We start from the raw sequence: 54,479 nt of genomic DNA, 5'->3' as shown, positions 1-54,479 counted from the left end.
CGCCCAATTCCTCACCACCACCGCCAGCTGAAACACCGTGTTGCAACGACCCCTGGAAACCACCGGCGGGGTATAAATCCGATAAGTCGTGGCGCGGAGCGCCCGACTTATCGGATTTCGGGCGGGGAACGGACGGCTTGTCGGGCTTGGGTTCGTGGGATCGGCGCGAAGGTGGCCGCTCGTGCGCGTCAGGAGATGGGCTCCGGGTCGCGCGCGATCAGGGCGGCGGCGGCTGCGGGGAGCGGGCGGTCTATCGGCTTGGGTGCCGTGTGTCTTCGGGGGATCGGCGCGTCAGGAGATGGGCTCCGGGTCGCGCTGGTGGGGGATCAGCGCGGAGACGGCGGCGTCGGTGCCGCGGGCGCGCAGGTCGCGCAGGAGGTGCTCGAAGCGCACGTGATCGGCGATGATGGCGTCGACGACATCCATGGGGACGATTGTCGCAGGCGCGGGCCGGGATTCGCCGCATAACGCCCGAAACGGCGCAGTACGGTGCAGGCGGCGCGGGGCCGGGCGGGGGCCTATAGCATCACGGCTGTGCCGGACAACGTGATCGCGCCCTCGATCCTCGCCGCCGACTTCGCCCGCCTGGCCGACGCGGCCCAGGCCGTGGAGGGGGCGGCGGACTGGTTGCACGTGGACGTCATGGACTACCACTTCGTGCCCAACCTCACGATCGGGCTGCCGGTGGTCCAGAGCCTGCGGAAGGCGACGACGCTGCCGTTCGACTGCCACCTGATGATCGCCGATCCGGCGCGCTGGGCGGCCGGGTACGCGGAGGCGGGGGCGTACAACGTGACGTTCCACGCCGAGGCGGCCACCGATCCCGTGGCGATCGCCAAGGACCTGCGGGCGGCCGGGAGCCGGGCCGGGCTGGCCATCGACCGGGACACCCCCGTGGAGGGGTACCTGGAGCTGCTGCCGCACTTCGACCTGCTGCTGATCATGACGATCAAGGCGGGCTTCGGGGGGCAGGCGTTCATCCCCGAGCTGCTGGAGAAGGTCCGCACCGCCAGGCGGCACGTCGACGCCGGGCACCTGGAGCTGCGGATCGAGGTGGACGGCGGGGTGGCCGAGGACACCATCGAGGCCTGCGCCGAGGCGGGGGCCGACACGTTCGTGGCCGGGACCGCCGTGTACGGCGCCGCGGACCCGGCGGCGGCGGTCCGGAAGCTGCGCGGCATCGTCGGCAGCAGCTGAGCAAGCCGCGAGCCGGCAACAGCTGAACATGCCGCGAGCCGGCAACAGCTGAACATGCCGCGAGCCGGCAGCGGCTGAGCAAGCCGCGAGCCGGCAACAGCTGAACAAACCGCGAGCCGCGGGGCATCGCCGGGAACGGCTGAGCGCGGTACCGTCCAACGGCAAGGTGGCGGATCCGAGCGGACGGGGCGGCTGTGGGCGAAAGCGATGTCATTCTCGTGGTCGACGACGATGTGGACATCGCCCGGTTCATCGAGGTCAACCTCAACCTCGAGGGCTTCGGCACGCTGCTGGCGCACGACGGGGCGACCGCGCTCGCACTGATCCAGGAGCACCAGCCCGCGCTGGCCGTGGTCGACTGGATGATGCCGCAGCTGGACGGGCTGGAGCTGACCCGGCGGCTGCGGGCCGACCCGATGACCGCGTCGATGCCGGTGATCCTGCTGACCGCGCGCGGGCAGACCGCCGACAAGGTGATCGGGTTGCAGGCCGGGGCCGACGACTACCTGGTCAAGCCGTTCGACACCCTGGAGCTGGTGGCCCGGGTGCGCTCGACGCTGCGGCGCAACCAGGAGAACCGCGAGGTCTCGCCGCTCACCGGGCTGCCCGGCAACACGCGCATCCTGCGGGAGATCAGCGACCGGGCCCGGGCCGGCAGCGACTTCGCCGTCTCGCACGTGGACATCGACCGGTTCAAGCCGGTCAACGACGTGTACGGGTTCGCGCGCGGCGACGAGTTCATCATCGCGCTCGCCCGGGCGCTGCACCGGGCCGTGGTCGAGGTCGGGCTGCCCCCGGCGTTCCTGGGGCACATCGGCGGCGACGACTTCCTCGTCGTGTGCTCGCCGGAGCAGCTCAAGGAGCTCACCACCAAGGCCATCCTGGAGTTCCAGGCCGCCTCCGACGCGCTCTACGACCCGGTGGACGCCGAGCGCGGGTACATCGAGATCGCCTCGCGCACCGGCGAGGTCCAGCAGCCCAACCTGGTCACGCTGTCCATCGGGGTGGCCATCGGCACGCCCGAGAGCGGCCGGTTCACCGACCCGCGGGAGATCATCGCGATCGCCACCGAGATGAAGAAGGTGGCCAAGAAGCACAACGGCAACTATGTGGCGGTCGACCGGCGCAGCGCCGTGGAGTTGTGACGCACATCCCGGCCCGAGCCGGGTAAGGACCGCTGGTTCTGTGCGAGACTCGGGGTACGTACCCACCACGCGCTGGCGGGGCTCGGTGAAATTCCGAACCGGCGGTAATCGGCCCATCACGGGCCGGGAGCCCGCGACCCGGTCGAAGCCATCGGCCGGTGGACCTGGTGTGAGTCCAGGGCCGACGGTCAAAGTCCGGATGGGAGTTCAGCGCGCGGGATCCGGTGCTGTCCGCTTGGCGGGCAGTTCCGGTGGGCTGCCGCGCTGTCCCCGGCGCTGTCGGGGGTCTCTGTGGCGTCCCCCCGCGTGTGATCACAGACCACGCGGGAGAGGGCCATGGCAGACGACGAGACGTTCATGCGACGCGCCATCGAGCTGGCGCGCCTGAGCCTCGGCGAGACCAGCCCCAACCCCAACGTCGGGTGCGTCGTCGTCACCCCGGACGGGCGAATCGCCGGCGAGGGCCGCACCGCGCCGGCCGGCGGGCCGCACGCCGAGGTCCGGGCGCTGGAGCAGGCGGGCGACCTCGCCCGCGGGGCCACCGCCTACGTCACGCTGGAGCCCTGCGACCACACCGGCCGCACCGGGCCGTGCTCGCGCGCCCTGGTGGCGGCGGGGGTGGCGCGCGTCGTGGCCGGCGTCCGCGACCCCAACCCGGTCGCCGCGGGCGGGGCCGAGACGTTGCGGTCCGCCGGGGTCGTCGTGGACATGGGTTCGGTACTGCACGAGTCGGCCCACGAGGCGATGGAGGGCTGGCTCACCGCCGTCTCCCGCGGCACCCCTTACGTCATCTGGAAGTTCGCGGCCACGCTCGACGGGCGCTCGGCCGCCGCCGACGGCACCAGCAAGTGGATCACGTCGCCGGCCGCCCGGGCCGACGTGCACCGGCTGCGGGCCGGCGTCGACGCCATCATCGCCGGCGCCGGCACCGTGCGGGCCGACGATCCGCAGCTCACCGTGCGGTCGCCGGAGGGTGAGCCGGCCGCCCGGCAGCCGCTGCGCGTCGTCGTCGGAGGCTCCCGCGGTACCGATGCGGGCTCCAAGGTTTTTGATCGTTCGGCGCCGACCTGGGTCGCGGCGCCGGGGGAGGACGGGCGGGTGGACCTGCCCGCCATGCTCCGCGAGCTCTACGCCCGCGGGGTGCGCGTGGCGCTGCTCGAGGGCGGCCCCACGCTCGCGGGCGCGTTCCTGGCCGAGGGACTGGTCGACCGGGTGGTCGCCTACCTCGCGCCGAAGCTGCTCGGCGCGGGCCCGGCCGCGCTGGGCTTCGCGGGGATTTCCAGCATCGCCGAGGCCTTGACGCTCGACGTTGTCGACCTTGCCCGGATCGGGCCCGACGTGCGCCTGACGGCAACAGTGAAAGGTGCGTGACCAGTGTTCACCGGCATCATCGAAGAGCTCGGCACGATCGTCGCGGTCGACCCGCTGGGCGACTCCGCCCGGCTCGCCATCCGCGGCGCGACCGTGACCTCCGACGCCGCCCACGGCGACTCGATCGCGGTCAACGGGGTCTGCCTGACCGTGGTCGACAACGCCGACGGGGTGTTCACCGCCGACGTGATGGGGGAGACGCTCAAGCGCTCGACGCTGGGCGCGCTGGCCCCCGGATCGGCGGTCAACCTGGAGCGGGCCGCGACCGTGGCCACCCGGCTCGGCGGGCACATCGTGCAGGGGCACGTGGACGGGGTCGGCACGATCCTGGCCCGGGAGGCCGGCGACCAGTGGGAGACGGTCACGTTCGCGCTGCCGGAGGGGCTCGGGCGGTACGTGGTCGAGAAGGGCTCCATCACCGTCGACGGGATCTCGCTGACCGTCGTCACTGTCACCGACGACACGTTCTCGGTCGGGCTGATCCCGACCACGCTCAAGCTCACGACGCTCGGCGCCAAGGGCGTCGGCGATCGGGTCAACCTGGAGGTCGACATCATGGCGAAGTACGTGGAGAAGCTGCTCGGGAAGGCCGCCCGATGAGCGGCCCGGAGCGAAGCGGAGGTGGCGGCCCGAGCGCGCCGGTTGCCGGTCTGGACCCGATCGAGCGGGCGATCGAGGAGATCGCCGCCGGCCGGGCGGTCATCGTGGTCGACGACGAGGACCGCGAGAACGAGGGCGACCTGATCTTCGCGGCCGAGTGCGCCACGCCGGAGCTGGTCGCGTTCATGGTGCGCTACACGTCCGGGTACATCTGCGTGCCGATCACCGAGGCCGAGGCCGACCGGCTGGACCTCCCGCCGATGTACCGGACGAACCAGGACCGGCACGGCACGGCGTACACCGTGACGGTCGACGCGCGTTTCGGCGGTACCACCGGGATCTCCGCCGCCGACCGGGCCCGCACCATCAGGCTGCTCTCCTCGCCCGAGACGCAGCCGCACGACCTGTCGCGGCCGGGCCACATCGTGCCGCTGCGGGCCAAGGACGGCGGCGTGCTGCGCCGGGTCGGCCACACCGAGGCCGCCGTGGACCTGGCCACCCTCGCCGGCCTGCGTCCCGCCGGCGTGCTGTGCGAGATGGTCAACGACGACGGCACGATGATGCGCCTGCCCGACCTGCGCGCCTTCGCCGCCGAGCACGGCCTGGCGCTCGTCAGCATCGCCGACCTCATCGCGTACCGCCGCCGGACCGAGCAGCAGATCGAGCGGGTGGCCGAGACCCGGCTGCCCACCGAGCACGGGGTCTTCCGGGCCGTCGGGTACACGCAGGAGTACGGCAACGGCGAGCACATCGCGCTGGTCTACGGCGACCTCGGCGACGGCGAGGACGTCCTCGTCCGGGTGCACTCCGAGTGCCTCACCGGCGACGTCTTCAGCTCGGTGCGCTGCGACTGCGGCCCCCAGCTGGAGGCCTCGATGAAGATGGTCGCCGCCGAGGGCCGCGGCGTGGTCCTCTACATGCGCGGCCACGAGGGCCGGGGCATCGGCCTGATCCACAAGCTGCAGGCGTACCAGCTGCAGGACCTCGGCCGGGACACCGTCGACGCCAACCTGGACCTCGGCCTTCCCGCCGACGCCCGCGACTACGGCACCGGCGCGCAGATCCTCGTCGACCTCGGTATCAAAACGATGCGACTTCTCACCAACAACCCGGCAAAGCGGGCGGGTCTGGAAGGGTACGGTCTGTCCGTGCTCGGTCGTGTGCCCCTGCCGACCCGGCCGCACCCGGAGAACGTGCGCTACCTGCGCACCAAGCGGGACCGCATGGGGCACCTGCTGGACGAGCTCGACGAGGTCGCGGAGGGACTTGCGTAATGGCTGGTAGTGGGGCGCCCGTCCTGCAACGGGTGGACGGCACGGGACTGACGCTGGGCATCGTCGCCACGAGGTGGCACGGCGAGCTGGTCGACCACATGCTGAGCCGCGCCATCGAGGCGGGCGAGGCGTCCAACGTCGACCACATCACGGTGGCGCGGGTGGACGGCGCGGTGGAGCTGCCGGTCCTGGCCCAGGCCCTGGCCCACCGCTTCGACGCGGTGGTCGCGCTGGGCGTGGTGATCCGCGGCGACACGGCCCACTTCGAGTACGTCTGCCAGTCCGTGACCGACGGCCTGACCCGGGTCGCCCTGGACGAGAGCACGCCCGTCGCCCACGGCGTGCTCACGGTGGACAACTACGACCAGGCCCGGTCGCGGGCGGGGTTCGAGGACTCGAGCGAGGACAAGGGCTACGCGGCGGCGCTGGCGGCGCTGGACGCCGCGGTGGCCCTGCGCCTGGTCGCCAAGTCCTGAGGCCGCCGGACGGGTCCGGTCCTCGGCAGTGCCGAAGTCTTCCGGCACTGCCGAGCGCCGGCGGTCAGACCTCGAGGGCGGCGGCCAGGTTGTCGCGGAAGGAACGCTCGGCCGCGGTCACCTGCTCGCCGCCGATGCCCAGGATGCCGCCGGTGGTCGCGGCGCCGACCACCTGGTCGGCCAGCGTGACCAGCCAGTACCCGTAGGTCTCGGCGTCGGCCGGCTCGGCCTTGGCGGCCAGCAGCTCGTGGGCGGCGCGGGCGCGGGAGATGACGTCGGCCAGGCCGGCCTCGCGGTCGGGGAACTCGATGATCGGGGGCTCGTCGCCGTGGGTCACGTCGCCCTGGCGGGCGACGACCTCCTCGGCGACCAGCTTGACCAGCTGGCTGGACGAGCCGCGGCCATCGGCGATCGTGGTCATGCCGGCCGTCCACTCCTCACGGGTGCGGCGGCTGCCGTCGGCCTCGGCCTGGGAGGCCGCGATCAGGACGGACTGCGGGAGGCCGACCAGCAGGCCCCACTCTTCGTCGGTGTACTTCGGCTCCGTATCCACGCGCACAGGGTAACCAGGAGATCGAACCGGTAAACCGAAGGGCGCACCCGCGCGTCGTCTCGATGTGATAGCTGCCGATGCTGCGGCGTGGGACGGTGGGGTCGTGCCCGTGCCGGAGCGCAGCGGGTCGAGCCGGAGCGCGGACGACGCGGTCGCGGCGCTGTTCGCCGCCCACTACCGGGGGCTGGTGCGCCTCGCCGCGCTGCTGCTGCACGACGACGGGCTGGCCGAGGACGTGGTCCAGGACGCGTACGTCGCACTGCACCGCCGCTGGTGGCGCCTCCGCGACGCGGACAAGGCGGTCGCCTACCTGCGGGCGAGCGTGGTCAACGGGGCCCGCTCGGCGCTGCGCCATCGTGGGGTGGCCGAGCGGCACCTGGCCCGGGAGGGCGGCGGCGACGGGCAGGAGGTGGCGAGCGCGGAGATCCAGACGCTGAGCCTCCTGCAGCATCGGGAGATCCTGGCCGCGGTACGCCGCCTGCCCACCCGTCAGCGCGAGGCCATCGTCCTGCGGTACTACGCCGACCTCTCCGAGGCCGAGATCGCCCGCGCCATGGGCGTCAGCCGCGGCGCGGTCAAGAGCCACGCGGCCCGCGGCATGGCGGCCCTGCGTCAGAGCCTGGAGCGGCAGTCATGAGGCCACCCGAGGAAGACCGCCTGCGCGAGGCCCTGCGGGCGAGGGCCGAGGAGGTCCGGATCTCCCCGGACGCCCTCCCGAGGATCCGGCAGCGATCGGCCGAGCGGCGCCGCCCCTGGCTCGCGGTGGCCGGCGCCGCGGTGGCGACCGCGCTGGCGATCGGCGCGGCGGCGGTGGTCGGCAACCCGCGTCGAGACCCGGGCGATCCGGGCCGGCCGGTGTCCACCGAGGAGTCGGCCGTGGACGTCCTCAGGCTCCCCGCCTACTTCGCCCACGACGGCCGCCTCTACCGGGAGTTCGTCCCGGTGAGCCTCGCGCAGGACAGCGACGAGAACAGGATCCGGGCCGCCGTCGAGCTGTCGGTGCGGGGCAAGGCGCAGGACCCGGACTACGCGAGCCTGTGGCCCGCGAGCACCACCGTCGTGGGCGTCGCCATCGCCGGCAAGCAGGTCACCGTCGAGCTGGCCGGCGTCGGGGGCCGGCCGGGCGACCTCGCCGTCCAGCAGCTGGTGTACACGGTGGCGGGCTCCTCGACGTACACCTCGATCAAGAAGGCCGACGGGGTGCGCCTCGTGGTCGACGGCGACCCGGTGCCGGCCACCCAGGCGCCGATGACCCAGGTCCAGGCCCCCGTCTGGGTGATCGACCCGGCCCAGAACGAGGTCGTCGGTAAGTCCTTCGCGGTCTACCTGGCCGGGGTCGTCGCGGACGGCACGGTGCACCTGCGCGTGCGCGACGCGGCCGGCGAGGTCGTCGACGAGCGGGACGTCAGGCTGAGTGCCCGGTCGCCGTCGCTCGGGGAGGCGCGCCTCACGATGCGGTTGGCCACCGGGCGGTACACCGTGGAGGCGACCAGCGGCCGGTGGACGGACGATCACGACTTCACGGTGGGGTGAGGCGCGACACGCCTGTCAGTAACCGGATTCCGTTTCCGGGTGCGTAGCTGCAAGAATTCGAGCCCGTGAAGACCTTCGACGAGCTGTTCGCCGAGCTGAGCGCCAAGGCCGCGGCCGGCACCCCCGGATCCGGCACCGTCGCTGCGCTGGAGAAGGGCGTGCATTTCATCGGCAAGAAGGTCGTCGAGGAGGCCGCCGAGAGCTGGATGGCGGCCGAGCACGAGGGGCCGCAGCGCACCGCGGAGGAGCTGTCCCAGCTGCTGTACCAGGTGCAGTGCCTGATGCTGGCGACAGGGCTGTCGCTGGAAGACGTCTACCGACATCTGTAGTTCGGTCCCGTCCTTCCCCGATCCCCGCCACCCGTCTGGAGACCAGCTCACATGCTTCGCATCGCCGTGCCCAACAAGGGCACCCTGTCCATCCCCGCCAGCCAGATGCTGCAGGAGGCCGGCTACCGCCAGCGCTCCGACCCCAAGGACCTGCTCTGCCGCGACGAGCCCAACGGCGTCGAGTTCTTCTACCTGCGCCCGCGCGACATCGCCACCTACGTCGGCTCGGGCGACCTCGACCTGGGCATCACCGGCCGTGACCTGCTCATCGACGCGGGCAGCCCGGCCGTGGAGGTGCTCGACCTGAACTTCGGCCGGGCCACGGTCCGCTTCGCCGCCGTGCCCGGCTCGGTCAAGGGCTCCAGCCCGTCCGACCTGGAGGGGCTGCGGGTCGCCACCGCCTACCCGGGCGTGATGGAGCGCTACTTCGCCGAGCACGGCGTGCGGGCCGAGGTCATCCGGCTCGACGGCGCGGTGGAGAACGCGATCCGCCTCGGCGTGGCCGACGTCATCGCCGATGTGGTCGAGACCGGCAAGACCCTGCGCCAGGCCGGCCTGGACACGCTCGGCGACCCGATCCTGAAGAGCTCGGCGGTGCTGATCCGGCGCGCCGGCGAGGAGCTTCCCGCGGGTGTACCGCAGCTGCTGCGCCGCCTCCAGGGCGTCCTCGTCGCCCGGCAGTACGTCATGCTCGCCTACGACGTGCGGGCCGACTCCCTCGACGCGGCCGTCGCGCTCACCCCCGGCATCGAGTCGCCGACCATCTCCCCGCTGCACCGCGAGGGCTGGGTCGCCGTCCAGGCGATGGTGCCGCAGGCCGACGTGCACCGGATCATGGACGAGCTCTACGACGTGGGCGCCCGCGCCATCCTGGTGACCGGAATCCACGCCTGCCGGCTGTAGTGGCAGACTGGGGCCGTGAGCACGCCAAATCCCGTTGTCGCACGGCCCCAGCGGGCCCGGGTCATCGCCTACGTCCTCGCGGCGGTCGTCGTCGTGGTCTTCACGCTGATCGCGTTCGGCCTGCACGGCAAGACCGGCGACGGGCCCGGGTACTTCCAGCGCGGCGACCAGGCGGCGATGATCGGCCTCGGGCTGTGCGCGGCCGCCGGCATCCTGCTGATGGTCCGGCCCAAGGTCGTGGCCGACGAGCAGGGCGTGCGGGTGCGCAACATCATCGGCTCGTACGACCTGCCGTGGGACGCTGTGCGCTCGGTCACCTTCGGCCGCGGCGCCCCCTGGCTCACCCTCGACCTGCAGGACGACGAGCGGGTAGCGGTCATGGCGGTGCAGATGGCCGACAAGGACTACGCCGTGAAGGCCGCCCGGGGACTGCGCGCCCTGCACACAGCGGCCTTGACACCGACCGTGGTAGAGTAGTCGACGTCGACCGACGCCCCATCTCGGATGGGGCGTCCGAAGCGGGGCCCTTGAGGTCCCCACCCGCGCAGCTCGCAGGCAGCCGGGTCCGGTCCGACCGACCCGCCTCAGTGCGGACCGGTCGAAGCGGCCCTCGCCTGCGCTTTGCGCGGCGGGGTTTTTTGCGTTGCCACGGCAACGGTCGACCGCAGGAGCTAAAACACCTATGGAGGAGGCCACATCAGCGTCGAGCCACGCGTCAACGAGCAGATCCGGGCACGTGAGGTCCGGCTGGTCGGCCCGGAGGGTGAGCAGGTGGGCATCGTCCCGCTCGAGCGCGCTCTTCAGCTGGCCGCCGACGTGGACCTGGACCTGGTCGAAGTTGCGCCCATGGCACGCCCGCCCGTCTGCAAGCTCATGGACTTCGGCAAGTTCAAGTACGAGAGCGCGCTCAAGGCCCGGGAAGCCCGGCGTAACCAGCAGCAGACCGTCATCAAGGAGATGAAGCTCCGCCCGAAGATCGATCCGCACGACTACGAGACCAAAAAGGGTCACGTGGTGCGGTTCCTGAAGGCGGGCGACAAGGTCAAGGTAACGATCATGTTCCGTGGCCGCGAGCAGAGCCGCCCGGAGCTTGGTTTCCGGCTGCTGCGCAAGCTCTCGGAGGAAATCTCGGAGCTGGGCTTCGTCGAGGCCGCGCCCAAGCAGGACGGCCGCAACATGATCATGGTCTTGGCCCCTCACCGCAACGTGAAGGCCGCGGCGACCCAGAGCCGCGAGACGAAGGCGGACGGCGGCGCGAGCTCGGAGGGCGAACCAGTCGCCGAGCTGCCCGAGGTCGTCACCGCCGACCAGGCATAACACGCACCGTCATATCAACCACCGCGTCGTGCGGGCGGGCCCGCACCACGCGGTTCCCGGCTGTGCGCCGGAGCGCTGTGGCACCCTGTCTGCTCCTCAGGACGGCAGGGTGCTGGCGCACCTCGAGGAATGAAGGGCAACACAAGCATGCCGAAGTTCAAACCGCACTCCGGGATGAAGAAGCGCGTGAAGATCACCGGTCGCGGCAAGATCCTCAGCGAGCCGGCGGGTAAGCGGCACCTGCTCGAGGTCAAGTCCAGCAAGCGGACCCGGCGCCTGAGCGGCAACGTCGAGCTCGGCCAGTCGGAGACCCGCAAGGTCAACAAGCTCCTCGGCCGATAACAGCGGCGTTCTCCCCCCGACCTTTCTTGACTTTCGACCGGCCGTACGGGCAGACCCCCGGCCGGTCTCGCATGAGGAGTAAGAACCGTGGCACGCGTGAAGCGGGCAGTGAATGCCCAGAAGAAGCGCCGCACCGTCCTGGAGACCGCCAGCGGCTACCGCGGGCAGCGCTCGCGCCTGTACCGCAAGGCCAAGGAGCAGGTGCTGCACTCGATGCAGTACGCCTACCGCGACCGTCGCGACCGCAAGGGTGACTTCCGCCAGCTGTGGATCACCCGCATCAACGCCGCGGCCCGCGCGAACGGCCTGACCTACAACCGGCTCATCCAGGGCCTGCGCCTCGCCGGCGTCGACGTCGACCGCAAGATCCTCGCCGAGCTCGCCGTCAGCGACGCCACGGCGTTCAGCGGCCTCGTCCAGGTGGCGAAGACGGCCGTTGCCGCAGCCTGACCCACGCGCAGAGCCGCGACCCGGGGTGTTCACCGTTCGGACGCCCCGGGTCGTTGCTGCTCGGCGCCTGCACCGCCGCCGGGACCGCGACGAGACCGGCCGCTTCCTGGCCGAGGGGCCGCAGGCGGTTCGCGAGGCCGTCCAGGCCGGCGTCGTCGCCGAGCTCTTCGCCACCGCCGAGGCGGTGCGCCGCTACCCGGAGCTGACCGGGGACGCCAGCCTCGTCGACGACGCGGCCATGCAGGCCCTCGCCGACACCGTGCAGCCGCAGGGGCTCGTGGCCGTGTGCCGGCAGCGCGACGTCCCGCTCGCCACGGTCCTCGCCGCCCGGCCGCGCCTCATCGCCGTCTGCGTCGACATCCGCGACCCCGGCAACGCCGGCACCGTGCTGCGCACCGCGGACGCGGCCGGCGCCACCGCCGTGGTCTTTGCCGGCGACGTCGTGGACCCCTACAACGGCAAGGCCGTGCGCTCCTCGGCCGGCAGCCTCTTCCACGTCGACGTGGTCCGGGCCCGCGACGCCGCCGCCACCGTCGCCGCCCTGCGCGCGGCCGGTGTGCAGACCCTCGCCGCCGACGGCTACGGCGACGCCGACCTCTTCGACCTCGACGCCGAGCTGGCCCGGCCCACCGCCTGGCTCTTCGGCTCCGAGGCCCACGGCCTGCCCAAGGACCTCGAGGCCGACCGGCGGGTGCGGGTGCCCCTCTACGGCGGCGCCGAGAGCCTCAACCTGGCTGCGGCGGCCGCCGTATGCTTGTACAGTTCGGCCAAAGCCCTGAGGAGCGTGTGATGAGCCTGTTTATGTGGCCCGCCGGTGACGGTGGGCGGACAGGGCGCAGCACCTCCTGACTCCTTCCCACGGCCGGCGGGCGGACCTCACTACACTGTCCGAGGCCAATCTCCCGTGGGAAGAGTCCGATGACTTACCGCAATGATCCGTACGACCCGAAGCAGCCGGCCCTGCTCGACCAGAGCGCGCTCGACGACGCCGTCGCCGGGGCCGACAAGGCGTTCGCCGGCGCCGGTGACCTGGACGCCCTCGCCGCGCTGAAGCACCAGCACCTCGGCGACAAGGCCCCGGTGTCCCTGGCCCGCCGCGAGATCGGCTCGCTGCCCCCGGCGGCCAAGGCCGACGCCGGCAAGCGCGTCAACCTCGCCCGCGTCGCCATCCAGGCCGCGTTCGACGCCCGGCTCGCGGTGCTCACCGCCGAGCGGGAGGAGCGCGTCCTCGTCGAGGAGACGGTCGACGTCACGCTGCCGACCGACCGCCGCCCGGCCGGCGCCCAGCACCCGCTGACCAAGATCATGGAGCGGGTCGGCGACCTGTTCGTGAGCATGGGCTACGAGGTCGCCGAGGGGCCCGAGGTCGAGTGGGAGTGGTACAACTTCGACGCCCTCAACATGCACCCGGACCACCCGGCGCGCTCGATGATGGACACGTTCTTCGTCGCCGCCGGCAGCACGTCGGACCGGTCCCAGGCGGAGACCGACTCGCGCGTCGTGCTGCGCACCCACACCTCGCCGGTCCAGGCGCGCACGATGACGACCCGCAAGCCGCCGATCTACATCGTCTGCCCGGGCCGCACGTACCGCACCGACGAGCTCGACGCCACCCACACCCCGGTCTTCCATCAGGTCGAGGGCCTCGTGGTGGACAAGGGCATCACGATGGGCCACCTCAAGGGCACCCTCGACAACTTCGTCAAGGGCATGTTCGGCCCGCAGGCGCGGACCCGGCTGCGGCCGTCGTACTTCCCGTTCGTCGAGCCCGGCGCCGAGATCGACCTGTGGTTCCCGCAGCACCGCGACGGCCCGCGCTGGGTCGAGTGGGGCGGCTGCGGCATGGTCAACCCGCGGGTGCTGCGCGCCTGCGGCATCGACCCGGAGGAGTACTCCGGCTTCGCGTTCGGCATGGGCATCGAGCGGGCGCTGATGTTCCGCAACGAGGCGTCGGACATGCGCGACATGGTGGAGGGCGACGTGCGGTACGCGCGGGCGTTCGGATGGGAGGCCTGAGGTGCGCGTTTCGCTTTCCTGGCTGCGCGAGCACGTCGACCTGCCGGCCGACCTCGACGGCGACGGGCTGGAGAAGGCCCTCGTCAAGGTCGGCCTGGAGGTCGAGGAGCTGCACGACGCCGGCGCCAGCGTCTCCGGGCCGCTCGTGGTCGGCCGGGTGGAGTCGATCGAGGAGCTGCAGGGGCTGAAGAAGCCGATCCGGTACTGCCTGGTCGACGTCGGCAACGAGCAGCCCCAGGGCATCATCTGCGGCGCCCGCAACTTCGCCGAGGGCGACCTGGTGGTCGTGGCGCTGCCCGGCGCCGTCCTGCCCGGCGGCTTCGAGATCTCGGCCCGCAAGACCTACGGCCACGTCTCCAACGGCATGATCTGCTCCGGCAAGGAGCTCGGCGTCAGCGACGACCACGACGGGATCATCGTGCTGAGCCCCGACTCGGCGAAGCCCGGCGACGAGGCCCGGCCGATCGTCGGGCTCGACGACGTCGTGGTCGAGATCAACGTGACCCCGGACCGCGGCTACTGCTTCTCGGTCCGCGGCATCGCCCGCGAGCTGTCGCACTCCCTCGGCGGCGCCTACCGCGACCCGGTCGCGGCGGTGGTCCCCCTCGACGGCGACGGCAGCGGGGCGTACCCGATCGAGGTGCTCGACAGCATCGCCTGCGACCGGTTCACCGCCGTCGCGGTCCGCGGCGTCGACCCGGCCGCGGCCACCCCGCAGTGGATGAAGCAGCGCCTGGCCACGGCCGGCATCCGCGCCATCTCGCTGCCGGTCGACATCACCAACTACGTGATGATCGAGATGGGCCAGCCGATGCACGCCTGGGACCTCGGCCAGCTCGCCGGCCCGCTGGTCGTGCGCCGCGCCGAGGCGGGGGAGAAGCTCACCACGCTCGACGGCGTCAACCGGGCGCTCGACCCCGAGGACATCGTCATCGCCGACGGCACCGGCGTCGTCTCGCTGGCCGCGGTCATGGGCGGCACCACCACCGAGGTCTCCCCGGCCACGGTGGACGTGCTGTTCGAGGCCGCGCACTGGGACCCGCGCTCGGTGGCCCGCACGATCCGCCGGCACAAGCTGCCCAGCGAGGCCGGCAAGCGCTACGAGCGCGGCGTCGACCCGCAGATCACCGCGGCCGCCTGCGCGCGGGCGGCGGCGCTGCTGGCCGAGCACGGCGGCGGCACCGTCTCCACCGGCGTCACCGACGTCTACGCGGTTGTCCCGCCGGCCTCGATCACGATGTCGGTGCAGCGGCCGTCGCAGCTGGCCGGCGTCGAGTACACGCCGGAGCGGGTGCTGGAGATCCTCGCGATGATCGGCACGCAGGTCGTGTCCGACGGCGACCGGCTCACCGTCACCCCGCCGAGCTGGCGGCACGACCTCAACGACCCGGCCGATCTCGCCGAGGAGGTGTTGCGCCTCGACGGGTACGACCGGATCCCCAGCGTGCTGCCGATCGCCCCGCCCGGGCGGGGGCTGACCGCGACCCAGCGGCGGCGGCGCACCGTGGGCCGGGCGCTGGCCGACGCGGGCTACATCGAGGCGCTGTGCTGGCCGTTCGTCGGCATGCCGGCCCTCGACGCGCTGCGGGTCCCGGACGGCGACCCGCGCCGGGAGGCGCTGCTGCTGCGCAACCCGCTGTCCGACGAGGAGCCGGCGCTGCGCACCACGCTGCTGCCGCCGCTGTTCGCCGCGCTGCGCCGCAACCTCGGCCGCGGGCTCAAGGACCTGGCGCTGTTCGAGATCGGGCCGGTGTTCCTGCCCGCCGGGCCGCTGCCGGTCTTCCCGGCCGCGGGCGTCGACGGGCCCCCGAGCGACGCGGACCGGGCCGAGATCGACGCGAAGCTGCCGCACCAGCCGTGGCACGTCGCCACCGTCATCGCCGGCGAGGCCGAGCCCGCCGGGTGGTGGGGCGGCGGCCGCGCGGCCGACTGGGCCGACGCGGTCGAGGCGGCCCGGACCGTGGCCGCGGCGGCCGGCGTGACGCTCACCGTGCGGGCGGCGAACTACGCGCCGTGGCACCCGGGGCGCTGCGCCGCACTGCTGGTCGGCGACGTCGTCGTCGGGCACGCGGGGGAGCTGCACCCGGCGGTCTGCGCGGACCTGGACCTGCCGCGCCGTACCGTGGCGATGGAGCTCGACCTGGACGCCGTGCCGCTGCCGGGCGTGTCGATCGCGCCCCGGCTGTCGAACTTCCCGACCGCCCTCATCGACGTCGCGCTCGTGGTCGACGCGGCCACCCCGGCCGGCGAGGTCGAGGCGGCGCTGGCCGAGGGCGCGGGGCCGCTGCTGGAGTCGGTCCGGCTCTTCGACGTGTACGCCGGGCAGCAGCTGGGCGAGGGCCGCAAGTCCCTGGCCTACAAGCTCACGTTCCGTGCCCAGGACCGCACGCTGACCGGCGAGGAGGCGCTCGCCGCGCGCGACGCCGCCGTGGCGGTGGCGGCCGACCGGCTCGGCGCGGTCCTGCGCGGAGCGTGACGAACCGGTTGCGAAGCTCGTCGACGGCGGTCACATTTGTGGATGTGGCCGCCGTCACGTGTATCCGTTATCGGACACTGTGCGTGATGCTCGGTGGCACCCGGATCCGGCGGAGATGGTACCGTCACGGCGCCGAGCCCAACCTTCCGCGCAGCTAGCGGCGTTGTACAAGGGCCGGGTCCGTGGCACAGGCCGGAACCGATCACGATCTCCTGAAGGGGCAGCGCGTGTCAGACGTCAATGCATCGGCGGGGTTCACCACCGACGTCGTGGTGATCGGTGGTTGCGGCCGGGTGGGACTCCCGCTCGGCATCGCGCTCGCCTCCCGTGGCTTGCAGGTGACCCTGTACGACATCAACGAGGCCGCCGTCGCGGTGGTCAACAGCGGAACCCTGCCGTTCGACGAGGAGGGCGCCGCGGAGCCGCTCGCGACCGCGGTGGCCGAGGGCCGGCTCAAGGCCAGCACCGACCCGGCCACGGTGGCCGAGGCCGAGCACCTGGTCGTCATCGTGGGCACCCCGGTCGACGAGCACCTCAACCCCAACATCGCGGCGGTGCCGAAGGCGATCGAGCGGTGCGCGGAGTACCTGCGCGACGGCCAGCTCATCGTCCTGCGCAGCACGGTGCACCCCGGGGTCACGGCGCTGACCGAGAAGCTCATCAAGAAGCTCGGGGTCAAGGCCGACGTGGCCTTCTGTCCGGAGCGCATCGCCGAGGGCAAGGCGATGACCGAGCTGTTCGAGCTGCCGCAGATCGTCGCCGCCCGCACTCCGGAGGCGACCGAGCGCGCCGAGAAGCTCTTCCGCAACCTGGCCGGCCAGATCGTCATCCTCGAGCCGGAGGAGGCGGAGCTCGCCAAGCTCTTCACGAACACCTGGCGGTACATCAAGTTCGCCGCCGCCAACCAGTTCTGGATGATGTCCAACGACTTCGGCCTGGACTTCGAGCGCATCCGGCACGCGATCCGGTTCCAGTACCCGCGCGCCACCGACATGCCGGGCGCCGGCTTCGCGGCCGGGCCGTGCCTGCTCAAGGACACGATGCAGCTCGCGGCGTTCAACAACAACAACTTCGTCCTCGGCCACAGCGCGATGCTCATCAACGAGGGCCTTCCGCTGTACGTCGTGTCGAAGCTCCAGGAGCGCTTCGACCTGTCGGAGATGACCGTCGGCATCCTGGGCATGGCGTTCAAGGGCGGCAGCGACGACATCCGCGAGTCGCTGGCCTACAAGCTGCGCAAGGTCGTGATGCTGCGGGCCAAGGAGACGCTCTGCACCGACCCCTACGTCAAGGACGACCGTTTCGTCCCGCTCGACGAGGTGCTCACGCGGGCGGACCTGCTCATCGTTGCCGCACCCCACCCGGAGTACCGTGACCTGCAGACCGACATCCCGGTCGCGGACATGTGGGGCGTGACGAACAAGGGCGTGCGTATATGAGCTTGGTACCACAGGTCTCTGTGGTGATCCCGGTCTACAACGAGGGAGCGGCGATCGTCCGCTGCCTCGACCGCATCCTCCGCGAGGTGATGATGCCGGCCGAGATCCTCGTGGTGCACGACATGCCCGAGGACACGACCGTGCCGTTCGCGCAGGAGGTGGCCGGCCGCGACCCGCGGGTGCGCACCGTGCTCAACACGTACGGCCGCGGCCCGGCCAACGCGATCCGCTTCGGCATCGACGTGGCCCGCGCCCCGGTCGCGGTGGTCACCATGGCCGACGGTTCCGACGACCCGCGCCAGATCGAGGATTTGGCGCGGCTCGTGGACCGCGGCGTGGTCGTCGCGGCCGCGTCCCGGTACATGCCGGGCGGGCAGCAGGTCGGCGGCCCCCGGTTCAAGCGGTTCCTGTCCCGCAACGCGGGCCGGACCCTGCACTGGTTCGCCCGGGTGGGCACGCGCGACGCCACGAACAGCTTCAAGGCGTACTCGACCGAGTTCGTGCGCAAGGTCGGCATCGAGTCCAAGACGGGCTTCGAGATCGGCATCGAACTCACCGCGAAGGCGGCCCGGCTGCGGCTGCCCGTGGCCGAGATCCCCACCATCTGGCTGGACCGCCAGCTCGGCGAGTCCCGCTTCGATGTGGGGCGGTTCATGCCGAGTTACCTCAAGTGGTACCGGTTCGCGTTCGGCCCCAGACTGACAATGGAACAGCTGGCCAAGCGCCCGGCTTCCTCCGCGGCCCGCGACGACGCGCAGGCCGCGCGCGAAAGCTCATCCGCACATCAAGGCTAAGGAGTGTTAGTGGCAAAGGTCCTGGTCACCGGCTCGGCCGGCTTCATCGGTGGATATGTCGTCGAGGAGCTGCTGTCCCGCGGCTACCAGGTCGTCGGCCTGGATAACTACTCGAAGTACGGCCCGGTCACCCGCAGCTACGACTCCCACCCGGACTACCGGTTCGTCGAGGGCGACGCCCGCGACGTCGACCTGGTCACCGAGCTGCTGGACGGCTGCGAGCACTTCATCGCCGGCGCGGCGCTGATCGGCGGCATCTCCTACTTCCACGCGTACGCCTACGACCTGCTCGCCACCAACGAGCGGATCATGGCCTCGTCCTGCGACGCCGCGATCAAGGCGTTCCAGGCCGGGACGCTGAAGAAGATGACGTACATGTCCTCGTCCATGGTCTTCGAGTCGACCACGCACTGGCCCTCGAAGGAGGGCGACGAGCGCGCGGTGCCGCCGCCGCTGTCCTCCTACGGCTTCCAGAAGCTGGCCGTGGAGTACTTCGCCAAGGCCGCCTGGGACCAGTACCGGCTGCCCTACACGATCGTGCGCCCGTTCAACTGCGTCGGCGTGGGCGAGGGCCGCGCGCTGGGCGAGGTCGAGGTCCTCTCCGGCAACGTGAAGCTGGCCATGTCCCACGTGGTGCCCGACATCGTGCAGAAGATCGTCAAGGGCCAGGACCCGCTGCACATCCTCGGCACCGGCGACCAGGTCCGGCACTACACCTACGGCGGCGACCTGGCCAAGGGCATCATTGCGGCGATGGAGTCCGACGCGGCGCTCAACGAGGACTTCAACGTCTCGACCGAGCAGTCGACCACGGTCCTCGAGCTGGCCGAGGTGATCTGGCGCAAGATCAAGGGCCCCGACGTGCCGCTGCGCGTGATCTCCGACGACCCGTACGAGTACGACGTCCAGAAGCGCGTGCCGGACTGCACCAAGGCGCGCGAGGTCCTCGGCTTCGAGGCGACGACGTCGCTGGACGAGATGCTGGACGAGGTCATCCCGTGGGTGACCGAGGCGGTCAAGGAAGGCCGGCTGTAGTCCTTTTGGCGTTAATGGGCCCCGCCGCTCGGCGGGGCCCATTTTCGTTGTATGGGTGTGCTTGCCCATCAACAATGCGAAATTTCCGGACTTGCCCGATTTCGCCGTGACGTGGCCACGCGCGAGCCGACCCGCCCCGCCACGACTTCTGGCGCACCGGACGTGGGTGACTCCGCCGACCTGGTTGGCGTGACCGATGTCCCTGGGTCGGTGGAGATAGGCGGCGCTTGCGAGGTTGGTGGCGTGGCCGAGGTGGTCGGCGTGGTGGAGGTGGGCGGCGCCGCTGGGTTGGCTGGCGCGGCCGACCTTGCTGGCGTGGGGGAGACAGGCGGCGCGTCCGAGGGTAGCGGCGTGGCCGAGTTGGGTGGTCTGGCCGATGTAGCTGGCGCGGCGGACTTGGGCGGCGTGGCCGCGGTGGGCGGCGGGGCGGGTGTAGCCGGTGCGGTGGAGATGGGTGGCGCGTCCGAGGGTGGCGTGGCCGAGTTGGGTGGTCTGGCCGAGTTGGGTGGTCTGGCCGATGTAGCTGGCGCGGCGAACGTGGGCGGCGCGGCCGGCGTGGGTGGCGCGGCGAAGGTGGCCCGGTTGGCGGGCTTGGGTGGGGTGATGGAGGCGGCTCGCGGGGGCGCTCTGGCTGGCGTGGGTGCCGCGCGATCAAGGCCGAGCGGCACCGAGGTTTTGCCCCGAAAAATCCCGAAAGCTGACGCTTTCAGGATTTTTCGGACATTTCCCCGGTCAGGGTATAAATCCGATAAGTCGCGGCGCGGAGCGCCCGACTTATCGCAATTCGCAGTATCAGCAGCGTTCGTCGGACTGGGCACGGTCGCAGGGCTGCTGAGAACCCACGAGATCGACTCCATCTGGGCCGAGGACGGGCAGAACTTCCTCACCGACGCGCTCAACCGGCCGTGGTACGAGGCGGTCTTCACGCCGTTCAACGGGTACTTTCACGTGGCCGCCCGGCTCGGCTGGGCGCTCATCGCGCTCTTCCCGCTGCAATGGGCGGCCGTGCTCAACGCCGGGCTCGATGCGCTGGTCACCAGTCTGCTCGCGGTTGCCGTGTACCGGGCGGCGCGGGAGCGCATCTCCGGCGGGGCCGCCGCGCTCGTCGGGGTCAGTGCGGCGCTGCCGATCGGGTTCGTGCCCAACGCGCTGGCGCAGCTGCAGTTCCCGCTCGTGTACGCCGGGCTCTGGATGCTGCTGTGGCGGCGCACGAGCGTGCTCTTGGTCGGGCTTCCCGGGCTCGCGGCGCTCAACTCCATGCTCGGCGTCCTGCTGCTGCCGGTGGCGGTCGGCGGGCTCGTGAAGTACCGGTGCCGGGAATGGCGCTTCAAGCTCCTCGGGCTGCTGCCGGGCGCATTGTTGCAGGTGGGTGCGATGCTCGCCGGGAAGACCGAGCGCGGGCTGGGCGAGCGGCCCGAGTGGGACCCGGCCGTGCTCGCCGCGCTGTACCTGCGGTGGGGGGTGCCGCACGCGTTCGTCGGGCTGGAGTGGCCGGCGTGGGCGCCGCTGGATCTCGGGCTGCTCGTCCCGGTGCTGCTGCTCGGGGTTGCGCTGCACCGGAGGGCGTATGCGAGGATTCGGCTCGCGGGGATCCTGGCCGGGTTCGGGGCGCTTGCCGGGATTGTCCAGTTCGGCGCGCACGGGGGCGTGGAGGACCGGTACCTCGTGCTCGTCGCCCTGCCGACCGTCGCCGCGGCGGCTTGCCTGGCCGACGGGGCGCAACGACAAAGGGTGGTTTCAGGTTGCCTTGCGCGCCGTTTGCCACTTGTCGTGTTTGCGACAGTTTTCGCGGTCGTGGCGGCGGTCAATCTGCGGCCCGAAGGGCCCCGCGACGGCTCGCCGCGGTGGGGGCCGATCGTGGCCGACGCTCGGGCGGAATGCCTTGTGCAGCCCGGTTCGGGGCGGGTGACCGTCCACATCGCGCAGTGGCCGGTGCTCGGCTGGGAGACGGTGCTGCCCTGTTCCCGGCTGCGATGATCGAAGGTCGCTGTGGCTTCACGCGGGTGTACCGCTGAGTTCTCCCGCCGTTGCGACGAACGGGCGTTCGTTAGAGACTCGGCGTCGTGGTGAGCACCGCGTCGGCGCCCATCGGCCGGGCCGATCTCCTGAACCACGCCCGGGAGCGGCTCGCGGCGGGAGCGAGCGTTGTGCTCTGCGGGCCGGCGGGCATCGGCAAGTCCACCATCCTCGATGCGCTCGCCGCGGCCGAGACCGAGGCGCTGGTGCTGCGGGCGGCGGCCGCCGAGGCCGAGGCCGACCTGCCGTATCTGGCGCTCGTGGACCTCTTCGACGGCGCGCCTGACGCCTCCGACCTGCTCCCGGCCCACCTGCGGGCGGCTCTGGACGGCGCCCTGCTGCGCAGCGCCCTGCCGGCCACGCCGCACGACCAGCTCGCGGTGCGCCTGGCCGTGCTCGAGCTGTTCCGGGTCCTCGCGGCCGAGCGGCCGGTGCTGCTCATCCTCGACGACGTGCAGTGGATCGACGAGCCCAGCGCCGGGGTGCTGCGCTTCGTGTCGCGACGGCTGGGGGAGGTACCGGTGCGGGTCCTCGCCGCCGAGCGGCTGCCCGACGGCGGCGCGCCCACCCGGCTGGACCTGTGCCCGCCGCCCGGCGACGCGCTGCCGGTGCCGCCGCTGCCCCAGAGCGACGTGGCCGACCTGCTGCGGGCCCGCTTCGGCGCCGAGGCCGGGCGGGCGCACGTGCAGCGCATCTTCGAGGCCTCGGCCGGCAACCCGCTCTTCGCCGTCGAGCTCGGGCGGGCCATCGGCAACAGCTCGTTCCCGGTCACCGATCCGCTGCCCGTTCCCGACCGCCTCCGCGAGCTGCTGTCCGCGCGCCTGCACGCCCTGCCCGCCGTCGACCGGCCGGCGCTGCTGGTCGTCGCCGCGGCGGCCCGCCCCAGCCTGACCCTCCTGGCCGCGTGCGGGCTCGCCGAGGGGCTGATCGAGGCGGCGCTGGCCTCGGGGGTACTGCACGTCGAGCCCGACGGCGCCATCCGCTTCTCGCACCCGTTGCTGCGCGAGATGGTCTACGCCGACGCCACCCCGGCCGCCCGCCGGGAGACGCACGAGCGGCTGGCCGACACCGTCACCGACCCGGTGGACCGGGCCCGGCACCTCGCCGCCGCCCGGCCCGAGCCCGACGAGGGGCTGGCCGAGTGTCTCGCCGACGCCGCGTCGGCCGCCCGGCTGCGCGGGGCCCCGGCCATGGCCGCCGACCTGGCCGCGCTCGCGGCCGACCGCACTCCCCGGGACACGCCGGGAGTGGCGGCGGTACGGCGGCTCAGCGCCGCCCAGTACGCGTACTCCGCCGGTTCGCCCGCCGACGCCCGCCGCCACGCCGCCGCGGCCCTGCGCGACGCGGCCGACCGGCGGACCAGGGTCGGCGCGCGGCTGCTGCTGGTGGAGATGTCCGGCGAGGACCACTCCAACTCCGGCCCGCTGCTCGACGCCGCGTTCGTCGAGGCCGTCGACACCCCGGACCTGTTGGCCCACGTGCGGCTGTACAAGGCGATCAAGGCCTACTGGGACGGCGACAGCGAGGCCGCGCTGGCCGAGCTCAAGCGGGCCGAGGAGGCCGCCGAGCAGTGCGGCGACATGGAGCGGCTGGTCGAGGTGCTCAGCTGGCGGGGCAACATCCTGCTCGGCACCGAGGGCGACGAGTACCTCGAGCGGGCCGGCAAGCTGGCCCGCGGGCTGTCACTCACCCCGGCCACCGTCGCGGCCCGGCAGGTGGCCGCGATGAGCCGCCTCTTCAAGGGCGAGACCGCGGAGGCGGTCCGGCGCATCGAGGCGCTGCGGATCGCGGTCGAGCGGGCCGGGACCGTGCGCGACCTCGCCGCCGTGCTGGTCTCCGTAGCCGGCATCTACTGGCGGGCGGGGCGCTGCGCCGACGCGCTCGCCGCCGGCCGCGACTGCGTGCGCCTCTACGTCGACGTCGAGACCACCCCCGGCCCCGGCTACCTGGTGGCCGCCCTGGTCGAGTACGCGGGCGGCACCGCCACGGCCGCCGCCGGCTACGCCGACCGGGGGCTGGCCGCGTGCCTCGCCGCCGGGGACGAGGACTGGATCAAGCTGGCCCACGCCACCAGCGGCCTGGTGCACGTGCTGCGCGGCGACCCGGTGGCCGCCGCCGAGGCCATGCGCGAGGCCTACGCCCTGGACCAGCGGCTCGGCCGGCTCGACCCGGGCATCCTGCCCTGGCACGCCGACTTCGTCGAGGCCCTCGTCGGGGCCGGCGCCCGCGCGGAGGCGGCCGAGGTGCTCGAGGAGGTCGAGCAGCGGGCCCGCCACCTGGACCGCCGGGTGGTGTTCCTGGGCCTGACCCGGGCCCGGGCCGTGCTCACCGCCGCCACCGGCGAGGCCCGCGAGGGGGCCGAGCTGCTGCATCGGGCCATCGAGGAGTGGCAGGACCACCCGTACCCCCTGGAGCTGGCCCGCGCCTACTACACCCTCGGCGGCCTCGAGCGGCGGGCCCACCGCCGCGGCGCCGCCCGGGCCGCGCTGTCCGAGGCCGTGCGCCGCTACGGGCTGGCCGACGCCCACCCGTGGCGCGAGGTCGCCGCGGCCGACCTGGCCCGCCTGGACGGCGGCCGGGGCGCGGGGCTGTCGGAGACCGAGCGGCGCATCGTCGAGCTGGTCCGGGCCGGGGCCACCAACCGGGAGATCGCCCGGGCGCTGTTCCTGTCCATCAAGGCGGTCGAGGCGAACCTCACGCGGCTCTACCGCCGCCTGAACGTCCGCAACCGTTCACAGTTGGCCAGGTTCCTGGACCCCGAGTAGACATAGACTTCCTCCGATTCCTTCCATCGGAGGTGTGCATTGCTGCACCGTGCCCTGCTGGCCGCCGCGATCGTGGCCGCCGGCACCGCCGCCGTCGTCGTCGCTCAGGCCGGACCGTCCCAGGCGGCCGCGACGCACCGGGTCCTGTTCGACAACTCCAAGGCCGAGACCGCCGGCAACGCCGACTGGATCATCAGCACGTCCCAGCCCGACCCGCTCGGGCAGAACGCCAACCCGACCGGCGAGACCTCCTGGACCGGGGCGCTGTCCTCGTGGGGGGTGGCGCTGCAGCGCACCGGGCAGTACAGCCTCAAGACGCTCCCGGCCGGGAACACCATCACCTACGGGGGCACCGGCGCGCTCGACCTCAAGAACTTCGACGAGTTCGTCATGCCCGAGCCCAACTCGCCGCTCAGCGCCGCCGAGAAGACCGCCATCATGCGGTTCGTGCAGGCCGGCGGCGGGTTCTTCCTGATCGTCGACCACACCGGCAGCGACCGTAACAACGACGGCTGGGACTCGGTGCGCATCGCCAACGACCTGCTGACCAACAACGGCGTCGACAACACCGACCCGTTCGGCTTCAGCGTCGACGTCAACAACATCGGCACCGAGAACCCGGCGGCGATCAGCAGCTCGACCGACCCGGTGATCAACGGACCCTTCGGGACGGTGCGCGGCAGCATCATCCGCAACGGCAGCACCCAGACCCTCCACCCGGCGGACAACCCGGCGGTCAAGGGGCTGGTCTACCGCAGCGGGTTCACCCCGGGCGGTACGACCGGCGCGTTCTTCACCACCTCGGCGTTCGGCGCCGGGCGGGTCGCGGTCTGGGGCGACAGCTCGCCGATCGACGACGGCACCGGGCAGTCGGGCAACACGCTCTTCGACGGGTGGAACGACACCGCCGGCACCAACGCGGCCCTCGCCCTGAACGCCACCGCCTGGCTGGCCGGCTCGGGCACGACCACGCCACCCACGACCACGCCACCCACCAGCACCCCGCCGACCACGCCCGGTGGTGGCGGCTGCCCGGGCGGGCAGCTGTTCGGCAACCCGGGCTTCGAGACCGGCTCGGCGAGCCCGTGGACCGCCTCGTCCGGCGTGGTGAACAGCGACTCGACCTATCCGGCGCACGGCGGGTCGTGGAAGGCCTGGCTCGACGGGTACGGCTCCGCCCACACCGACACCCTGAGCCAGACGGTGACGATCCCGTCCGGCTGCACCCGGGCCACGCTCACGTTCTGGCTGCGCGTGGACACGGAGGAGACGGGTAGTACGGCTTACGACAAGCTGACCGTGACCGCCGGCTCCTCGACGTTGGCCACCTACTCCAACGTGGACGCCTCGACGGGCTACCAGCAGAAGACCCTCACGGTGACCGGCACCGGATCGGTGAAGATCGGCTTCACCGGCGTGGAGGGCAGCAAGCTGGCCACCTCGTTCCTGATCGACGATCTGAGCCTGGTTCCCGCGTGAGGGTGGTCGCAACGTCCTTGAAACAGGCGGTTGCATAGCGATACAGTCGAGCGCATGGGAATACGTGTCGCCGTCGCGGGGGCCTCCGGGTACGCCGGCGGTGAGCTGTTGCGGCTCATCGCCGGCCATCCGCAGTTCGAGCTCGCCGTGGCCACCGGGTTCGCGCAGGCCGGCTCGACCATCGGAAGCGTCCACCCGCACGTGCGATCGCTGCGCGACGTCGTGCTCGCCAAGACCGACCCGGCCGTGCTCGCCGACGCCGACCTGGTCTTCCTGGCCCTGCCGCACGGCGAGTCCGCCGCCATCGCCGCGCAGCTGCCCGACTCGGTGAAGGTCGTCGACCTCGGCGCCGACTTCCGGCTGCGCAGCGCCGCCGACTGGGCGAAGTACTACCCGGGCGCGCACGCCGGCACCTGGACCTACGGCCTGCCGGAGCTGCCCGGCCAGCGGGAGCTGATCGCCGCCTCGACCCGGGTGGCCAACACCGGCTGCTACGCGGTCACCGCGATCCTCGCGCTCGCCCCGCTCATCGCGGCCGGCGTGGCGGACCCCGACGACGTGGTCATCGTGGCCTCCTCCGGCACCTCGGGCGCGGGCCGCTCGCCCAAGCAGCACCTGCTGGCCTCCGAGGTGATGGGGTCGATGTCGCCGTACAAGGTCGGCGCCCACCAGCACGTCGCCGAGATCAAGCAGGCCAGCGGGGCCCGGACCCTGTCCATGACGCCGCTGCTCGCCCCGATGCCGCGGGGCATCCTCGCCACCGTGACCGCCCGGCCGCTCGGGGGCGCCGACCCGCGGGAGGTGCTGGCCGCCGCCTACGCCGACGAGCCCTTCGTGCACGTGCTGCCGGAGGGGCAGTGGCCGCAGACCGGGGCCACCTTCGGCGCCAACTCGGCCCACCTGCAGGCGACCCTGGACGTCGACAGCGGCCGGATCGTGGTCGTCTCGGCCACCGACAACCTGGTGAAGGGCGCGGCCGGGCAGGCCGTGCAGAACGCCAACATCATGCTGGGCCTGCCGGAGACCACCGGCCTCGCCATCGACGGGATCGCGCCATGAGCGTCACCGCTCCTAAGGGTTTCCGGGCCTCGGGTGTCGCGGCCGGGATCAAGGCCGCGGCGGGGGCGCTCGACGTGGCGCTCGTCGTCAACGACGGGCCCGACACGACCGCCGCCGCGGTCTTCACCGACAACCGGATCAAGGCCGCGCCCGTGCTGTGGAGCCAGCAGGTGCTCCGAGCCGGCATCGTGCGCGCCGTCGTGCTCAACTCCGGCGGGGCCAACGCCTGCACCGGGCCCGCCGGCTTCCAGGACACCCACGCCACCGCCGAGCACACCGCGGCCGTGCTGTCCGGGCGGGCGTCGCGCTTCCCGGTCGGGGCCGGCGACGTCGCGGTCTGCTCCACCGGGCTCATCGGCGAGCGGCTGCCGCTGCCGAAGCTGCTGCACGGCGTCGACGCGGCGGCCCGCGGCCTGTCCCGCGACGGCGGGGCCGACGCGGCCAAGGCCATCATGACCACCGACACGGTCTCGAAGACCGCCGTCCACAGTGGGCAGGGCTTCACCGTCGGCGGGATGGCCAAGGGCGCGGGCATGCTCGCCCCGGGCCTGGCCACCATGCTCGTGGTGCTCACCACCGACGCCGTGGCCGACGCGTCCACGCTGGACACCGCGCTGCGCGAGGCGACCGCGGTCACCTTCGACCGCGTCGACTCCGACGGCTGCATGTCCACCAACGACACCGTGCTGCTCATGGCCAGCGGGGCGTCCCGGATCGAGCCGACCCCGCAGGAGCTGGCCGAGGCGGTCACCGCGGTCTGCGCCGACCTGGCCCGGCAGCTCATCGCCGACGCCGAGGGCGCGACCAAGGAGATCGCCATCGAGGTCACCGGGGCCGCCTCCGCCGCCGACGCGGTCGAGGTGGGCCGGTCGATCGCCCGCAACAACCTGGTGAAGACCGCGTTCTTCGGCAACGACCCGAACTGGGGCCGGATCCTCGCCGCCATCGGCACCACGGCCGCGGCCTTCGAGCCGGACGAGGTCGACGTGGCCATCAACGGCGTGTGGATCTGCAAGGGTGGCGCGGCCGGCGAGGCCCGCTCCAAGGTGGACCTGAGCGCCCGCGCGGTGGCCGTGACCGTCGACCTGCACGCCGGCGAGGAGTCCGCGACGATCTGGACGAACGACCTCTCCATGGGGTACGTCCACGAGAACTCGGCCTACAGCTCGTGAGCGGTCCGGAGCGGAGCGGAGGGGCCGCTCACCAGGAAGCTCAGTCTTGGCGTTCATGCGCCCGGAGCGAAGCGGAGGGGGTATGAACGGGCGGGACCTGGGCATCGCGCTCGGGAAGGCGAACACGCTCATCGAGGCGCTGCCGTGGCTGGAGCGGTTCTCCGGCTCGACCATCGTGGTCAAGTACGGCGGCAACGCGATGGTCGACAACGAGCTCAAGCGGGCCTTCGCGGCCGACATGGTGTTCCTGCGCCACGTCGGCATCAAGCCCGTCGTCGTGCACGGCGGCGGCCCGCAGATCTCGGCCATGCTCAAGCGGCTCGGCATCGCCAGCGAGTTCAAGGGCGGCCTGCGGGTCACCACCCCGGAGACCGCCGACGTGGTCCGCATGGTCCTCGTCGGGCAGGTCGGCCGGGAGCTCGTCGGGCTGATCAACGAGCACGGCCCGCACGCGGTCGGCATGTCGGGGGAGGACGCCGGGCTGTTCACCGCCGTGCGCCGCCCCGCCATCGTCGACGGCGCGCCGGTCGACATCGGCCAGGTCGGCGACGTCGAGCACGTCAACGTCTCCGCGGTCGCCGACCTCATCGCGGCCGGGCGCATCCCGGTCGTGTCGACCGTCGCCCCGGACGCCGACGGGGTGCTGCACAACCTCAACGCCGACACCGCGGCCGGGGCCCTCGCGGTCGCCCTGCAGGCGCGCAAGCTCGTGGTGCTCACCGACGTCGAGGGGCTGTACCGCAACTACCCGGACCCGTCCTCGCTGATCTCGCAGCTGTCCGCGGATGAGCTCACCGAGATGCTGCCGTCGCTGCAGTCGGGGATGGTGCCGAAGATGGAGGCCTGCCTGCGGGCGGTCAAGGGCGGGGTGCCGGCCGCGCACGTCGTCGACGGGCGAGTGCCGCACTCGCTGCTGCTGGAAGTGTTCACGTCGGAGGGTTTCGGAACGATGGTGGTGGCGCAATGACGGGTTCTCTGACCTCGCGGTTCGAGGCCTCCGTGATGAATACGTACGGCCCGCCGTCGCTGGGGCTGGTCAGCGGCCACGGCGCGGTGGTGGTCGACGAGGCCGGACGTTCCTATGTGGACTTCCTCGGCGGCATCGCGGTCAACCTGCTCGGCCACGGCCACCCGGCGGTCGTCGCCGCGGTGAGCGAGCAGATCGCGACCCTCGGCCACGTCTCCAACCTGTTCGCCTCGCCGCCCGTCGTGGCTCTCGCCGAGCGGCTGCTGGCCCTGGCCGGCCGCCCCGGCGCGGTCTTCTTCGGCAACTCCGGCGCCGAGGCCAACGAGGCCGCGTTCAAGCTGTCCCGGCGTACCGGCCGCACGAAGATCGTCGCGGCCGAGGCCGGCTTCCACGGCCGCACCATGGGCGCCCTGGCGCTGACCGGGCAGCCGGCGAAGCAGCAGCCGTTCCTGCCGCTGCCCGGCGAGGTCGTGCACGTGCCCTACGGCGACGTGGCGGCGCTGGAGGCGGCCGTGGACGACGCCACCGCGATGGTGCTGCTGGAGCCGATCCAGGGCGAGTCGGGCGTGGTGGTACCGCCGGCCGGGTATCTCACCGCGGCCCGCGAGCTCACCGCGCGGCACGGCGCCCTGCTCGCTCTCGACGAGGTGCAGACGGGCATCGGGCGCACCGGGTACTGGTTCGCCCACCAGGCCGAGGGCGTGCGCCCCGACGTCGTCACGCTGGCCAAGGGCCTCGGCGGCGGCCTGCCCCTGGGCGCCATGATCGCCTTCGACGAGGCCGCGACGCTGCTCGGCCCGGGCCAGCACGCCTCCACCTTCGGCGGCAACCCGGTCTGCTGCGCCGCCGCCCTGGCCGTGCTCGACACCATCGAGTCGGAGCACCTGCTCGACGCGACGAAGCGGCTCGGCGAGCGGATCCGCCGCGGCGTCGAGGGGCTGGACCACCCGCTCGTCACCGGCGTGCGCGGGGCCGGGCTGCTGCTGGGCATCGTGCTGCGCGGCCCGGCCGCCGGCGCGCTGGCCGCGGTCATGCGGGACAAGGGCTTCCTGGCCCAGGCCGCCCAGCCCGACGTGCTGCGCATCGCCCCGCCGCTGATCCTCAGCGAGGAGCAGGCCGACGCGTTCGTGGCCGCCCTCGGCCCGGCGCTCACGGCGGTGCAGCCCTCATGACCAGGCACTTCTTGCGCGATGACGACCTCAGCGCCGCCGAGCAGCTGGAGGTGCTCGAGCTGGCCGCGGCCATGAAGGCCGACCGCACCGGGTTCTCCCCGCTCGCGGGCAAGTCCGTCGCCGTCATCTTCGAGAAGCCCTCGCTGCGCACCCGCGTGTCCTTCGAGGTCGGCATCGCCCAGCTGGGCGGCACGCCGATCATCATCGACGCGACCACCACGCACTTCGGGCGGGGCGAGACGATCGGGGACGCGGCCCAGGTGCTGTCGCGCTACGTCGACGCGATCGTCATCCGGTCCAACTCCGACGACCGGGTGGCCGAGCTTGCCGCCATGGCGACCGTGCCCGTCGTCAACGCCCTGACCGACGGCTTCCACCCCTGCCAGCTGCTCGCCGACCTGCAGACCGTGCGCGAGCGGTTCGGGGGGACCGAGGGGCGGATCCTGACGTACTTCGGCGACACCGCCAACAACATGGGCCACTCCTACGCGCTCGCGGGGGCGACCGCCGGGATGCGCGTGCGGCTCAGCGGGCCGGCCGGGTTCGAACCCGACCCGGCGATCGTGGCGGCGGCCCGGGAGCGGGGCGTGGTCGAGCTGATCGGCGACCCGGCCGAGGCGGCCAAGGGCGCCGACGTGCTGGTCGCCGACACGTGGGTGTCGATGGGGCAGGAGAGCGACGGGCTGGACCGGCGGACGCCGTTCATGCCGTACCAGATCAACAGCGCCTTGCTCCTCAACGCCAAGCCGGGCGCCATCGTCCTGCACTGCCTGCCCGCCCACCGCGGCGACGAGATCACCGGCGAGGTGATCGACGGACCGCAGTCGGCCGTCTGGGACGAGGCGGAGAACCGCCTGCACGCCCAGAAGGCCCTGCTGGCGTTCCTGCTGGAACGACGATGAGCTCGCCGGCCACCAAGGCGGCCCGGCTGGACCGCATCGCCTCGCTGATCCGCGGCGCGGCGGTGCACTCGCAGACCGAGCTCGCCGAGTTGCTGGCCGGCGACGGCTTCCAGGTCACGCAGGCCACGCTCTCGCGTGACCTGGAAGAGCTGCGGGCGGTGAAGGTGCGCGGCGCGTACCTCATCCCCGAGGACGGCGAGCGGGCCCTGCGCCCGGCCGAGGAGGCCCCGACGCGGCTGATCCGGCTGCTGCGGGAGCTGCTGACCGGGGTGGACTGGTCCGGCAACCTGGTGGTGCTGCGCACCCCGCCCGGGGCGGCGCAGTTCCTGGCCAGCGCGATCGACCGGACCGGGCTGCCGGACATCGTGGGGACGATCGCGGGCGACGACACCATCCTGGTGGTCGCCCGCGAGGCCCCCGACCCGGCCCGCCCGTCGGCGGGGGAGCTGCTCGCCTCGAAGCTGACGGCGTGGAGCCAGCCCGAGGCGCTGTGAACGTTGTAGACATCCATCGTGTGGCCCTGAGCCGCGGTGATCTTGTAGTTTGCGTTGTGGAAGGATCGTTGCGTGGCTTCTGAGACCCCGACCCGCCTGTGGGGCGGCCGGTTCGCCGGCGGACCCGCCGAGGCGCTCGCCCGGCTGTCCGTGAGCGTGCAGTTCGACTGGCGCCTGGCGCCGTACGACATCGCCGGCTCCCGCGCCCACGCCCGCGTCCTGGCCCGCGCCGGCCTGCTCGACGCCGACGAGCTCGGCCGGATGCTCGCCGCGCTCGACGACCTCGAGTCCGCCTGCGCCGCCGGCGACTTCCGCCCGACCGTCGACGACGAGGACGTGCACACCGCCCTGGAGCGCGGCCTGCTGGAGCGCCTCGGCACGCTCGGCGGCAAGCTGCGGGCCGGCCGCTCGCGCAACGACCAGGTCGCCACCGACCTGCGGCTGTACCTGCGCGACCACGCCCGCGGCGTCGCCGGCCGCATCGTCGAGCTGGCCGACGCCCTGATGGAGCAGGCCGCCCGGCACGTCGACACCCCGGCCCCCGGCTTCACCCACCTGCAGCCGGCGCAGCCCATCGCCTTCGGCCACCAGCTGCTGGCCCACGTCCAGGCGCTGCTGCGCGACCTCGACCGGCTGCGCGACTGGGACGCCCGGGCGTCGGTCAGCCCGCTCGGCGCCGGGGCGCTGGCCGGCTCGTCGCTGCCGCTGGACCCGACCCAGGTGGCCAAGGAGCTCGGCTTCGCGGCCGCCGCGGCCAACTCGATCGACGCGGTCGCCGACCGGGACTTCGTCGCCGAGTTCCTCTTCGTGGCCGCGCTGACCGGCGTGCACCTGTCCCGCCTCGGCGAGGAGGTCGTGCTGTGGACCACGCCGGCCTTCGGCTGGGTCCAGCTGGACGACGCCTTCGCCACCGGCTCCTCGATCATGCCGCAGAAGAAGAACCCGGACATCGCCGAGCTGGCCCGCGGCAAGTCCGGCCGGCTGGTCGGGCACCTCACCGGGGTGCTCACGATGCTCAAGGGCCTGGCGCTGGCGTACGACCGGGACCTCCAGGAGGACAAGGAGCCCGTCTTCGACGCCGTCGACACCCTGGAGCTGGTCCTGCCGGCCCTGGCCGGGATGATCTCGACCATGACCGTGCGGGTCGACCGGCTGGCCGCCCAGGCCCCGGTCGGGTACACCCTGGCCACCGAGGTCGCCGAGTGGCTGGTCCGGCAGGGCGTGCCGTTCCGCGAGGCGCACGAGATCACGGGCAAGCTCGTCGTGATCTGCGCCGCCCGCGAGATCGGCCTGGACGAGGTGTCGGACGAGGACCTGGCCGCCGTGAGCCCGCACCTGACCCCGGCGGTCCGCGAGGTCTTCTCGGTGCCCGGGGCGCTCGCCGCCCGGGTCACGCCCGGCTCCACCGGCCCCGGCCCGGTCGCCGACCAGCTCGCCACCGCCGCGGACAAGCTGGACCGGTGGCGCGACTGGTCGGCCGAGCAGGTGATTCCGCGAGACTGAGCGGCTCGGGGGCGCCGCCTGGGACCGCTTCCCTCGCCCCCGGCCAGCGGGTGTTCGTGCCGGCGGCCGCGGGCGGGGTGGGGCACCTGGCGGTGCAGATCGCCAAGCGACGGGGCGCCTACGTCATCGGTACCGCCACCGCCGCCAAGCCGACCTGGTGCGCTCGCTCGGCGCGGACGAGATGCTCGACTACCGAAGCGACGACCTGGCCGCGGTGCGCGACGTCGACGTGGCGGTGGCGACGGTCCCCGGGCAGGCCCCGGCCCTGGCCGCCATGCTGCGGCCGGAGGGGCTCGTGGTGGCGCTCGACGGCGCCGACGGCCCGGCCGCGACCGACGCAGAAGGCGTGTACCTGCTGGTCGAGCCGGACCGGGCCGGGCTGGACGCGCTGGCCGCGATGGTCCTCGAGGGCAGCCTGCGGGTGCTGGTCGACCGCGTGTTCCCGCTGGCGGAGGCGGCCTCGGCCCACGAGCTGGGCGAGGCCGGCCACGTCACCGGCAAGCTGGTCCCGCGCACCTGAACGCTCAGGGAGTGGCGCGGCGCAGGGCCAGATAGGAGGCGCCGCCCACCAGGAGGGCCACCAGCAGGGGCCAGCCGGCGAGCAGCGCCACCGGGCTGGTGTGGGCGAACCAGTGGCCGACGTCGGGCCAGCGGTGCAGGTAGCCGATGAGGGCCGCGGCGCCGCCGAGCAGCACGATGGCCGCCGCGACGCCGGTCAGCACGCCGTTGACGCGCCAGCGGGCGTGCAAGGTGCCGAGCCCCGCGCCGAGGATGGCCATGAGCAGCAGCGGGGAGGCGTACATGGCGAACTGCACCGGCGGGGAGTAGTCGTCCAGGAAGCCCACGCCGAACATGCGCAGGCGCAGGCCCCAGCCGTTGGTGGCGACCTCGATGGATTGCAGGACAACCAGCAGTACCGAATAGGCGATGGTCTGCACGGCGAAGAAGAGGGCCAGGCCGGCGGTGAACTCGCGACGGGTCACGCTCAGGCCGAGCGCGAAGGGCAGGTGCTGGGTCACCGCGACGGCACCGAAGGCCAAGGTGGCGACGTAGATGCTGGCCAGGGCACCGGTCACGGGCTGCTCGTCCACGGTGTCGGAGATGCTCGCGAAGACGACCAGGTTGGTGCACAGCGCGATGGCCAGGATGGCCAGCGGCCACAGGAGGGCGCCGCGGCGACCCAGGGCCTGCAGGCGCGCGATCGTCACGATCCGGTTCATGCCGCGTGCTCCTTCGTGTCGGCGGTGGTGATGCGCACGACCAGCTGCTGCAGCGACACCGGCTGCAGCTCGACGCCGGCCGCGCGGGCCTGGCCGGGCTCGACCCGGCCGCGGACGGTGGCCCGGGTCAGGCCGCCGAGGCGCTCGCGGTGCAGCTCGTCGGCGTTGACGGCCAAGGCGTCGACCGCGCCGGCCGGGCCGGTCAGCGTCACCACCTGGCCGCGCAGGGCGTCGGCGCTCTCGTCGAGCACCAGGCGGCCGCGCTCGATGAGCAGCACGTGCTCGATCAGGTCGCTGACCTCGTCGATGAGGTGCGTGGAGAGCACCACCGTGCGGGGGAACTCGGCATAGTCGGCCAGCAGGCGGTCGTAGAAGAGCTGCCGGGCGACGGCGTCCAGGCCCAGGTAGGGCTCGTCGAAGAAGGTCAGCGGGGCGCGCGAGGCCAGGCCGAGGACCACGCCCAGGGCCGAGAGCATGCCCCGGGAGAGCTTCTTGATCTGCCGCTTGGCGGGCAGGTCGAAGTCGTGCACGAGGGCGCGGGCGAACGCCTCGTCCCAGTGCGGGAACAGCATCCGGCCGGCGGTGAGCGCGTCGCGGACGCGGAAGGCATCGGGGTACCGCTGGCTCTCCTTGATGAACGCGACCTGCCCGAGCACGCGCTCGTTCTCGAAGGGGTCGCCGCCGAAGACCTCGACGCGGCCGGCCGACGGCAGCTGCTGGCCGGTCAGCACCTGCATGAGGGTGGTCTTGCCGGCGCCGTTGCGCCCGAGCAGGCCGTAGATGCCGCCGCGCCGCAGCTCGAACGTCACGCCGTCCAGCGCCGTGAGGCCGCCGAAGCGCTTGGTCACGGCCTCGGCCCGCACGATCGGGGTGGTCATCGGGTCTCCTCGTGGCGCTCGATCATGGCTTTCAGCTCGGAGGTGCGGATGCCGAGCTTGGCCGCCTCGGTCAGCAGCGGCCGCAGGTACTGCTCGGCGAACTGGTCGCGCCGGCGCTGCCGGAGCTTGGCCTGAGCGCCGGGGGAGACGAACATGCCGATGCCTCGCTTCTTGTAGAGGATCCCGTCGTCGACGAGTTGGTTGACGCCCTTCGCCGCGGTGGCGGGGTTGATGCGGTGGAAGGCGGCCAGCTCGTTCGTCGACGGGACCTGCGCGTCCTCCGGCAGGCCGCCGTCGATGATCGAGTTTTCGATCTGCTCCGCGATCTGGAGGAAGATCGGCCGCCCGTCGTCCATCAGCGCGTCCGGTTGGTCGGTTCATTAGTCATGTAAGTAACCATGCAACCGACGAACCCCGCGTGTCAAGCGGGTAGGGTCGAGGCATGTTCGGGTGGGGGCCCAAGATGGCGTGGCTGGCCGTGGCCGCCGAGCCGCGGCTGGTGATGGACGCGCTGGAGCTGCGTGACCTGGGGTCGGTCGAGCCGCGCACGGGGCTGGACCTGGCTCACTTCACCGACGACCGGGTGGTCGTGGTGGCGCTCGAGAAGTGGACGCTCGTGGCCGGCAAGTGGCTGTTCCGCTGGCAGGGCATCGCGGCGCTGTCGATGCGGCTGGGGGCCGAGGTGCAGTACTTCGCCACCGACCGCAGCCTCGTGATGCACCGCTGGGCGCGGGCGCACGGCCAGGACGTCTTCGTCAGCGACGAGGAGGCCCTCGTCGACGAGCGCGACGTGTTCCAGGTCGCGGCCGAGTGGAGCGTCGACCCGCGGGAGCTGCCCGTGGCGGCGTTACATATCGCGGCGGCACCTGTTCACGAGTAATCTTCCACTCGTCGATATTCGTCGCCGACGATGTCTGTATGACTCGCTTGCTGAGCCGTCTCGTCGTCGCCGTCGTGCTGCTGGCCGGGCTGCTCGTCGCCCCGGCGACCGCCGCCAACGCCTCGGTCTACTCCTCGTGCAACATCTCCGGGTGCGCCGACGCGCGCACCGCCCGCTCGGGCTGGAGCAGCCTGGGCTTCCCGACCACGCGCACCTGGTACGCGTGGCCGTACGGCAAGTACAACTTCGCCGGCGGCCAGTACTACAACAACGAGGGCGAGCTGCCCGCCGGCGCGACCTACTACGAGTACGACGTGATCCCCCGCAACAAGGGCGCGGCGCGCGACGCGAAGCGCATCATCATCAACCGCAGCACCGGGGCCACCTGGTACTCGCCGAACCACTACACGGACTTCTACCGGTTGTAAGGCCATGGAGCGGGTGGGTGCGGTCCGTGCAGGCCGCACCCACGCTGCACTTCGGGTGGAGCGGAGCTCCCCCGAGGCGAGCGCCCGGAGGGAGCGGGAAACTCAGCTGCGCTTGCCCTTGCTACGCCACGAGAACGGGCCCGGCAGGTCGTAGCGGTGCGCCCGGGTGCGCGAGTTCCACGACCAGCGACCGATCTTCAGCCCCCAGGAGGAGAACCCCTTCGGGGTGAAGTTCAGCACCAGCGGGCCGATGCGGAACGCCTTGCGGAACAGGATCGGCAACGGGTCCTCCTCGGGGGTGTCGCGATCCAGGATGACGTATGCCCGCCACCGTGCCGCTGCCGGGCGCCGTCACCGGCCCGCGTAGTGCAGGATCACGTTGTGGATGTGCTGGGTCTTCTCGACCCCGCGCACGTCGACCTCGTAGGTGTGCGTGCCGACGTGGACGGCCACCGTGCCGCTGCTGAAGAAGCTGCCGGCCCACGACTTGTTGCTCACCACCGACACAGCGGTGACCTTGCCGTAGGGGATCGACGTGATCGCCACCCGCTTGCCGACGAACGACCGGTCCTGCAGGATGACCCGCCGGTCGGTGAGCCCGATGAACCCGGTCCCGACCCCGACCGCGTCGTAGACGGCGATGATGGTCTCGCCAGGCAACAGCCCCGACTCGATCTGATCGAACTGGTCCCGCCGGTCGTACTTCGCCTGCTGCGCCATGCGTTCAACGTAGCCATCACGATCAACCCCCGCCATCGCTGGTAGGAACTGGACATACAAGTGCTGCATCGCGGGGTATCGTTTCCGGCCTCGGCTTGCTGATGGTGCAATCGCTATAGGTTGCTCTCGATCGACCGTTGGGGGGCGGCCACGGTGCGAGTGCGGCTTCTCGGTCCGATCGACGTGGTGGTGGGCGGCGAGGCGCGCCCCGTGCAGGGGCTGCGGCGCAAGGCCGTGCTCGCCGTGCTCGGGCTGCACGCCGGGGAGGTCGTGAGCACCGGGCGCCTGGTCGATCTGGTCTGGGACGGGGCGCCGCCGCCCAATGCGGTCAACGCGCTGCAGAGCCACCTCTCCTACCTGCGCCGCACGCTGTCGGACAAGGGCGCGGTGCGCTCCCGGCCGCCCGGGTACGTGCTCGACGTCGGCGCCGAGGGGACCGACGTTGCGGTGGCCGAGCGGCTGATCAGCGCCGGGCTGCAGGACCGCGACGACGGCAACCGGGCCCGGGACCTGCAGCGGGCGCTGGACCTTTGGCGCGGGCAGCCGATGGCCGACGCGACCGGCGTGACCTGGCTGGAGGAGCAGGCGGAGCGGATCGGGCAGCTGTGGCTGCAGGGCAAGCGCGCGCTGCTGCAGGCCCGGCTCGGGCTCGGGCAGCACGCCGCGCTGCTGCCGGAGCTGGAGCAGCTGACCCGGGAGCACTCGTTCGACGAGCAGCTGCACGGGCAGCTCATGCTCGCGCTGTACCGCATGGGCCGCCAGGCCGACGCGCTGGCGGCCTTCCAGCGGCTGCGTCGCACGCTGCGCGACGACCTGGGCATCGAGCCGGGCGTGGCGCTGCGCGAGCTGGAGTCGGCGATGCTGCGCCAGGACGCCGGGCTCGACCCGCCGGCCGCCCCGGTGCGCCTGGCCCCCGAGCGGGAGCCGCGGGAGCCGGCGAGCACCGTGCCGGCCCAGATCCCGCTGGCCGTGCGCACGTTCGCCGGGCGGGCCGGGCAGCTGGCCCGGCTCGACGCGCTGCTGCCGGCCGAGTGGGCACCGCCCGGCGCGGCCGTGTTCGTCGCGGTGGTGTCCGGCACGGCCGGGGTCGGCAAGTCGGTGCTCGCGGTGCACTGGGCGCACCGGGTGGCCGACCGCTTCCCCGACGGCCAGCTCTACGTGAACCTGCGCGGCTTCGACCCGGGCGACCGTCCGATGCCGCCGGCCGACGCGGTGCGCGGCTTCCTCGACGCGCTCGGCGTGCCGTCCGAGCGCGTCCCGGCCGACCTGGCCGGGCTGTCCGGCCTGCTGCGCAGCCGGCTCGCCGGCAAGCGGGTGCTGATCCTGCTGGACAACGCCCGCGACGCCGAGCAGGTCCGCCCGCTGCTGCCGGCCGCGCCCGGCTGCCTGGTCGTGGTCACCAGCCGCGACCCGCTGACCTCGCTGGTGGCGATCGAGGGCGCGGTGCCCGTGCCGGTCGGCCTGCTCACCGACGCCGAGGCCCGCGACCTGCTGGTGAGCCGGCTCGGGGCGCGCCGGGTGGCGGCCGAGCCGGCCGCCGTCGAGCGGATCGTGACCTGCTGCGCGCGGCTCCCGCTGGCCCTGGCCGTGGTCGCCGGGCGCGCCGCCACCCGGCCCGAGCTGCCGCTCTCGGCGCTGGCCGACGAGCTCGGCGCGCGCCGCTCGACGCTGGACGCGATCGCCGGCAGCGACCCGGCCTCCGACGCGCGGGCCGTGTTCTCGTGGTCGTACCGCTCGCTGAGCCCGGCCGCGGCCGGGGTGCTGCGCCGGATGAGCCTCGGGCCGGGGACCGATCTCGGCATCGACGCCGTCGCCGCGCTCGCCGGGGTGCCCGCCGCGGCCGCCCGGGCCGGCCTGGCCGAGCTGGACCGGGCCGGGCTGGTGACGGAGCAGCGGCCCGGGCGGTACACCTTCCACGACCTGCTGCGCGCCTACGCCACCGAGCTGGCCGAGACGACCGACGGCGAGGCCGACCGGTCCGCCGCCGTGCACCGCCTGCTCGAGCACTACCTCGCCACCGCCCAGGTGGCCGCGCGGCAGCTCGACCCGGCCCGGGACCCGGCGCCGAGGGCGGCCCGGCACCCGGCGGCCGCGGTGCCGGCCCCGCCGCGGGAGCAGGCCCAGGCCTGGTTCGCCGATGAGCACCGCGCGCTGCTGGCCGCGGTCGGCCTGGCCGCCGGGCGCGGGCTGGACGAGCACACCTGGCGGCTGGCCGCGGCCATGACCACGTTCCTGGACTGGCGCGGGCAGTGGCAGGAGCTGGTGAGCATCCAGGAGGCGGCGCTGCGGGCGCTGCGCCGGCTGGGCGACCGGCCGGGGCAGGGCGCGGCGTCCTGCGAGCTGGGCCAGGTCTACGCCCGCATCGGCCGCTTCGACGAGGCCCATCAGTACCTGTGGACCGCGCTGTGCCTGTTCGAGCAGCTCGACGACGCCCCCGGGCTGGCCCGCGCGCACTATCACCTGGGCTGGCTGCAGCACGCCCAGCGCAGGTACCGCGACGCCCTGAGCCACAGCGAGCAGGCCCTGGAGCTGTTCGAGCGGCTCGGCGACAAGCTCTGGCGGGCCCGCGCCCTCAACGCCACCGGCTGGATCATGGGGCAGCTCGGCGACCACGAGGCCGCGCTGCGGCGCTGCCGGGACGCGCTGGTGGAGAACCGCGAGGCCGGCGACCGCCACGGCGAGGCCGGCACCTGGGACGCCGTCGGCTACGCCCACCACCGGCTGGGTGACCCGCGCCAGGCCCTCGCCTGCTACGGCCACGCCCTGCGCGCCTACCGCGAGCTGGGCGACCGCTCCGGCCAGGCCTACGTGCTGTGCCACCTGGGCGACGCGCACGCCGCCGTCGGCGACGCCGCCGCCGCGGCCGAGGCGTGGCGGCACAGCCTCGACATCTTCGACGAGCTCGACCCCGCGCACGCCGCCGCCGTGCGCGCGAAGCTCCCGTCCGGTTCGCCCGGCCCGGCGGCTACGGTGAGGGGATGACGGCGCTTCGCACCTTACGGGCCGACCTGGCGGCGGCGGCCCCGCAGATGTACGACGACCTCGCCGAGCTGGTCGGGGTCGAGTCCCCGTCCTCCGACGTGCACGCGCTGGCCCGCTGCGCCGACGTGGTGGCCGCCCTCGGCGCCCGCAGCCTCGGCGCCGCCCCGGAGCGGATCGTGATCGGCGACCGGCCGCACCTGCGCTGGCGCTTCGGTGCCGCGCCGGCCCGGGTCGTGCTCGTCGGGCACTACGACACCGTCTGGCCGCTGGGCACGCTGGCCCGCTGGCCGTTCGCGATCGACGGCGACCGGGCCACCGGCCCCGGCGTGGTCGACATGAAGGGCGGCCTGGTCGTGCTCTTCCACGCCCTCGCCGCGATCGGCGACCTCGACGGTGTCACGGTGCTGGTCAACGCCGACGAGGAGCTCGGCTCGCCGACCTCGACCGCGCTCATCGAGGACACCGCCCGCGGCGCGGCCGGCGCGCTGGTGCTGGAGGGCAGCTCGCACGGCCGGCTCAAGACCGCCCGCAAGGGCATCGCGCACTACTCGGTGCGGATCACCGGCCGCGCCTCGCACGCCGGCAACGCGCCGCACCGCGGCGTCAACGCCGGCGTGGAGCTGGCCCACCAGGTGCTGCGCATCGCGGCGCTGGGCGACCCCGGACGCGGCACGACGGTCACGCCGACCAACTCGGTCGCCGGGACGACGAGCAACACCGTGCCGGCCGCCGCGCGGCTCAGCGTCGACGTGCGCTCGTTCGAGCAGGCGGAGCTGCAGCGGGTCGACGCCGCCCTGCGCGGGCTCACCCCGGTGCTGCCCGGCGCGCAGGTCGACGTGGAGCCCGGCCCGGCCCGCCCGGCGCTGCCGGCGAGCGCGTCGGCCGAGCTGTTCGCGCTCGCGCAGCGACTCTTCGAGGAGCTGACCGGCGCCCCCGCGGTGGGGGAGGCGGTCGGCGGAGGCTCGGACGGCAATCTCACCGCCGGAGTCGGCGTGCGGACCCTCGACGGGCTCGGCGCGATCGGCGGCAACGCACACGCAGAGGGGGAGTGGATTCAATTGTCCAGCCTGCCGGAGCGGGCGGCCCTGGTCGGGGCGCTCGCGGCGCGGATCGGGCGGGAGCGGTGACGACCGCCTTCGCCGATGCCTCGGCCGCCGCCGACCGCGTCGGGGTGAAGATGGTCGAGCTGTCCTCGGCCGTCGAGCTCGAGGAGTGCTCGGCGCTGCTGCAGCGGGTGTGGCGGGCCGGCCACCCCGCGGAGATCGCGTCGCCGTCGATGCTGCGGACGTACGTCCACTCGGGCAACTACGTCGCCGGCGCCTATCGCGCCGGGGTCCTGGTCGGCGCGGCCGTCGGCTTCTTCGGTCGCGACGGCGCGGGCGAGCACCTGCACTCCCACCTGGCCGGCGTCGAGCGCGGCGGCCACGGCCAAGGCGTCGGGCGGGCCCTGAAGCTGCACCAGCGGGCCTGGACGCTGGCCCGCGGGGTGCCCGAGGTGCACTGGACCTACGACCCGCTGATCGGCCGCAACGCGTACTTCAACCTGCAGAAGCTCGGCGCCGACGCGGCCGCCTACCTGCCGGAGTTCTACGGCCGGATGACCGACGGCATCAACACCGGCGACCTGACCGACCGGGTGCTCGTCGTGTGGCGGCTGGAGAGCCCGCGGGTCGGCGAGCTGGCCCGCGGGGCCGGCTTCGAGGTCGACACGAGCGGCGCCGCGCCGCTGGTGTCCCGCGCCGAGGACGGCGAGCCGCTGCTGCACGAGCCGGACCCGGCCGCGGCGGCGCTGACGGTGGCCGTGCCGGTCGACGTCGAGGAGCTGCGCCGCGGCGACCCGGCGGCGGCGCTGCGCTGGCGTCACGCCGTGCGCGACGCGCTCATGGGCCGCCTGGCCGCGGGCCTGCGCATCGCCGGCGTCACCCGGGACGGGCACTACCTGCTGGAGGCCGGACGATGAGCGGTCCAGAGCGCAACGGAGGCGGCGGCATGAGCGACCTGCGACTGCAGGGCCTGGAGCTGCGCCGGATCGCCATGCCGCTGGTGGCGCCGTTTCGCACCTCCTTCGGCACCGAGCACGCCCGCGACGTGCTGCTGGTGCGCGCGGTCACGGCCGACGCCGAGGGCTGGGGCGAGTGCGTGGCGCTGAGCGGGCCGTTCTACTCCGCCGAGTACGTCGACGGCGCCGAGGCGTTCATCCGGCGGTACCTCGTGCCACTCCTGCGCCGTAGCAACGGCAGCGTCTACGCGCTTGAGCGGCTGTTCGAGCCGCTCAAGGGCAACCCGATGGCCAAGGCGGCGGTGCAGACGGCCGTGCTCGACGCGCACCTGCGCGCGTCCGGGCTGCCGCTGGGCGACTTCCTGGGCGCGGTGCGCGACAAGGTGCCGGCCGGCGTCTCGGTCGGCATCATGGACTCCATTCCCGCCCTGCTGGAGGCCGTCGAGGGGTACCTCGCCGCCGGCTACCTGCGGATCAAGCTCAAGATCGAGCCGGGCTGGGACGTCGAGCCGGTGCGGGCCGTGCGCGAGCGCTTCGGCGACGGCGTGCTGCTGCAGGTCGACGCCAACACCGCGTACACGCTCGCCGACGCCGACCGGCTGGCCCGCCTCGACCCGTTCGACCTGCTGCTCATCGAGCAGCCGCTGCCGGAGGACGACCTGCGCGGCCACGCCCGCCTGGCCGGGCTGGTGCGCACGCCGATCTGCCTGGACGAGTCGATCGTCAACGCGCGGGCGGCGGCCGACGCGATCGCGCTGGGCGCCTGCCGGATCGTCAACATCAAGCCCGGGCGGGTCGGCGGGTACCTCGAGGCCCGCCGCATCCACGACGTCTGCGCGGCCAACGGGGTGGCGGTCTGGGCCGGCGGAATGCTGGAGACCGGCCTCGGCCGCGCGGCCAACCTGGCCCTGGCCGCCCTGCCGGGCTTCACGCTGCCCGGCGACACCTCCGCCTCCGACCGCTACTACGCGCAGGACATCACCGAGCCCTTCACGCTCGACGGCGGTCACGTGGGCGTGCCGACCGGCCCCGGCATCGGGGTCACGCCGATCCGGGAGGTCCTCGACGCTGTGACGACGGCGACAGAGTGGATTAACTTTACAAGCGTTAGCTGACGGTCTTAACCTTACGGGCGTAAACAAACGTCCGTAAGGAGCCCGTGTCATGTCCGAGTCCGAGTACCCACGCCGCTGGGCCGCTCTCGCGGTGCTCAGCCTCACGCTCGTCGCCGTCACGCTCGACAACTCCGTGCTCAACACCGCCCTGCCGTCGCTGGCCCACGCCCTGCGCGCGAGCACCTCCGACCTGCAGTGGATCACGGACGCGTACACCCTCGTCTTCGCCTCGGCGCTGATCCTGGCCGGCACCCTCGGCGCCCGGTTCGGCTCGCGCAACGCGCTGATCGGCGGCCTGGTCGTGTTCGGCGGCGGCTCGGCCGTCGCGGCCTTGTCCGGCTCGCCCGGGCAGCTCATCGCCTGGCGGGCGGTGATGGGGCTGGGCGCGGCGTTCGTCATGCCGGCCACGCTGGCGATCATCACCCGGATCTTCCCGCCGGCCGAGCGCCCCAAGGCCTTCGGCGCCTGGTCGGCCGCGGCCGGCATCGGCGTGCTCATCGGCCCGGTCACCGGCGGCGCCCTGCTCGAGCACTTCTCGTGGAGCAGCGCCTTCTGGATCAACGTGCCGCTGGTCGCGTTCGCCATCGGCGCCGTGTTCGCCGTCGTCCCGTCCGTCCCGGCGGTGCGTGGAGGCAGGCTCGACATCCTCGGCGCGCTGCTGTCCACCGCGGCCGTCGCCGCGCTCGTCGACGCGGTCATCCAGGCGCCGTCGCGGGGCTGGGCCGACCGTGTGACGCTGGCCGAGCTCGCGCTGGCGGCCGTGCTGGTCGCCGCCTTCGTCGCGTGGCAGCGCCGGGCCGCCTCGCCGCTGGTGCGGCTGGACCTCTTCACCAACCGCACCTTCGCCGTCGCCGCGCTCTCGCTGGCCGTGGTGTTCTTCGTGCTCTTCGGGACGCTGTTCGAGCTGTCGCAGTACCTCCAGCTGGTCCACGGCTACAGCCCGCTCGTGGCCGGCCTGGGTGCCATGCCGTTCGCCGTGGCCATGGCGCTCACCTCGGCCACCTCGCCGCTCATCACCCGCCGGCTCGGCGTGCGCGGCACCCTGGTGCTGGGCCTGTTCCTGGCCGCCGCCGGCCTGCTCGACCTCGCCACCACCGGCGTGCACACGGCCTTCTGGAAGATCGCCGTCGGCACTGCGGTCATCGGCCTCGGCATGGGCATGATGATGGCCCCGGCCAGCCTGCAGATCTCCGGCTCGGTCCCGCCCCGGTTCGCCTCGATGGCCAGCGCGCTCAACAGCGTGATCCGGGAGCTCGGCGGCGTGTTCGGGATCGCGGTCCTCGGCACGGTGGTCTCCTCCGCCTACCGTTCCGGCGTCGGTACCGACCTGGGTCCGGCCGGCACCGACCTGCCGACGGCCCACGGCGTGGCGGCCACGCTCCCGGCCCCTGCGGCCCAGCACGTGATCGCGGTGGCGGACAAGGCCTTCACCGACGCGATGGACCGCGGCGCCCTCATCGCGGCGGGGATCGCGCTGCTGATGGCGGTGGCGGTGGCGGTGGTCCGCCCGGCCCGCGCGGCGGCGCCGTCGGTGCCCGGCGCCGAGGTCCAGGCGGCGGAGCCGGTGCTGCAGACGGCATGATGAAGGTCATGGAGGCGGAACAGGACGGATCGCCCACCCCCACCGCAGAGGACGGGGGTGGGCGGGGCCGCACCCGTAACCGGCGTGGCGAGGGCGCCCTGCTGCGCGACGAGATCGTGGCCGCGGCCGAGCGGCTGCTGGAGCGCGAGGGCAACGAGGAGGCGCTGACCCTGCGCTCGGTCGCCCGCGAGGCCGGCATCTCGGCCCCGTCGATCTACGGCCACTTCGCCGACCGCGACGCGATCCTGGGGGCCGTGCTCGACATCGGATTCGAGCGGCTGCGCCTGCTGGTGCTCGGCGCGGCTGACGGGATCGAGGACCCGGTGGAGCGGCTGCTGGCGGGCTGCCAGGCCTACGCGCGGTTCGGGATGGAGGACCCGGCGCGGTACCGCGTCCTCTTCGGCCGCCGGCGGTCCGACCGCCCGAGCATGAGCTCGCCCGCCGACATCGCCGGCCTGCCCGAGGTCTGGCGCCGCCGGCTCGACGCGTTCATGGTCATGGTCGACTCGCTGGCCGAGTGCGTGAAGGCCGGCCGCTCGGCCAGCGCCGACCCGTTCGCCGACGCCACCACCCTCTGGACCTCGCTGCACGGCGCCGTGGTGATGCGCCAGTTCATCCCGGGCTTCCCCATGCCGCCGCTGCAGCGCGCGGTCGAGGACCTCGTCCGCCGCATCGGGCTGATCCGGCCATGACGCTGGTCGAGGCGCTCGCCGGAGCGCCGGACCAGGCGGCGGTCGCGCTCCTGGGCGGCCGCCTGACGGTGGGCGGGGTGACCGTGCGGCTGACCGAGGTGGAGGCGTACTCGGGCACCGGCGAGGACCCGGCCTCGCACGCCCACCGCGGCCGGACACCGCGCAACGCCATCATGTTCGGCCCGGCCGGTTACGCGTACGTCTACTTCACCTACGGCATGCACTACTGCATGAACGTGGTCACCGGCACCGAGGGCACCGCGTCGGCCGTGCTGCTGCGGGCCGGCGAGGTGGTCGACGGCCTGGAGACGGCCCGCGCCCGGCGCCCGGTCGCCCGCTCGGACGCCGAGCTGGCCCGCGGACCGGCCCGCCTGTGCAGCGCGCTGGGCATCGGGCGCGACTTCTACGGGACGTACCTCCTCGACGGCCTCCTGACCGGGCCCGGCACCCCGCCGGGCGAGATCTCGGCCGGCCCGCGCGTCGGGGTCACCGGCGCCCACGACCTCCCGTGGCGCTTCTGGCTGACCGGCGACCCGACCGTCAGCGAGTACCGCCGCCACGCCCCCCGGCCGCGCAAAAGCTGAGCCCCGCCGCACGGTCGCGGCGGGGCTCTCGGTCACCAGCAGGCCTCCCGGTCCGGGAGGCGGTCGGCTTCGGGCAGGCGGACCGCCATGGACTGCGGCGGGCGGGCGTACTCGGCGTCGGTGACCTGCTCGCCCCACTCCGTGCCGGTGCCGTCAGGGTCGGTCTCGTGGGTGGACACCACGGCCACGAAGGTCGCCGGGCCGGCACCGTGCCAGTGCCACTCGCCGGCCTCCACCACGATCGTGTCGCCGGCCCGCACCTCGTGGACCGGGCCGGCGCGGCGCTGGACCCGGCCCACGCCGTGCAGGACGTGCAGGACCCGGCCGTACGGGCAGCGGTGCCACGCCGTGCGGGCGCCGGGGTTGAACTGGGCGTGGAACGTCGCCAGGCGGGACGGCTCCATCGCGACGACGTCGCGACCGATCCAGGCCACGCCGGAGTAGCGCTGCTGCGGCGCCGGCCGGCTGGTGCTCGGCGCGCGGATGACCTCCATGGGTACCCCTTCTCGCTGTAGTCCTGTGCCTTCGTGCGGTCCTATGCCTTCGTGTAGTCGGCCCAGGACATGTCCCACGCCGTCCAGCCGTCGCCCGGGTCGAGCGGCGTGCCGGTGTTGCGCGTGGTCACCGGGTCGCCGACCAGCAGCGACTCGTAGAGCCACCGGCCGTTGTCCGTGGAGACGTTGGTGCAGCCGTGCGAGACGTTGCGCACGCCCTGGTCGCCGACCGACCATGGGGCGGCGTGGATGTACTGCCCGCCCCAGGTGAGGCGCTCCGCGTACTGGACCGCCGCGGTGTACTCCGACGTGCGGAACACCGTCGCGGACTCCCGCGACATGATCACCGTGGTGCCGCTGGACGAGGGCGTGGAATCCTTGCCCAGGCTCACCGGAATGGTGCGGATCGGCTGGTCGTTCTGGAACACGGTCATCTGCTTCGTGTTGTTGTCGATGTCGACGGTGAGCTTGCGGCCGATCGTGATGGTTGCGGTGAGATCCTCGTCGGTGTGGCCGTTGCCGATGGGCACGCCGTTGAGAGCCTTACGGGCGGTGATCTTCGTACCCGGCTTCCAGTAGTTCTCCGGGCGGTACATCACCTCGTGCCCGCTGAACCAGCGCCACGCCCCGGGCTGCGGCGGATCGCTGGTCACGAAGAGCCGCTGTTGCACGGCCGCGCGGGATTCGGGCGGCACGTCGCTGCCGAAGTCGACGACGATCGGCATCGCGACGCCGTACGTCCCGCCGTTGGTGAGCATCAGGTCGGAATTGATCTGCGGGCCGGTCGGCTTGGCCGCCGTGGTGAAGGTCGACGTCTTCGTCACCGGCTTGCCGTCGACCCCGACGGCGGTCACCTTGACCGTGTAGGCGGTGCCGTAGCGCAGGGCGGTGGCCGGCACCCAGGAGCTGCCGTCGTCCCGCGGCGCGCCGGCCACAGGCTGGCCGGCCGGGTCGGTGAGCGCGACATTGGTGATCTTGCCGTCGTTGACCTTCAGCCCGATCTCGGCGCTGATCGGCGACCCGGCGTCGCCGGCGGTCGGGGTGATGGTCAGCCCGACAGGTGTCGGGGGAGCGCTGTTCTTGGCCACCGAGGGTTTCCGGTGCAGGGAACCGTCGCAGGCCGACAGCGCCGGTTGCGCCGCGATCGCGAGCACGAGCAGCGCGGTCGCGGACCGGAACACGCTGTGTCTGTACATGCCGCTCATCGTCGTGCCGGCCCGGGCGAGGCCGGGCCGGCAAACGAATGACAACGGGAAGGATCGGCGACGGCGCTACATCGTGGCGTCGGCGATCGTGTTGGCGAGGCCCTCCCACTTGGCGTACGCGTCGGGGAAGGCGGAGCCCTGGACCATCTGCGCGGCCACGGTGACCGCGTAGTCGCCCCAGCCGGGGATCCTCAGCAGCGCCGCGTAGAAGCGGCGGGCCGACTCCTCCGGGTTCATGAGCTGGTCGATGGAGCCCCAGCTCGGCCGCTGCTGGAACAGCCCGACCGAGTCGTAGTCGTAGCCCACGCCCTCGTTCGGGTGCTGCAGCGACGCCGGCAGGTTGCCGTTGGCCAGGTTGCGCAGGTGGCTCTCCTGCAGCGCGGTGGACAGCGCCACCACGGCCGCGCGCTTGGGCAGCCGCTCCCGCTTGGCCACCGCGACGATGGCCAGCGCGTTGTCCATCTCGGTCTGGCTGAGCCCGCCCACGGGCGCCACCTTGGTGGGCGCGGCGGACGGGGTGGACGTGGTCGAGGGGGTGGACGGGGTGGACTTGGTGGACTTGGGGGACTTGGGGGACTTGGTGGTCGGGGCGGGCCGGCTGGCCGGCGCCCGTTCATGGTTGCGGGAAGCCACCTCCCCCGACTCCCGCGAGGGGTCGGAGCCGGTCACGGCGGCGGGGCGTTCGGCCACCGCGGCGCCCGGGTCGCCGCTCGGGGCGGTCAGCAAGGCCGTCAGCCCGAATGCGGCCACGGCGAACACGGTTGCCGCCGCTGCGCCCCGTCGGGGGTGGGTCAGCAGCGGACGGAGCCGGTCGCGCGCCGCGTCGAGGCGGGCGGGGTCCGGCAGGAGGACACGGAGGCGGGCCACCGAATGGCGGCCAGAGCGAGATCGCAGACGGTGAGGACCGGGTTCGGCCGCGTCACTGGGCTGCGGATTTTCGTCGGCACCGGCGAGCATCCGGCGAGAGTAGGAGCCCCCGGGTGAGGGGGTGATTTTGGGCGTGATAAACGGCGCCCGAGCCGTGTGCGCCCGAGCGCTCTTCGTGCGGGCATCAAGCCCGGGGCATCACGCCCAGTAGCCGTTTCGACGGGGGGTGCAAAGCCCTGTTGAGCGGCGCGAATAGCCTCGCCGGGTCCACCTCGCCGACGTCTTTCACCCACGGTGGGTGACGGCTTGGTGGATCCGCTGAGTCGTGCGCACGCACGAACCGGGGACCCACGTTCTGGGGTGAGTCCGCGTTTGCCGCGGTAGGGCGATCTTCCCGCCCGAACCCGTCAGCTAACCCGGTAAGCGGTACCGGAAGGAGTGGTACCCGTGAGCTACCTCTACAAACCCCGGCACAAACCCGAGCAGAGCGACCCGGCCCCCGGTCGCCGCCGGATCCCCCTCGTGGCCGCCTCGGCCGCGGTCCTCGCCGTCGCGGCGGGCCTCGGCGTCGCCGGCCTGGAGCACGCCTCCTCCACATCCACCACACCGGCCGCCTCGACGGTCCAGGCCGCCGACGCACAGGCGCTGGCCGGTGAGCCCTCCACCGGATCCCCCGGCGCCCACGACACGCCGGCGGCCCCGCAGCAGCAGCGCGACGCGGCCCCGGCGACCACCAAGGCCGCGCCCGCCCCCACCTCCACCTCTGCCTCCACGCACAGCGCCGCCCCGACCCACACCGCTTCCCCCACCCCGACGATCCCGGTCCAGAAAGACTTGACGTACCAGTTCGCCTGGCAGGAGAACTACTACTTCTGCGGCCCGGCCGCGACCCGCATCGCGCTCACGGCCAAGGGCCTGTCCCCGAGCCAGTCGGAGGTCGCCCAGAGCCTGGGCACCACCGTGAACGGCACCAACTCATCGGACGACACCACGCGCGCGCTCAACGCGTACCTGAAGACCGACTTCTACAAGGCCCACTTCATCACCGGCCAGGCGGCCACCCAGGCCGACATCGCCGAGCTGAAGGCGGCGGTCGTCAACGCCGTCTCGCAGGGGTACGCCGTCGTGGCAAACATCGCCGGGACGACCACCGACGACGCCGGGCACAGCCACTCCTACGACGGCGGGCACTACCTCACCATCGTCGGCTACCGCGACAGCGGCCAGACCGTGAAGATCGCGGACCCGGCCGACGCCCAGGGCGTCGGCTCCTACACCGTGTCCATCGCCAACATGGCCAACTGGATCGCCCAGCGCGGTTACTCGGCCTGATCGTTTCATCGCCGCACGGCGTTCGCCGGTTCAGGCCCCCATCGCCCGGGCTCTGCTCGGGACGGCGAAGTTCTGGACCGGCACGCCGCGCAGCGCGAACGCCATGGTCTGCGCCACGGCCGTGTCGACCGAGCTGGAGACGCCGCCGCCCACGTAGTCGTTGGGGTTGTCCGGGTTGACCGCGATGCCGGCCGCGGCGATCTGCGGGGTGAAGCCCACGAAGGTCTCCGTGGCGTTGTACTCCGAGCTGCCCGTCTTGCCCGCCACCGGCCGTCCCGCGAGGATCCCGGAGACGCCCTCGGCGGTGCCGCCGTCGCACTTGCCGTAGACCGAGCCCTTGCTGACCGGGCAGCGGGCGGCGTCGGTCGCGGCCGCGGCCACGTCCGGGTCGACCGCCTGCCGGCACTTCGGGGTGCCGGCGTCCAGCGTCTTGCCGTCGGCGTCCTTGATCGACAGCACCGGCAGCGGCTGGCAGTACACGCCGCCGGCCGCCACCGCCGCGTAGGCGTTGGCCAGGTCCAGCGGGGTGGTCGAGGCGACGCCCAGCGTGAACGAGCCCCACGCGGCCGCGTTGGCCGCCAGCCCCGCGTCATGGTCGTCGCGGAAGACGATGCCCAGCCGCTGCGCCATCTCGATCGCCCGGTCGGCCCCGACCTGCTCTTCCAGCCACACGAAGTACGTGTTCACCGAGCGCCCGAACCCGTTCCACATGGTGCGGTCGCCGTCCATCCAGCTCGGGGTGTCGTTGGCCGGGCACCACCGCCCGCCGCAGCCGGACGACCCGTCGCCCGGCCAGATGGTGGGGATCCGGGCCGGCGCGTTGAAGTGCGTGTTCAGGGGCCGCCCGGACTCCAGCGCGGCGAGCATGGTGAACATCTTGAAGGTCGATCCGGCCTGGTACCCCGCGACGCCCGACCCGCCCGCGACGAGCTGGTTGACGGTGTTGGGGTAGTTCGGGTGCTGCGGCGGGTTGGCCTCCAGGCTGTAGTGCCGGTTGACCGCCATCGCCAGCACCCGGCCGGTGCCCGGCTGGACGACGGCGAGGGGCAGCGAGCGGGCGTTGCCGTAGCCGTAGACGCCGAGCGACTGACTCAGCGCCGCGGCCTGGATGCCGGGGTCGATGGAAGTGACGATCGAGTAGCCGCCGGTGCGCAGCGCCTCGTCGCGCTCGGTCGGGGTGTTGCCGAACTCGGCCTGGCTGTTCCACCACAGCCGGAAGTAGTCGCAGAAGAAGCCCCAGTCGTTGTGCGCGGTGTCGACCGCCGTGCAGTCGTTCGGCGGCCGGTGCTCCGTCAGCCGCACCTCGGTGGCCTTGGCCGCGGCCGCCACCACCGGCGTGACCGCGTGCATCTTCGCCATCGAGTCGAGGGTGTAGGCCCGCCGCTGCAGCGCCTTGTCCCGGTCGCCGCTCATCGGGTTGTCGATGTCCGGCGACTGCAGCACGCCGGCCAGCATGGCCGCCTCGGCCAGCGAGAGGTCGGCCGGATCCTTGCCGAAGTAGGTCTGGGCGGCGGCGTAGATGCCGTAGGCGCCCGCGCCGAAGTAGGCGATGTTGAGGTACCGCTGCAGGATCTCGTTCTTGTTGAGGCGCTGCTCGAGCGCCAGGGCCAGCTTCATCTCGCGCAGCTTGCGGGCCGGGGTGTCGGCGAGCGCGTCCAGGTGCTGCTGGGGCGTCAGGCCGGGGTTGTTCTTGAGCACGTTGCGCACGTACTGCATGGTCAGCGTCGAGGCGCCCTGCTGCGCGCCGCCGCGGCTGTTGGACACGAACGCGCGCGCCACGCCCTTCACGTCCACGCCGTGGTGCTGGTAGAAGCGGGTGTCCTCGGCCGCCACCACGGCCTGGCGCATGACCGGGGCGACCTGATCGAGCGTGACGTCGCGGCGGTTCTCGTCGTAGAACGTGGTGATGAGGGTCTTGCCGTCGCTGGCGTACACGTAGGACGTCTGGGCAGGCAGCGGCGTGGCCAGGTCGACCGGGAGGTTCTCCCACGTGTCGCTGCCCGCCTTGGCCAGCCCGCCGGTGACGATCGCGACCGGTAGCAGGCCGGCCGCCACCACCAGGCCGGCCAGGACCCCGCACAGCAGCAGCCGCAGCAGCCGGGTGGCCACCCGCCGCTTTCGGTGCTGGGGACGTGGGCGTGGGCGGCGGCGCAGGCGCATGACTGTTCTCCCGGGGTGGGGCTTTTTCGGTGGCGCGCCGCTACCCGGCGGGCCCTGCGGTAACCGCCGTCACGTCGTGGATCACCCGGGCCATTGGCCGGGGCGAGGGATCGGATGGGTGGGGACATATCCGCCCGCCCGGTCGCCCGCGGTCTGTTCGGCTGGATGCGCGGCGCACCGTGGCCGTCCGGAGCGAAGGGGGCGAGACGACACCATGTGCGGCTTCGTGATGTACACCGGCAACGACATCATCACCGCGGAACTGCTCGGCGCGATGGAGCGCCAGCTCGGGCTGATCGACCACCGCGGACCCGACGACATGGCCCTGGAGCGGATCGCCCCCGGCGTGGCGGTGGGCTTCCGGCGCCTGGCGATCATCGACCGCCAGGGCAGCCGGCAACCGCTGAGCTACCCGCCGTCCGGCCCCGAGGCGGGCCGCTGGACGCTGGTCTTCAACGGCGAGATCTACAACTTCGAGGCCCTGCGCGAGGAGCTGATCCGCCAGCACGGCGCCGTCTTCGCCACCGACGGCGACTCGGAGGTGCTCGCCGCCGCGTTCCACCACTGGGGCGAGGCCGCCCTGGAGCGCCTGCGCGGCATGTTCGCGTTCGCCATCTGGGACTCCGGCACCGAGACCCTCTACGCCGCCCGGGACCCGTTCGGGATCAAGCCGCTGTACTACGTCGACACGCTCGACGGTGGCCTGTGGCTGGCCAGCGAGAAGGCGCCGCTGCTCCCGCAGGCCTCACGGGAGCTCGACCCGACGGCGCTGTCGCTGTACCTCACGATGCAGTACGTCCCGGAGCCGTACACGATGCACCGCGACGTGCGCCGGCTCCCCGCCGGCGGCCTGCTGATCCGCCGGTTCGGCGGCGCCCCGGTGGTCCGCCGCTACACCCGCGCCTGGCTGCGCCCCGACCCCGCCGCCGATGAGGCCGCCGTCGTGGCCGACCTTCGCGAGGCCCTGCGCGACAGCGTCCGCGCCCACATGCGCGCCGACGTCCCGGTCGGCGCCTTCCTGTCCAGCGGCATCGACTCGACCGCGATTGTGGCCCTGGCCGCCGAGCTGCACCCGCGCCTGCAGGCCTTCACCGCCGGCTTCGACACCGCCACCGCGTTCTCGGAGCTGGAGATCGCCGAGCGCTCCGCCGCCCAGCTCGGGGTCGACCTGCACCCCGCCGTGGTGCGCCCCGACCAGGTGATGGAGGCGCTCCCGCGGATCATCTGGCACCTCGGCGACCCGGTCGCGGACCCGTCCATCGTGCCGCTGTACTTCCTCGCCCGTACCGCCGCCGAGCACGTCACCGTGGTGCTCTCCGGCGAGGGCGCCGACGAGCTGGCCGGCGGGTACACCATCTACCGCGAGCCACACTCGGTCGCCCCCGTCGCCCGCCTCGGCGACCCCCTCCAGCGGGGCCTGCGCGCCCTGGCCCGCGCCATGCCCGACGGGATGCGCGGCAAGAGCTACCTGCAGCGGGCCACGACCCCGATGCCGGACCGGTACTTCGGCAACGCCCGCATCCTCACCGACGACGAGAAGGCCCGGATCCTGCGCGGCGGCCCGGGGATCGGCCACCAGCACGTGACCGCGTCCCTCTACGCCGAGGCCGTGGCCCTCGACCCGGTGGCCACCATGCAGCACATCGACATCAACACGTGGCTGACCGGCGACATCCTGACCAAGGCCGACCGCATGTCGATGGCCCACTCCCTGGAGCTGCGGGTGCCGTTCCTGGACCGCCGCGTGTTCGAGGTCCTGTCCCGCCTGCCCTCCCGGCTGAAGGTCCCGGACCGCGGCCGCACCACGAAGTACGCCCTGCGCCGCGCGGTGGCCGGCATCGTCCCCGACTTCATCGTCGACCGGCCGAAGCTGGGCTTTCCCACCCCGGCCCGGCGCTGGCTGCGGGCCGAGCTGGCCGAGTGGGCCCACCACGTCTTCTCGACGTCGGGCGCCGGCCACCTGATCGACCTGAACTACGCCCACGCCCTGCTGGCGGCCCACGAGAAGGCCGAGGCCGACCATGCCCGCAAGCTGTGGATCCTGCTGACCTTCTGCCTCTGGCACGGCATCTTCGTCGACGGCACCATCACGGTGACCCGCCAGGAGCCCCGGGTCGGCCCCATGCTCACCGGCTGAACGAGCGGACCTCCCGGCCGGCCGCACACTCGCGGGCCGGTCGGCGGGGCGCAACCGGCGCGGAGGCCCGGGCCGGCCTACGGTCGCCGGCCGGCCCGCGTTGCCGCTCCGGAAGGCCGGTCCCGCCGCCTGAACGAGCGGACCTCCCGGCCGGCCGCACATTCGCGGGCCGGTCGGCGGGGCGCAACCGGCGCGGAGGCCCGGGCCGGCCTACGGTCGCCGGCCGGTCCGCGTTGCCGCTCCGAAAGGCCGGTCCCGCCGCCCGTGGTGCCGCGCCGGCGGCCGAGCGGTCCGGTCCGCCCGCTCGTCAGGGCTCCATGTCCCACGGGGGTTCCTCGTCACCCCAGAACATCTCGTCGTCGGGCCCGGTGGCGCGGGCCGCCGAGGCGGGCGTGGGGGCACGCGCCGCCGCCGGAGCGGGGGCC

53 protein-coding genes and 2 riboswitches are annotated in these 54,479 nt (G+C 73.0%); of the genes, 42 read left to right on the top strand and 11 right to left on the bottom strand.

Annotation, left to right across the window (positions count from 1 at the left end):
* Nucleotides 1-291: 291 nt before the first annotated feature.
* Entirely contained in the window at nucleotides 292-426 is a 135-nt protein-coding gene (locus ABD352_RS53645; RefSeq protein WP_344620418.1) for a hypothetical protein, read from the bottom strand.
* A gap of 108 nt (nucleotides 427-534) precedes the next feature.
* Between ABD352_RS53645 and rpe the strand changes: the two genes are divergently transcribed.
* From rpe to ribH, 6 genes are all read left to right on the top strand, one after another.
* Nucleotides 535-1,197: a ribulose-phosphate 3-epimerase gene (rpe, locus tag ABD352_RS53640; RefSeq protein WP_425553985.1), complete on the top strand. Its 663-nt coding sequence runs from the start codon at nucleotides 535-537 to the stop codon at nucleotides 1,195-1,197.
* Nucleotides 1,198-1,370: 173 nt separating this feature from the next.
* The gene (locus ABD352_RS53635) at nucleotides 1,371-2,342 is read left to right on the top strand and encodes a GGDEF domain-containing response regulator (protein ID WP_425553986.1); all 972 of its coding nucleotides are present in this window, start codon (nucleotides 1,371-1,373) and stop codon (nucleotides 2,340-2,342) included.
* A 67-nt stretch (nucleotides 2,343-2,409) separates the two neighbouring features.
* Nucleotides 2,410-2,558: riboswitch (FMN riboswitch) on the top strand.
* Nucleotides 2,559-2,678: 120 nt separating this feature from the next.
* Entirely contained in the window at nucleotides 2,679-3,713 is a 1,035-nt protein-coding gene (gene ribD / locus ABD352_RS53630) for a bifunctional diaminohydroxyphosphoribosylaminopyrimidine deaminase/5-amino-6-(5-phosphoribosylamino)uracil reductase RibD (RefSeq protein ID WP_344620416.1), read from the top strand.
* Nucleotides 3,714-3,716: 3 nt separating this feature from the next.
* The gene (locus ABD352_RS53625; RefSeq protein WP_344620415.1) at nucleotides 3,717-4,313 is read left to right on the top strand and encodes a riboflavin synthase; all 597 of its coding nucleotides are present in this window, start codon (nucleotides 3,717-3,719) and stop codon (nucleotides 4,311-4,313) included.
* Nucleotides 4,310-5,587 (top strand): bifunctional 3,4-dihydroxy-2-butanone-4-phosphate synthase/GTP cyclohydrolase II, encoded by a 1,278-nt coding sequence (locus tag ABD352_RS53620; protein WP_344620414.1) that lies wholly within the window; start codon nucleotides 4,310-4,312, stop codon nucleotides 5,585-5,587. Before ABD352_RS53625 ends, ABD352_RS53620 begins: the two co-directional genes overlap by 4 nt.
* Nucleotides 5,587-6,063: a 6,7-dimethyl-8-ribityllumazine synthase gene (gene ribH / locus ABD352_RS53615; protein ID WP_344620413.1), complete on the top strand. Its 477-nt coding sequence runs from the start codon at nucleotides 5,587-5,589 to the stop codon at nucleotides 6,061-6,063. Before ABD352_RS53620 ends, ribH begins: the two co-directional genes overlap by 1 nt.
* A gap of 64 nt (nucleotides 6,064-6,127) precedes the next feature.
* Here the strand turns inward: ribH and ABD352_RS53610 are convergent, their stop codons facing one another.
* Nucleotides 6,128-6,616, bottom strand: a complete 489-nt coding sequence (locus ABD352_RS53610) for a hypothetical protein (RefSeq protein ID WP_344620412.1) — start codon at nucleotides 6,614-6,616, stop codon at nucleotides 6,128-6,130.
* Between the two features lie 103 nt (nucleotides 6,617-6,719).
* On the opposite strand from ABD352_RS53610, the gene ABD352_RS53605 reads away from it, so the two are divergent.
* The 25 genes from ABD352_RS53605 to ABD352_RS53485 all read left to right on the top strand — a co-directional run bounded on the left by ABD352_RS53605 (nucleotide 6,720) and on the right by ABD352_RS53485 (nucleotide 33,299).
* Nucleotides 6,720-7,253, top strand: coding sequence for a SigE family RNA polymerase sigma factor (locus ABD352_RS53605; RefSeq protein WP_344620411.1), 534 nt, complete (start codon nucleotides 6,720-6,722; stop codon nucleotides 7,251-7,253).
* Nucleotides 7,250-8,149, top strand: a complete 900-nt coding sequence (locus tag ABD352_RS53600) for a GerMN domain-containing protein (RefSeq protein ID WP_344620410.1) — start codon at nucleotides 7,250-7,252, stop codon at nucleotides 8,147-8,149. Before ABD352_RS53605 ends, ABD352_RS53600 begins: the two co-directional genes overlap by 4 nt.
* A 65-nt stretch (nucleotides 8,150-8,214) precedes the next feature.
* Nucleotides 8,215-8,478: a phosphoribosyl-ATP diphosphatase gene (locus tag ABD352_RS53595; RefSeq protein WP_344620409.1), complete on the top strand. Its 264-nt coding sequence runs from the start codon at nucleotides 8,215-8,217 to the stop codon at nucleotides 8,476-8,478.
* Nucleotides 8,479-8,529: 51 nt separating this feature from the next.
* Nucleotides 8,530-9,381: an ATP phosphoribosyltransferase gene (gene hisG / locus ABD352_RS53590; RefSeq protein WP_344620408.1), complete on the top strand. Its 852-nt coding sequence runs from the start codon at nucleotides 8,530-8,532 to the stop codon at nucleotides 9,379-9,381.
* Nucleotides 9,382-9,396: 15 nt separating this feature from the next.
* On the top strand, nucleotides 9,397-9,858 hold the full coding sequence (locus ABD352_RS53585; protein WP_344620407.1) for a PH domain-containing protein: 462 nt from the start codon (nucleotides 9,397-9,399) through the stop codon (nucleotides 9,856-9,858).
* A 219-nt stretch (nucleotides 9,859-10,077) separates the two neighbouring features.
* A complete protein-coding gene (gene infC / locus ABD352_RS53580) occupies nucleotides 10,078-10,698 on the top strand; it encodes a translation initiation factor IF-3 (protein WP_344620421.1) in 621 nt (206 codons plus the stop codon).
* Nucleotides 10,699-10,845: 147 nt separating this feature from the next.
* A complete protein-coding gene (rpmI, locus tag ABD352_RS53575) occupies nucleotides 10,846-11,040 on the top strand; it encodes a 50S ribosomal protein L35 (RefSeq protein ID WP_344620406.1) in 195 nt (64 codons plus the stop codon).
* An 87-nt stretch (nucleotides 11,041-11,127) separates the two neighbouring features.
* Nucleotides 11,128-11,490: a 50S ribosomal protein L20 gene (gene rplT / locus ABD352_RS53570; protein WP_344620405.1), complete on the top strand. Its 363-nt coding sequence runs from the start codon at nucleotides 11,128-11,130 to the stop codon at nucleotides 11,488-11,490.
* 25 nt (nucleotides 11,491-11,515) lie between these two features.
* Nucleotides 11,516-12,280 carry a TrmH family RNA methyltransferase gene (locus ABD352_RS53565; RefSeq protein ID WP_344620404.1) on the top strand — a complete coding sequence of 255 codons (765 nt, stop codon included), beginning with the start codon at nucleotides 11,516-11,518 and terminating at the stop codon, nucleotides 12,278-12,280.
* Nucleotides 12,281-12,408: 128 nt separating this feature from the next.
* Complete coding sequence (gene pheS / locus ABD352_RS53560) at nucleotides 12,409-13,506, top strand: phenylalanine--tRNA ligase subunit alpha (RefSeq protein ID WP_344620403.1); 1,098 nt, start codon at nucleotides 12,409-12,411, stop codon at nucleotides 13,504-13,506.
* Nucleotide 13,507: 1 nt separating this feature from the next.
* Complete coding sequence (gene pheT / locus ABD352_RS53555) at nucleotides 13,508-15,982, top strand: phenylalanine--tRNA ligase subunit beta (RefSeq protein ID WP_344620402.1); 2,475 nt, start codon at nucleotides 13,508-13,510, stop codon at nucleotides 15,980-15,982.
* A 227-nt stretch (nucleotides 15,983-16,209) separates the two neighbouring features.
* Nucleotides 16,210-17,421 (top strand): nucleotide sugar dehydrogenase, encoded by a 1,212-nt coding sequence (locus tag ABD352_RS53550; protein WP_344620401.1) that lies wholly within the window; start codon nucleotides 16,210-16,212, stop codon nucleotides 17,419-17,421.
* The gene (locus tag ABD352_RS53545) at nucleotides 17,418-18,215 is read left to right on the top strand and encodes a glycosyltransferase family 2 protein (RefSeq protein ID WP_344620400.1); all 798 of its coding nucleotides are present in this window, start codon (nucleotides 17,418-17,420) and stop codon (nucleotides 18,213-18,215) included. The genes ABD352_RS53550 and ABD352_RS53545 overlap by 4 nt, the downstream gene beginning before the upstream one ends.
* A 9-nt stretch (nucleotides 18,216-18,224) precedes the next feature.
* Nucleotides 18,225-19,250 carry an NAD-dependent epimerase/dehydratase family protein gene (locus ABD352_RS53540; RefSeq protein ID WP_344620399.1) on the top strand — a complete coding sequence of 342 codons (1,026 nt, stop codon included), beginning with the start codon at nucleotides 18,225-18,227 and terminating at the stop codon, nucleotides 19,248-19,250.
* Nucleotides 19,251-19,493: 243 nt separating this feature from the next.
* The gene (locus ABD352_RS53535; RefSeq protein WP_344620398.1) at nucleotides 19,494-21,227 is read left to right on the top strand and encodes a hypothetical protein; all 1,734 of its coding nucleotides are present in this window, start codon (nucleotides 19,494-19,496) and stop codon (nucleotides 21,225-21,227) included.
* Between the two features lie 86 nt (nucleotides 21,228-21,313).
* The gene (locus tag ABD352_RS53530) at nucleotides 21,314-24,031 is read left to right on the top strand and encodes an AAA family ATPase (protein ID WP_344620397.1); all 2,718 of its coding nucleotides are present in this window, start codon (nucleotides 21,314-21,316) and stop codon (nucleotides 24,029-24,031) included.
* 39 nt (nucleotides 24,032-24,070) lie between these two features.
* A complete protein-coding gene (locus tag ABD352_RS53525) occupies nucleotides 24,071-25,510 on the top strand; it encodes a hydrolase (protein ID WP_344620396.1) in 1,440 nt (479 codons plus the stop codon).
* A 54-nt stretch (nucleotides 25,511-25,564) separates the two neighbouring features.
* Complete coding sequence (gene argC / locus ABD352_RS53520; RefSeq protein WP_344620395.1) at nucleotides 25,565-26,569, top strand: N-acetyl-gamma-glutamyl-phosphate reductase; 1,005 nt, start codon at nucleotides 25,565-25,567, stop codon at nucleotides 26,567-26,569.
* Nucleotides 26,566-27,741 (top strand): bifunctional glutamate N-acetyltransferase/amino-acid acetyltransferase ArgJ, encoded by a 1,176-nt coding sequence (gene argJ, locus ABD352_RS53515; protein WP_344620394.1) that lies wholly within the window; start codon nucleotides 26,566-26,568, stop codon nucleotides 27,739-27,741. The genes argC and argJ overlap by 4 nt, the downstream gene beginning before the upstream one ends.
* 82 nt (nucleotides 27,742-27,823) lie before the next feature.
* The gene (gene argB / locus ABD352_RS53510) at nucleotides 27,824-28,708 is read left to right on the top strand and encodes an acetylglutamate kinase (protein ID WP_344620393.1); all 885 of its coding nucleotides are present in this window, start codon (nucleotides 27,824-27,826) and stop codon (nucleotides 28,706-28,708) included.
* Nucleotides 28,705-29,880: an acetylornithine transaminase gene (locus ABD352_RS53505; RefSeq protein ID WP_344620392.1), complete on the top strand. Its 1,176-nt coding sequence runs from the start codon at nucleotides 28,705-28,707 to the stop codon at nucleotides 29,878-29,880. The genes argB and ABD352_RS53505 overlap by 4 nt, the downstream gene beginning before the upstream one ends.
* Nucleotides 29,877-30,782, top strand: coding sequence for an ornithine carbamoyltransferase (gene argF, locus ABD352_RS53500; protein WP_344620391.1), 906 nt, complete (start codon nucleotides 29,877-29,879; stop codon nucleotides 30,780-30,782). The genes ABD352_RS53505 and argF overlap by 4 nt, the downstream gene beginning before the upstream one ends.
* Nucleotides 30,779-31,276 carry an arginine repressor gene (gene argR, locus ABD352_RS53495; RefSeq protein WP_344620390.1) on the top strand — a complete coding sequence of 166 codons (498 nt, stop codon included), beginning with the start codon at nucleotides 30,779-30,781 and terminating at the stop codon, nucleotides 31,274-31,276. Before argF ends, argR begins: the two co-directional genes overlap by 4 nt.
* Before the next feature lie 72 nt (nucleotides 31,277-31,348).
* Nucleotides 31,349-32,779: an argininosuccinate lyase gene (gene argH, locus ABD352_RS53490; RefSeq protein ID WP_344620389.1), complete on the top strand. Its 1,431-nt coding sequence runs from the start codon at nucleotides 31,349-31,351 to the stop codon at nucleotides 32,777-32,779.
* A gap of 157 nt (nucleotides 32,780-32,936) precedes the next feature.
* The gene (locus ABD352_RS53485) at nucleotides 32,937-33,299 is read left to right on the top strand and encodes a zinc-binding dehydrogenase (RefSeq protein ID WP_344620388.1); all 363 of its coding nucleotides are present in this window, start codon (nucleotides 32,937-32,939) and stop codon (nucleotides 33,297-33,299) included.
* Nucleotides 33,300-33,303: 4 nt separating this feature from the next.
* Here ABD352_RS53485 and ABD352_RS53480 read toward each other — a convergent pair whose 3' ends face one another.
* The 3 genes from ABD352_RS53480 to ABD352_RS53470 are packed head-to-tail and all read right to left on the bottom strand — an operon-like array spanning nucleotide 33,304 to nucleotide 35,233.
* On the bottom strand, nucleotides 33,304-33,999 hold the full coding sequence (locus ABD352_RS53480) for a hypothetical protein (protein ID WP_344620387.1): 696 nt from the start codon (nucleotides 33,997-33,999) through the stop codon (nucleotides 33,304-33,306).
* Nucleotides 33,996-34,877 carry an ABC transporter ATP-binding protein gene (locus tag ABD352_RS53475; protein ID WP_344620386.1) on the bottom strand — a complete coding sequence of 294 codons (882 nt, stop codon included), beginning with the start codon at nucleotides 34,875-34,877 and terminating at the stop codon, nucleotides 33,996-33,998. Before ABD352_RS53475 ends, ABD352_RS53480 begins: the two co-directional genes overlap by 4 nt.
* A complete protein-coding gene (locus tag ABD352_RS53470; protein ID WP_344620385.1) occupies nucleotides 34,874-35,233 on the bottom strand; it encodes a GntR family transcriptional regulator in 360 nt (119 codons plus the stop codon). The genes ABD352_RS53475 and ABD352_RS53470 overlap by 4 nt, the downstream gene beginning before the upstream one ends.
* Before the next feature lie 86 nt (nucleotides 35,234-35,319).
* Here ABD352_RS53470 and ABD352_RS53465 point away from each other — a divergent pair, with 86 nt between their 5' ends.
* Both ABD352_RS53465 and ABD352_RS53460 read left to right on the top strand, forming a co-directional pair.
* Nucleotides 35,320-35,757 (top strand): hypothetical protein, encoded by a 438-nt coding sequence (locus tag ABD352_RS53465; protein ID WP_344620384.1) that lies wholly within the window; start codon nucleotides 35,320-35,322, stop codon nucleotides 35,755-35,757.
* Between the two features lie 38 nt (nucleotides 35,758-35,795).
* Nucleotides 35,796-36,185, top strand: a complete 390-nt coding sequence (locus ABD352_RS53460) for a ribonuclease domain-containing protein (RefSeq protein ID WP_344620383.1) — start codon at nucleotides 35,796-35,798, stop codon at nucleotides 36,183-36,185.
* A 102-nt stretch (nucleotides 36,186-36,287) separates the two neighbouring features.
* On the opposite strand, the gene ABD352_RS53455 is transcribed toward ABD352_RS53460, so the two are convergent.
* Together ABD352_RS53455 and ABD352_RS53450 are read right to left on the bottom strand one after the other, a co-directional pair.
* Nucleotides 36,288-36,467: a DUF4236 domain-containing protein gene (locus ABD352_RS53455; RefSeq protein ID WP_344620382.1), complete on the bottom strand. Its 180-nt coding sequence runs from the start codon at nucleotides 36,465-36,467 to the stop codon at nucleotides 36,288-36,290.
* A 69-nt stretch (nucleotides 36,468-36,536) separates the two neighbouring features.
* Nucleotides 36,537-36,905: a PH domain-containing protein gene (locus ABD352_RS53450; protein WP_344620381.1), complete on the bottom strand. Its 369-nt coding sequence runs from the start codon at nucleotides 36,903-36,905 to the stop codon at nucleotides 36,537-36,539.
* Between the two features lie 153 nt (nucleotides 36,906-37,058).
* Here ABD352_RS53450 and ABD352_RS53445 point away from each other — a divergent pair, with 153 nt between their 5' ends.
* Genes ABD352_RS53445 through ABD352_RS53415 form a run of 7 tightly spaced genes read left to right on the top strand, consistent with a single transcriptional unit; the run spans nucleotide 37,059 to nucleotide 45,859 of the window.
* A complete protein-coding gene (locus ABD352_RS53445; protein ID WP_344620380.1) occupies nucleotides 37,059-39,887 on the top strand; it encodes an AfsR/SARP family transcriptional regulator in 2,829 nt (942 codons plus the stop codon).
* On the top strand, nucleotides 39,884-41,014 hold the full coding sequence (locus ABD352_RS53440; protein WP_344620379.1) for a M20 family metallopeptidase: 1,131 nt from the start codon (nucleotides 39,884-39,886) through the stop codon (nucleotides 41,012-41,014). The genes ABD352_RS53445 and ABD352_RS53440 overlap by 4 nt, the downstream gene beginning before the upstream one ends.
* Nucleotides 41,011-41,847: a GNAT family N-acetyltransferase gene (locus ABD352_RS53435; protein WP_344620378.1), complete on the top strand. Its 837-nt coding sequence runs from the start codon at nucleotides 41,011-41,013 to the stop codon at nucleotides 41,845-41,847. Before ABD352_RS53440 ends, ABD352_RS53435 begins: the two co-directional genes overlap by 4 nt.
* A gap of 29 nt (nucleotides 41,848-41,876) precedes the next feature.
* On the top strand, nucleotides 41,877-43,001 hold the full coding sequence (gene menC, locus ABD352_RS53430) for an o-succinylbenzoate synthase (protein WP_425553984.1): 1,125 nt from the start codon (nucleotides 41,877-41,879) through the stop codon (nucleotides 42,999-43,001).
* Between the two features lie 49 nt (nucleotides 43,002-43,050).
* Nucleotides 43,051-44,583, top strand: coding sequence for an MFS transporter (locus tag ABD352_RS53425; RefSeq protein WP_344620377.1), 1,533 nt, complete (start codon nucleotides 43,051-43,053; stop codon nucleotides 44,581-44,583).
* An 8-nt stretch (nucleotides 44,584-44,591) separates the two neighbouring features.
* Nucleotides 44,592-45,275 carry a TetR/AcrR family transcriptional regulator gene (locus ABD352_RS53420; protein ID WP_344620376.1) on the top strand — a complete coding sequence of 228 codons (684 nt, stop codon included), beginning with the start codon at nucleotides 44,592-44,594 and terminating at the stop codon, nucleotides 45,273-45,275.
* Complete coding sequence (locus ABD352_RS53415; RefSeq protein ID WP_344620375.1) at nucleotides 45,272-45,859, top strand: DNA-3-methyladenine glycosylase; 588 nt, start codon at nucleotides 45,272-45,274, stop codon at nucleotides 45,857-45,859. The genes ABD352_RS53420 and ABD352_RS53415 overlap by 4 nt, the downstream gene beginning before the upstream one ends.
* Before the next feature lie 32 nt (nucleotides 45,860-45,891).
* Here the strand turns inward: ABD352_RS53415 and ABD352_RS53410 are convergent, their stop codons facing one another.
* From ABD352_RS53410 to ABD352_RS53400, 3 genes are all read right to left on the bottom strand, one after another.
* Nucleotides 45,892-46,353: a cupin domain-containing protein gene (locus tag ABD352_RS53410; protein ID WP_344620374.1), complete on the bottom strand. Its 462-nt coding sequence runs from the start codon at nucleotides 46,351-46,353 to the stop codon at nucleotides 45,892-45,894.
* A 41-nt stretch (nucleotides 46,354-46,394) separates the two neighbouring features.
* Nucleotides 46,395-47,549 carry a L,D-transpeptidase gene (locus ABD352_RS53405; protein WP_344620373.1) on the bottom strand — a complete coding sequence of 385 codons (1,155 nt, stop codon included), beginning with the start codon at nucleotides 47,547-47,549 and terminating at the stop codon, nucleotides 46,395-46,397.
* 75 nt (nucleotides 47,550-47,624) lie between these two features.
* On the bottom strand, nucleotides 47,625-48,308 hold the full coding sequence (locus ABD352_RS53400) for a hypothetical protein (protein WP_344620372.1): 684 nt from the start codon (nucleotides 48,306-48,308) through the stop codon (nucleotides 47,625-47,627).
* Between the two features lie 423 nt (nucleotides 48,309-48,731).
* Nucleotides 48,732-48,866, top strand: a riboswitch (cyclic di-AMP (ydaO/yuaA leader).
* 6 nt (nucleotides 48,867-48,872) lie between these two features.
* On the opposite strand from ABD352_RS53400, the gene ABD352_RS53395 reads away from it, so the two are divergent.
* Nucleotides 48,873-49,757 carry a C39 family peptidase gene (locus ABD352_RS53395; protein WP_344620371.1) on the top strand — a complete coding sequence of 295 codons (885 nt, stop codon included), beginning with the start codon at nucleotides 48,873-48,875 and terminating at the stop codon, nucleotides 49,755-49,757.
* A 30-nt stretch (nucleotides 49,758-49,787) separates the two neighbouring features.
* Here the strand turns inward: ABD352_RS53395 and ABD352_RS53390 are convergent, their stop codons facing one another.
* Nucleotides 49,788-51,917: a transglycosylase domain-containing protein gene (locus ABD352_RS53390; protein WP_425553983.1), complete on the bottom strand. Its 2,130-nt coding sequence runs from the start codon at nucleotides 51,915-51,917 to the stop codon at nucleotides 49,788-49,790.
* A 229-nt stretch (nucleotides 51,918-52,146) separates the two neighbouring features.
* Here ABD352_RS53390 and asnB point away from each other — a divergent pair, with 229 nt between their 5' ends.
* Nucleotides 52,147-54,054: an asparagine synthase (glutamine-hydrolyzing) gene (gene asnB / locus ABD352_RS53385; RefSeq protein WP_344620419.1), complete on the top strand. Its 1,908-nt coding sequence runs from the start codon at nucleotides 52,147-52,149 to the stop codon at nucleotides 54,052-54,054.
* Nucleotides 54,055-54,479: the final 425 nt, after the last annotated feature.

The sequence above is a fragment of the Dactylosporangium salmoneum genome, assembly GCF_039532525.1.
GTDB lineage: Bacteria > Actinomycetota > Actinomycetes > Mycobacteriales > Micromonosporaceae > Dactylosporangium > Dactylosporangium salmoneum.
This window is presented reverse-complemented; position numbering and strand designations above follow the sequence as displayed.

Coding starts and splice junctions, on each gene's coding strand:
- ABD352_RS53425 (WP_344620377.1), top strand. CDS start 43,051: ATGTCCGAGTCCGAGTACCCACGCCGCTGGGCCGCTCTCGCGGTGCTC.
- argC (WP_344620395.1), top strand. CDS start 25,565: ATGGGAATACGTGTCGCCGTCGCGGGGGCCTCCGGGTACGCCGGCGGT.
- ABD352_RS53420 (WP_344620376.1), top strand. CDS start 44,592: ATGGAGGCGGAACAGGACGGATCGCCCACCCCCACCGCAGAGGACGGG.
- argR (WP_344620390.1), top strand. CDS start 30,779: ATGAGCTCGCCGGCCACCAAGGCGGCCCGGCTGGACCGCATCGCCTCG.
- ABD352_RS53440 (WP_344620379.1), top strand. CDS start 39,884: ATGACGGCGCTTCGCACCTTACGGGCCGACCTGGCGGCGGCGGCCCCG.
- ABD352_RS53415 (WP_344620375.1), top strand. CDS start 45,272: ATGACGCTGGTCGAGGCGCTCGCCGGAGCGCCGGACCAGGCGGCGGTC.
- rpmI (WP_344620406.1), top strand. CDS start 10,846: ATGCCGAAGTTCAAACCGCACTCCGGGATGAAGAAGCGCGTGAAGATC.
- ABD352_RS53450 (WP_344620381.1), bottom strand. CDS start 36,905: ATGGCGCAGCAGGCGAAGTACGACCGGCGGGACCAGTTCGATCAGATC.
- ABD352_RS53465 (WP_344620384.1), top strand. CDS start 35,320: ATGTTCGGGTGGGGGCCCAAGATGGCGTGGCTGGCCGTGGCCGCCGAG.
- argB (WP_344620393.1), top strand. CDS start 27,824: ATGAACGGGCGGGACCTGGGCATCGCGCTCGGGAAGGCGAACACGCTC.
- ABD352_RS53645 (WP_344620418.1), bottom strand. CDS start 426: ATGGATGTCGTCGACGCCATCATCGCCGATCACGTGCGCTTCGAGCAC.
- ribH (WP_344620413.1), top strand. CDS start 5,587: ATGGCTGGTAGTGGGGCGCCCGTCCTGCAACGGGTGGACGGCACGGGA.
- ABD352_RS53405 (WP_344620373.1), bottom strand. CDS start 47,549: ATGTACAGACACAGCGTGTTCCGGTCCGCGACCGCGCTGCTCGTGCTC.
- hisG (WP_344620408.1), top strand. CDS start 8,530: ATGCTTCGCATCGCCGTGCCCAACAAGGGCACCCTGTCCATCCCCGCC.
- ABD352_RS53470 (WP_344620385.1), bottom strand. CDS start 35,233: ATGGACGACGGGCGGCCGATCTTCCTCCAGATCGCGGAGCAGATCGAA.
- argJ (WP_344620394.1), top strand. CDS start 26,566: ATGAGCGTCACCGCTCCTAAGGGTTTCCGGGCCTCGGGTGTCGCGGCC.
- ABD352_RS53390 (WP_425553983.1), bottom strand. CDS start 51,917: ATGCGCCTGCGCCGCCGCCCACGCCCACGTCCCCAGCACCGAAAGCGG.
- ABD352_RS53475 (WP_344620386.1), bottom strand. CDS start 34,877: ATGACCACCCCGATCGTGCGGGCCGAGGCCGTGACCAAGCGCTTCGGC.
- ABD352_RS53620 (WP_344620414.1), top strand. CDS start 4,310: ATGAGCGGCCCGGAGCGAAGCGGAGGTGGCGGCCCGAGCGCGCCGGTT.
- menC (WP_425553984.1), top strand. CDS start 41,877: ATGAGCGACCTGCGACTGCAGGGCCTGGAGCTGCGCCGGATCGCCATG.
- ABD352_RS53505 (WP_344620392.1), top strand. CDS start 28,705: ATGACGGGTTCTCTGACCTCGCGGTTCGAGGCCTCCGTGATGAATACG.
- argF (WP_344620391.1), top strand. CDS start 29,877: ATGACCAGGCACTTCTTGCGCGATGACGACCTCAGCGCCGCCGAGCAG.
- pheS (WP_344620403.1), top strand. CDS start 12,409: ATGACTTACCGCAATGATCCGTACGACCCGAAGCAGCCGGCCCTGCTC.
- ribD (WP_344620416.1), top strand. CDS start 2,679: ATGGCAGACGACGAGACGTTCATGCGACGCGCCATCGAGCTGGCGCGC.
- asnB (WP_344620419.1), top strand. CDS start 52,147: ATGTACACCGGCAACGACATCATCACCGCGGAACTGCTCGGCGCGATG.
- ABD352_RS53480 (WP_344620387.1), bottom strand. CDS start 33,999: ATGAACCGGATCGTGACGATCGCGCGCCTGCAGGCCCTGGGTCGCCGC.
- ABD352_RS53460 (WP_344620383.1), top strand. CDS start 35,796: ATGACTCGCTTGCTGAGCCGTCTCGTCGTCGCCGTCGTGCTGCTGGCC.
- ABD352_RS53600 (WP_344620410.1), top strand. CDS start 7,250: ATGAGGCCACCCGAGGAAGACCGCCTGCGCGAGGCCCTGCGGGCGAGG.
- ABD352_RS53545 (WP_344620400.1), top strand. CDS start 17,418: ATGAGCTTGGTACCACAGGTCTCTGTGGTGATCCCGGTCTACAACGAG.
- ABD352_RS53410 (WP_344620374.1), bottom strand. CDS start 46,353: ATGGAGGTCATCCGCGCGCCGAGCACCAGCCGGCCGGCGCCGCAGCAG.